Here is a 57,671-nt window from a genome sequence, read left to right as displayed (position 1 = left end):
GTTTTAGTGTTGATGACATCATTTCAAGTAAACTTGATTCCATTTCCGTTGCTAAATCGTATTCTGCATCACGGGTCATTTTCATGGAATAAGCATTTAAAGAATCATAATTAAAAAAGCCTTTAAATACTTCATCAAGGCAATAACGCAAAATATTATCCAACAAAATCATCGATTTCTTTTTACTACGGCCTTGATCTGTTGGCAAAATTACAAAACGAGGCACTTTATCTGAAGGAATTTCTAACAAGGCATAATTGATATTTTGACCTTGTACAATTTCGATAGCTAAATAAGTATAATCATCTTTAAGAAACTCAACTAAATTCGTTTCAGGATTAATTAAAATAGGAGTGATATGTTTTCTTAAATTTTGTCGGAAATATTGGCGTAACCAAATTTGTTGATTAGGCGATATTTGACGTTCGTTGATTAAAAATATTTGATTTCGAGCCATTTCAAGTAGCAGATCATTATATAAAGCATCAAATTCTTGATCGGCCTTAGCTACTTTTGATTGTATTTTTTTTATGAGATGGCGGGCATGGCTAGATCCAGAGCGTGAACCTCGTTCTTCGTTGATAAGAATACGGCGTTTTACATCGGCAAAACGCACTTTATAAAACTCATCAAGATTATTTGAATAGATCCCCAGAAACCTGACTCTTTCAATTAACGGGTTTCGTTTATCAGCCGCTTCTTGTAATACGCGTTCATTAAACGCTAACCAACTGATTTCTTTGTCAATATAGAGTCGTTCCTGGGACATCTGAACTCCAACACGGGTTAAAGTAAAATCATAATATCTGAATTTTATCAGACATGCTGCTTTATTGTCGCGCCTGGTTTAACGAAGCTTTCAGGCTTGGTTTCTTTTGCTTTTTGTTCAAAATAGGGGGCTTGGAATGTGCACATTCTAATCGCAGAGCGATAGGAACCATTGACAAAAAACTCATCTATTAAATCACCTTCTTTTTTAAAGCCAAGTTTTTCATAAATATGAATCGCTTTGGCATTCTCTTTATCAACGATTAAATAGAGTTTGTATAAATTAAGTACAGAAAAAGCATAATCCATTGCGAGTTTTGCTGCACGAGCGGCATAACCATGCCCTTGGTGTGCTGGTGCGATAATAATTTGGAATTCGGCACGACGATGGACATAATCAATTTCAACAAGCTCAACTAAACCGACTTTAGTGCCTTCGCTTTCAGCAATAAAGCGTCGTTCGCTTTGGTCATGAATATGTTTTCCGTAGAGATCGCAAAGCTCGATAAAAGCTTCGTAGGGTTCTTCAAACCAGTAGCGCATAACGCTAGCATTATTATCGAGTTGATGAACAAATGGGAGGTCTTCTCGTTCAAGAGGACGTAATTTTATAGGTGGAACTTTCTTACCACCGGACATAAGCACCTCGGTGAATGCATTAAATTAAACAAAAAAAGAGTGACATAAAAAAAGCCACGCGGGCTACAGTGTAGCACAAAGTGACTTTTTACCTTAAATGAAATAGTTAGTCTAAATTATCGAAAAGCGCGACACCATCTAGAAATGATTGATTATCAACCATTTTTAACCGTTCCTGAGCTAACCAACTAATTGCTAATGGATAGATTCGATACTCTTGAGTTTGTATTCTGGCTTGTAGTGATTGCTCAGTATCATCGGGTAATACAGGAATACGAGCTTGAATAATCATTGGGCCACCATCGAGTTCTTCAGTAACAAAGTGGACGGTAACACCATGAAATGAATCTTTATTTTCCAATACTTGCCGATGAGTATGCAATCCGGGGTATTTGGGAAGCAGTGAAGGATGAATATTTAATAAGCGCTGCTGATAATGAGTGACAAAAGCTGGCGATAAAATACGCATAAAACCAGCAAGTACCACAATATCAGGCTGATAAGCATCGATTTGTTCAATCAATGCTTCATCATAAGCGACTCTACCACCAAAGTTGGCTGGGTCGATAAAATGAGCAGGAATATTAGCAAGCTTTGCGCGTTCAAGCCCATAAGCCTCGGGTTTATTGCTAAATACTGCAACAATATTACCTGCTATTTTATTGCTTCTACAGGCGTCGATAATCGCCTGTAGATTGCTACCATTTCCTGAAATTAGAACAACAATATTTTTCATTCGCACGTTTCAGTTAATATTTTTTAACTAATAACAACTTGAGCTTCATTTGCCGCCTGAGGTGCAATTTCACCAATTAACCATGCTTTTTCACCACTTTCATTCAGTAGTGCGAGTGTTTTTTCAACATCAGTTTGGTTAATTGCGATTAGCATACCCACGCCACAGTTAAAGGTGCGATACATTTCATGTGTGCTAACTTGTCCTGCATTTTGCAGCCATTGGAAAACTATTGGCCATTCCCAGCTATTACTATTAATACGCGCTTGCGTGTTTTCAGGTAGAACGCGAGGAATATTTTCCCAGAATCCACCACCTGTAATATGAGCAACAGCATGAATATCAATATTTTCAATTAATGAAAGTAGTGATTTTACATAAATGCGAGTAGGGGCTAATAAGTGATCAGCCAGTGTTTTATCACCTAATGGGGTGTTTTCAGCGGATGTATTGCTGACTTCAAGAATTTTACGGACTAATGAATAACCATTAGAGTGTGGGCCGCTTGATGCTAGCGCAATTAATGCATCACCTGTTTTTACTTTGCTACCATCAATAATTTCTGATTTTTCAACAACACCGACACAAAACCCAGCAATATCATAGTCGTTGCCATGATACATGCCTGGCATTTCTGCTGTTTCACCACCAACAAGAGAACAGCCTGATAGTTTACAACCTTGTGCAATACCAGTAACAACTCGTGCTGCGGTATCGACATCGAGTTTTCCTGTGGCATAGTAGTCAAGGAAGAATAGGGGCTCTGCGCCTTGAACGATTAAATCATTGACACACATTGCGACGAGATCAATGCCGATATCATCGTGACGATTCAAGTCCATCGCAAGGCGAAGTTTAGTACCAACGCCATCAGTACCTGAGACTAAAATGGGTTCGCGGTATTTAGTTGGGATTGCACATAATGCGCCAAAACCACCTAACCCCCCCATAACTTCAGGACGGCGAGTCTCTTTTACTACATCTTTGATACGTTCGACTAAAGCGTTACCTGCATCAATATCGACACCGGCATCTTTATAGCTGAGAGAGGATTTGTTTGTCACTTCGGGCCCTCACGGCAAGTTGCGTTAAGATAAAATGTGTGCGGATGCTATTCTAACAGGCTAAGCAATCGTTTGCGAGGATCTTCTTTTTAGATCACAATTATTCATGTTGGTGCGGTTAAAAGCTGTGCGTTTGATCAATATCAATAGAAAAACGATGGATTGTTGACAAAAAAGCGGTATAATCTCGCGATTTTTTTGTCAGGCTGCGTCGTACATTAGGAGAAATTATGAAGATCGTTGAGGTAAAACACCCACTCATTCAACATAAATTGGGGCTGATGCGAGATCATGATATAAGCACTAAGCGCTTTCGTGAACTGGCTTCAGAAGTTTCCAGTCTACTGACGTATGAAGCTACCGCCGATTTAGAAACAGAAACAGTAACAATTGAAGGTTGGTGTGGCTCGGTAGAGATAGAACAGATTAAAGGAAAAAAAATCACAGTAGTTCCTATCCTCCGTGCAGGTATCGGGATGATGGATGGAGTATTAGAAAATATTCCTAGTGCCCGAATCAGTGTTGTTGGCGTTTACCGCGATGAAGAAACATTAAAACCCGTTCCTTACTTCCAAAAATTAGCATCCAATATTGAAGAGCGTATGGCTCTTGTTGTTGACCCAATGTTAGCAACAGGCGGCTCTATGATTGCCACAATTGATTTATTAAAAAATGCTGGCTGTACTTCAATCAAAGTATTAGTACTGGTTGCTGCTCCAGAAGGAATTAAAGCATTAGAAGAAGCACATCCAGATGTTGAATTATATACTGCATCGGTTGATAGCCATCTTAATGAGCACGGGTACATTGTCCCAGGTCTTGGTGATGCTGGTGATAAGATATTTGGTACGAAATAATAATTAAGCCGACTTTGATAGTCGGCTTTTTTTTGGACTACTTATCTTTAACTAAACGATATTCAAAAATCATTTCACAACATACTAAAGAGAGGTCGTAAGCATGACTCGTCGTGCAATCGGGGTAGAAGAGCGCCCACCATTATTACAAACGATTCCGTTGAGCTTCCAACATCTGTTTGCAATGTTTGGCGCTACCGTACTTGTGCCAATTTTATTTAAAGTAAATCCGGCAACAATACTATTATTTAACGGGATCGGAACCCTGCTTTATCTCTTTATCTGTAAAGGACGCATTCCTGCTTATTTAGGTTCAAGCTTTGCGTTTATTTCTCCAGTGCTTCTTTTATTACCTTTAGGTTATGAACTTGCACTTGGGGGATTTATTGTTTGTGGGGTGTTATTTTGTCTTGTTGCTGGAATTGTGAAAATAGCAGGGCGAGGATGGATTAATGTGATGTTTCCACCTGCGGCAATGGGCGCTATCGTTGCCGTTATTGGTTTGGAATTAGCAGGAACTGCAGCTGGAATGGCGGGTTTATTACCTAGCGCAGATAATCCTGTAGATAACACAACATTGCTTATTTCAATGGTTACTCTTGGCGTAACAATTTTAGGTTCTGTTATGTTCAGGGGATTCCTTGCAATTATTCCTATTCTTATCGGTGTATTAGCGGGTTATGCGCTCTCTTTCTTTATGGGAGTTGTTGATATTACACCAATTAAAGAAGCTAATTGGTTTGCATTACCTACTTTTTATTCACCTCGGTTTGAATGGAGTGCCATCTTTATTATTCTGCCAGCTGCATTAGTGGTTATTGCAGAACACGTTGGACACCTTGTTGTGACTGCAAATATTGTGCAACGCGATTTGATGAAAAATCCTGGTTTGCATCGTTCTATGTTTGCAAACGGTTTCTCTACCATTATTTCAGGTTTCTTTGGCTCTACACCTAACACCACTTATGGTGAAAATATTGGCGTCATGGCAATAACCAAAGTCTACAGTTCTTGGGTTATTGGCGGCGCTGCAATTTTAGCTATATTACTTTCTTGTATCGGTAAATTGGCAGCGGCAATAGCTGCGGTACCTGTACCTGTGATGGGCGGGGTTTCATTACTGCTTTATGGGGTTATTGGGGCATCAGGTATTCGCGTGTTATTAGATTCTAAGGTTGATTACAATAAGCCTCAAAATTTAATATTAACTGCAATTATTCTGATTGTTGGTGTGAGTGGTGCTTCAATTCAAATTGGTGCTGCTGAATTAAAAGGTATGGCGCTAGCAACAGTAGTTGGTATTGTGTTAAGTCTGGTCTTTAAGTTAGCCAGTATTCTTCGCCCAGAAACAGAATTGGTGGATAACACCCTTGAATCTGTTAATGAGCAATCAAATAAAAAGTAATTCTAAACTATACGCATAAATATATACATTGACGCGCTAAAGCAAAAATATCGAATTTAATTAAAAGGTGGCTAATCCCCACCTTTTTTATTGGTGAATTTTAATTTTGCTGGCTTAACTCGCTAAGATTTTTACTATAAATAGTGTTTAAAACTTAGAAAAGCGCTTATTTATCCATATTGATGTTTATTTAAATAAAATAAATGAGACAATGATAGCCAGTGCTGTATGAAATGTAGTTGTTACTTGCATTTTTTGTGGTGTGTCTTCAAATGATTAACAGTATTTAAAAGGTGCGAGTGTTATTTATGGAAGAGCTGGTTAAAATTTACGACTTCATTGTATCAAAGCAGATTTTCACTACACTATTTTTAGTTGTTGTGTTATTGACGGTGTGGTTTCTTGCCAAGATGATTTTTCGCAGAATAGTAAAACGCTTACTGTTTTTATTTACTGAATTATCTGATGAAGAGACTATTGGTGATATTGCGAAAAGGAGTGCATCAATTGTTGCTGTAACATTGGTTCTTTATATCAACCAGTTGTTACCTTCTTTTTCGCCAGAAATGAATATTATTTTTGAAACAGTATGTCGCGCCTTTATCATCATAAATACGGCTTCGCTACTCAATAACGCGCTTGATATTTTTAATCTGAGACACGCTAAAAAAACCTGGCATCGTAATAACTCAATTAAAGGTTATATAGAAATTGCCAAAATTATTGTTTGGCTCATCTCGTTTATTTTGATCCTTGCTTTATTTACTGAACAATCACCGCTTATTATTATCTCCAGTTTTGGTGCTATTGCTGCTGTTTTAATGTTTGTTTTTCAGCACACTCTAATGTCTTTTGTTGCTAATATTTTGATTTCTAATGGCAAAGTATTAAAACTTTATGATTGGATAGAACTACCAAGTAGTAATATTAGTGGTGAAGTAATAGATATCGCACTACACACTATTACTGTCCGCAATTGGGATAACACTATTTCACGTATTCCAACAAAAGATTTCTTAACAGAAAAATATACTAACTGGCAGCCTATGTTTTCTTCTGGTGGGCGTCGGATTAAACGTAGTTTTTATATTGATCAATCTTCTATTTCATTTGCAACAGAAGCGCTATTTAATGAATTAAAAGACACGCCAGCTTTACGTAAAAGCATTGAAGCCATGCTTGAAGAAAAAGAAGCAGATATTGAAAATATAAATGAATGGATGGTCAGCAAAGGTGTGACTAATCTGCAGTTATTTAGAAAATATATGCTCAATTGGATAAAGATGCGCGGTGATGTCCGGGCTGATATGTATTTAGTTATAAGAACAATGCCACCAACCCCAATGGGGCTTCCTGTAGAACTATACTGCTTTACTCGAGCAACAACATGGATTGAATATGAAGAGACGCAATCAGAAATTTTTGAGTATATTAATGCGTCAGCAAAATATTTTAAGCTCGACATTTATCAGCAGCCTTCGGGAAATGATTTAACTAAATTAAGATTTAAATAACTTAGCGGATAGTAACCGAATATTAAACAGTCTATTTATGGTTATTAAATAGACTAACTAATGGATTGTTACTGGGATTTTAAATAGCTTTCTGTGCTTTTTGAATATTGGTTCTGACCTAGAGAGAATTTGTGTTAGAATCACGACGTTTATTAAACTATTCAGGTGAGGTGCTTCTGAATACGCCGTCGCAGCTATCATTACCACTATCTCTGCCCGATGATGAGACATTCGATAGCTTCTATGCAGGGGAAAATGCGTCATTAGTCGCTGCAATACGAACCGCCATCCACCAATCTCATGGCAGTTATATCTATTTCTGGTCTCGTGATGGGGGCGGAAAGAGTCATCTATTACATGCCGCTTGTGCAGAACTTTCTGCCGCAGGCGATGCCGTTGGTTATGTGCCATTAGATAAACGTGCTTATTTTGTCCCCGATGTTCTTGAAGGTATGGAACATTTATCTCTTGTTTGCATTGATAATGTGCAATGTGTTGCAGGTGATGAAGAGTGGGAACTTGCGTTATTTAATCTTTATAACCGTGTATTAGAACTTGGTCGTACATGCTTATTAATTACGGGTGACAGACCTCCTCGCCAAATAGATTTGCAACTTCCTGATTTAGCATCACGCTTAGACTGGGGGCAAATCTACCGTTTACAGCCTTTAAGTGATGAAGAAAAAATTCAAGCTTTACAACTAAGAGCTAAACTACGCGGTTTTGAATTACCTGAAGATGTTGGTCGCTTTGTCTTGAAACGTCTTGATAGAAAAATGCGTACGCTTTTTGAAATGCTTGATGAGCTTGATCACGCCTCTATTGTTGCCCAAAGAAAACTAACAATTCCTTTTGTTAAAGATATTCTGAAGCTTTAGTGTTGTCCTTATTTTGCATTATTTAAGATGTGGTAAGCTATTTTGCTAGCCACTTTTTTGTTTTTTATTGCAAAAATTTATTTATATCATCCCTTCTAAAAACTAACACTCACACCCGTGTAACGAAGAATTAATAGGCATAAAAAAACCGCTTGTTTATAAACAAGCGGTAAGAGATTACTGAAATAATTTTATTTAATTAGTTTGCTTCTACTGCTGCTTTTGTTTTCTTCTGTGGGATCAGTAAGAAAATAAGGTATAGCACAGTAATTGCTACAGTATAACCAGTGAAGATCAGCCAGAACATTTTCCAATCAACAATGCTATCGGTAGTGTATAAATCGATAACCCAACCACTTAACATCGCACCTAAATAAGTACCAAAACCATTCACTAAAGTCATAAACATGCCTTGAGCGGTTGAACGATATTGCAGTGGGATCTCTTTTTCTAAGAATAATGAACCTGAGATATTGAAGAAGTCGAATGCACAGCCATATACAATCATGGATAGTAATAAAACGATTTGGCCTAACGATGTGTAATCACCATAAGCGAAGAAACCGAAACGTAAAATCCATGCAATCATACTAAATAGCACGATAGTTTCGATTCTTACACGTTTTAATAATAGTGGTAGGAATAAGATAAAGACGACTTCTGATATCTGTGAAATGGATAAGAACACAGAAGGATAACGTGCAAAGAATGAATCGTCGGCATTAGGTGCTTGTGCAATATCTTGCAGGAATGGCACACCAAAAGTATTTGTGATTTGTAGCACTGAGCCTAATAAGGTTGCAAAAAATAAGAAAACAACCACGTTTCTCTTTTTAAATACTTGCAAAATATTTGATAGACTAAATGCGGCAACTTCTTCTTTCGCTGCATTTTTATCAGCAGCTTTTGTTGCTGGTAGGAACATCGCAAATACAGCTAAAACAATTGATGCAATTGCAGCGACAAACAATTGGTGATAGCTATTTCCTAATCCTAAGAAACTAATCACCCACATTGCAGCAATAAAGCCGACAGTCCCGTAAACGCGTATTTTAGGGAAATAATTATTAGGTTCTAAATGTTTTTGTTCTAACAGCTCAAAGATAATACTGTTTGCCATAGAAATACTTGGCATAAAGAACAATAAATGTAGCAAGGTAGCAAAAAATAAGGTTGTGACGGTTGTCATTTGTGACATTAGCACAAGTGCTAATGCTGAGAAGATATGCAAAGTAATAAAAACAAGCTTACGGTTATTTATTTTATCTGCAATAAATCCCATAACGACTGGTGCAATAAGCGAAGCAAGCCCTAGTGCACTAAAAATAAGCCCAACATCGCTACCTTTAAAATGAAGTTCACCAAACAGATATGAGGCAAACGTAACAAGCCAAGAACCCCAAATAAAAAACTGGAGGAATGAGACAAGTTTTAGTCTGAGTACGATATTCATCTATTTTCCTATTAGCCTGACAATCATCTAACATTTTTATGATGATTATTTAGTTTTATTCGCCCATATGTTGGCTATATTTTTAACCGACCCTGTTTCTATCTATACTTTATTTTAAATAAATAATTTGCTATCAAACAAAAATAGATAACAAAAAGAAAAGATAGAAATGCTTAGGATTGGGTTCACATTGCTATGTTGTAATATTGTTATAAACTATAAAGCGGTTGTTAATTTCTTTCTTGGATGATAGTGAAAATAGATAAAGGCTAAAATTTGCTACTCATTATTTTTGCTATCATATTTTCTGATGCCAATAATATGTATGAATGCAATTATGTAAAGAGACTTGAGTCACAATACAAATGAAACGTTGCATAAATTTTTTCTTATAGGCGCGATGCTATACGCAGTAATGTGATCAAGATAGCTGTTTTGCTATCTGCTTATAAACAAGTCATAAAAAAAATGAAAGTGAGATGAAATTTTTTGAAAGGAAAAGATTTATAAACTTATTTCTATTAAGGATATTAAAAAGATGAGACTAATTACACTAGTTACATTTAATTAACATGTGGTGATTAAATTAGCGATTATGTAATAAGAAAAAAATTATCGGATATTTATAGATATGAGTGTGAATAGACAAAAAGCCCCTTTTTTTACTGAAAAAAGTAGAGGCTTTTTTAGATTAATTAAAGAAATAACGCTTTCACTTGCTCGGGAGGGCGACCTAAACGTGCATTATCACCAACAACCACAATAGGACGTTCAATTAATTTAGGGTTGTCATGCATTGCTTGAATAAGTACATCTTGTGAAGATTCATCTGCCAATTTTAGCGTTTTATAAATTTCTTCTTTTGTGCGCATCAATGCTCTTGCATCATTAAAACCTAATGCCTTAAGCAGGTTTTTGATCTCTTTTACTGACGGTGTGTTATCTAAATAATGAATCACTTCAGGTGTTATTTGCATTTCTTCTAATAAATGTAAGGTTTCACGGCTTTTTGAACAGCGTGGATTATGATAAATCGTCACTTTCTTGGTCATGTTTTCCCTTATTTAAACTGACTATCTCTTTGCTGAATTTTACGTAATTGATCTATACGAGCATCAAAACGAGCTTGATCGTTACTGCCTAATTTTACCTGACGGCTAGCATCGCCAAGGTAACGAATGGCCGTTTCAAAATCGCCTCTAAGCGCTAAATCTTCTGCATAAGCGGCTAATTCATGAGCTCTATCACCTTGTTTTGCTGCATTTTCGGCGGTTAATTGCCAGCCAATAGGATCATCAGGGTTATCAAAGGTATAACGATAAAGTAGTTTGTTGGCTTCATTATATTGCTTGTTATGCATATAGGCATTGGCCAAGTTAGCAATAATAACTTTATTTGTTGGGGTTCGTTTTAAGGCATTTTGTAACCGTGCAACAGCATTGCTAGCAAGGTTTTGCTCTAAATCAATATCTGTGATGGCATCAATAAGCCAGATATTATTTGGATCTTTTTCTAACATTGGTGTGAGTATTTTTCTCGCATCATCAAATTTACGGTCACGAGAATAAATCAACACTTGTGCATAATTAGCCGCTGATTTTTCTAATTCAGTACCATTGTTAAACTGATCAAGTGCTGTTTGTAAGGCATTATCTGATGCGGGCGCATTATTAAGCATGGCTAATACGCGCATTTTGGCAAACAGAAAATCGGCCGATTGTGGCAATTGACGTTGTTTATATTGTGATGCACGGCTACGCGCATCAGATAAACGACTATCTGGTAAGGGGTGCGTCAGCAGCATTTCTGGTGGTTTAGAGCTATATCTTACTTGATCCGCCAAAATTTGCATAAAATCGGGCATTCCTTGTGGGTCAAACCCGGCACGATAAAGAGTTTGTATACCAATGCGGTCAGCTTCTTGTTCGTTCATTTGTGTAAACGTAATCATATTTTGCTGAATACCCGCCATACTCCCAGTAAAAGTAGCAAGTCCTGCGTTAGGGTTTGCCATAAAAATGAGAATAGAACCTAAAACACCAGCGAGAGCCAAAGGGGTGGTTTTTGATTGATCTTCGAGCATTCGTGCTAGATGGCGCTGTGTAACATGAGTGATTTCATGTGCCATAACAGAAGCCAGTTCGCTTTCATTTTGGCTATAGCGAAAAAGTGCGGAGTGCAGCACGATATTGCCACCAAAATAGGCAAAGGCATTTATATTTTGGTTGTTAACTAAATAAAAATGAAAAGGCGTTTTCACTGAGCTTGCATTTGAAACAAGTTTTTGCCCTAGATTATTGATGTAATTAGAAAGTAGGGGATCAAAAACTAATGGTGCACTATTCCTCAGTTGACGAGTATAGTAATCACCCATAGCGATTTCTTGATTGATACTTAGGGTTGAACCCGCCGTCGTTCCCATATCAGGTAATGAATCTTCTATATCAATCGCAGCGTGAGCAGGCACCACTGATGTTGATAGCAAAGCAGAAACAAGAAGCGCGACCAATGGTTTTTTAAGTCTGAGTTTCATACAACAGCATCCTGATGGCTATCTTAACTAAAAATTAATAATTAATGATGTATCATAGCAAAACCTAACGTAAAATCTGTCAAAAGTTCATTGCTATTGTAAACCAAAACACATAGATATATTTTACTTGTTATTATAAAGGACCTCGATTTTCATGCTGGACTTGCTTGTTCAATGGTATAAACGCCGCTTTGCTGATCCTCAGGTTATTGCCTTAGTGTTCATCTTAATTGCCGGCTTTTCAATTATCTACTTTTTCAGTGGCATACTTGCGCCATTATTAGTGGCGATTGTGCTTGCTTACTTATTAGAGTGGCCAACACATTTGCTTGAAAAATTAGGTTGTGCCCGGGTATGGGCGGTATCAATCATTCTGACACTATTTATTGGTGTTAGTGCCATTGTCATTTTGATTTTAGCGCCAACCGTTTGGCAACAAGGCATGACTCTCATTTCTGATTTACCTAATATGATAAATCGATTTAATGATTTTGCTCGTGAATTGCCTGATCGTTTTCCTGCGCTAGTTGATGCAGGCATTGTGGATATGATGGCTGAAAATTTACGTAGCAAACTGTCTACTGTGGCAGAATCGGTGCTAAAAGTTTCTCTCGCTTCATTGATTGGTATTATTACACTTTCTATTTATCTTATCCTTGTACCGTTAATGACTTTCTTTTTATTAAAAGATAAACAGCAGATGCTAAATGCAGTGCGTCGTGTTTTACCTAAAAATAGAATATTAGCAGCACAAGTATGGATAGAGGTGAATCAGCAAATTACCAATTATATTCGAGGTAAAGTAACAGAAATGGTGATCGTGGGAATATTCACCTATTTTGTCTTCGCTTTTTTCGATTTACGCTATTCTGTTTTACTGGCCGTGTTGGTAGGTGTGTCAGTGCTGGTTCCTTATGTTGGTGCGGTATTAGCGACTATTCCCGTGATTGTGATTGCGCTTTCTCAATGGGGATTAGGTTCTGATTTTTGGGCTCTATTTATTGCTTATTTAGTTGTCCAAGGATTAGACAGTAACTTGTTGGTGCCTATTTTGTTTTCTGAAGCGGTTAATATGCATCCTTTAGTCATTATTTTATCCGTTATTATTTTTGGTGGGATGTGGGGGTTCTGGGGGGTCTTTTTTGCCATCCCATTAGCAACATTAATTAAAGCAGTACTTCATGCCTTACCAGATGAAATTGCGAATGATCAACCAGATAGAAAGAAAATATAATTCAGTTGATAAGATAGTTTTAAATAAAACGAAAAACAGACAGTGAAAACTGTCTGTTTGTTTTTAAAAACAGAGCATACAAATTATGGATGTTGTGCCAGATACTCAAGCACAATTTGGTGGTGATTGCTGGTTTTAAAGTTATCGAAAACATGTTCAACAACACCATTTTTATCAATGAGAAATGAAGTACGATGAATGCCATCGTAAGTTTTCCCCATAAATTGTTTTTCACCCCAAATTCCAAACTTTTCTGCAACTTTATGATTTTCATCTGAAAGCAAAGTGAAGTTTAACATCTCTTTTTCTGCAAAACGTGAAAGCTTTTCCGATTTGTCAGTGCTAATACCTAGTACTTCGACTTTGGCTTTTTTTAGTGCATCCATCTCATCGCGCAATCCACAGGCTTGAGTAGTACAACCTGGTGTCATTGCTTTTGGATAGAAATAAACGAGCACACGTTGGCCAGCGAAATCAGACAGATTAATGATCTCTCCATCTTGATCGGGCAGACTGAATTGAGGTGCCTTCTCACCGGCTTTTAATGGGTTCATTAGGTCATTCTCCATTTTTACTGTTTCATCATCAGACTATTTACAATACTTATTGTGCCTTGAGCATGAAGTTCTGTACATAATTGATTGAACTTCTCATGAATAACAAGACCATTATCATCTAACGGATTATGTGCCGTTATTTGTATTTCTAAGCGAGCAGGGGTTCCATCATCAGAAGGATGTGTTTTAGAAATTAACTCCGCAAGATTAAAGTTATGTTGACTAAACAAATTAGTAAATCGTTCTACAATACCGGGTGCATCTTCAATATCGACTTTTGCCGCAATAGTTGAAGGATAAACTATTGGAGAGGCATTAGTTGTTCTCTTCATTACAGTCAGTAAATCCAGTTCCGCACTTTTGATGGGAAGTAACGCTTCTAACTGAGCGATAGCATTCCAACCACCAGAAAGGAGCATGATAAACGTAAATTCTTGACCGAACATAGCAAGTCGGCTGTCCTCGATATTACATCCACATTGGCTAACTAATTGAGTAATAGTATCAACGATACCAGGACGATCAGAACCTAATGCTGTAAGCACGAGAAAATGTTTATCAGGTATGGGCAAAATGAGGTTCCTTTTGACTTTCAGTTTATTCTTAACAGGTAACCACAAATTTTGATTTCTGCCAAGATCAGACGTTCACTATATTGAATTATTATCTCTCTTTAATTCATATCAAAGAATATTAGCAAATTTCATTAGAAACCTAGAGTTAAGTAGTTTTCAATAGAGGGATGAATGAGTACCATTGTGTATAAGTCTATCTCGGAGCAATAAATTATGGTGAGTAACAAATTTAATTTTACAGGCAGTATGGTGGCGCTAGTCACTCCTATGGATGCACAAGGCAATGTTGACCGGGTTAGCTTACGTAAATTGGTCGATTACCATGTTAAAGCCAATAGTGCTGCTATCGTTTCTGTTGGTACAACGGGTGAATCGGCAACACTCAGTCATGAAGAGCATGTTGATGTTGTTTTAATGACGTTAGATATGGCTGATGGCCGCATTCCTGTTATTGCCGGAACAGGGGCAAATGCAACATCAGAAGCCGTTTGGTTTACTCAGCAATTTGAAAATAAAGGTATTGCGGGTTGTTTGAGTGTGACACCTTATTATAATAAGCCATCACAAGAAGGACTTTATCAGCATTTTAAAGCGATTTCTGAAAGCACCGATTTACCACAGATATTGTATAATGTGCCGGGTCGTACTGGATGCGATTTATTGCCAGTAACAGTTGCACGTTTAGCTGAGTTGGATAATATTGTGGCAATTAAAGAAGCGACAGGGAACTTAAGTCGTGTTAGTCAAATCCAAGAGTTGGTAAATGATGATAGTTTTATTCTACTTAGTGGAGATGATGCATCATCATTAGACTTTATGCAGCTGGGTGGCCATGGCGTTATTTCGGTTACTGCTAACGTTGCTGCTGTAGAGATGGTAGAATTATGTCGATTGGCAAAAGTTGGAGAGTTTGCAAAAGCACGCGAACTTAACCGACGCCTGATGGACTTACATCATCAGTTATTTGTTGAACCTAATCCAATCCCAGCTAAGTGGGCGTGTCAACGTATTGGATTGATTGAAGACGCCACATTGCGCTTACCTATGACACCGTTGACATCATCAGGTCAGCAAATTGTTGAGAAAGCGCTGGTAACAGCGGGAATACTGTAAAACTTAGGGAATTTTAATGGCAACACTATTGCATAAATCAAAGATTATGAAAGTCGCGGGTCTGTCGCTGGTGGTTTTACTGGCAGCCTGTTCAAGCGATCAGCGCTATAAACGTCAGGTCAGTGGTGACGAGTCTTATTTAGAGACTACTGGACTAAAAAATTTAGCACTTCCTGCGGGTATGGTGTTGCCTTTGCAAAATGGGGAATATGACATTCCCGTTTCTAAAAAAAGTGAGCCTATTGGTTTAGCGCTTGATATTCGTCCGCCAACACAAGCGCTCAATTTGTTGAGTGGTTCTCGCAGTGAAAATAACGCCACAAACAGCAAGTTATTATTATCTAATGCGCCAGAAAATAGCACGCTTTATGAGCAAGTAACCGCGGTATTAAAAGATAAAGGTGTGGTCGTTACTAAAGGTGATGCAGTACAAAAAGAGATAATGACAGATTGGATTGTTTGGACACGGGCTGATGAAAACGTACCTTACCAAACACGCCAGCGTTTAGCCATTACTCAGCAAGGTAATGTTATCGTATTAACTATTACTAATGAAGGTTTACGCCAAGGCGAAAGTGACGTAACCGATGCTACTGAAGTAAAACGCTATAACACACTACTGCTTAATGAAATTGTTGATGGTTTAAACCGTATGCGTAACTTAAGTGAAAATACGGCAACTAGCAATTTGCAAGGTATTATCGATGTACAAAGCGGTAGCGATAACGTAGGTTTACCTGTAATTATTGTACGCGCACCATTTGATGTGGTTTGGGATAGACTGCCTATCGCATTAGAAAGTGTTGGTATGAAGATGGGTGACCGCACACGATCTAAAGGCTCAATTGAAGTGACTTATAAAGGTTTAAGTAGTGCAAGTTGGAGCTCTTTAGGTGTTGATAAACCTTCTGTTGAAGAAGGGGATTATAAACTACAAGTCGGCGATTTAAATAACCGTAGTAGTTTGCAATTTATCAGTGATAATGGAAAACCTTTGACTCAATCACAAAATGATCAAATGGTTGCCGCAATGAAAGCTGCGTTCAGTAAACCAGTGAAATAAAATTATTTCTTAAAGATGATAAGATAAGCCGCACAGTACTAATTGTGCGGCTTTTTATTTTTCTTAACTTATTATTTTATCAAAATAATTTAATAAGCAAGAAGGTTTTTCCTAATATAAATATATCAATAGCTATTTATTCATATTTATCAAAAAAGTCATTTTCTTTAAATGAAAAATTAATATTACAGAATTAATAATATTAATCTTAATGCAATACGGAAAAAACTGTGCAATATTACTGCGCTATTTACTTTAATAAGAATAACAAAGCATTCTCAAATCATTTAAAGGAGTATTTATGAGTGCGGGTGATATGATTATTCACTTAATATTAAGTGGGATACTTATTGTTGGTGTTTATCAGTTTTATTTTTTTACTCAACGATATACATTAAGAGAAGTGAAAGTAATTAATTCACCAATTGATGAAAAGATCCCCTTCTGGCCTTGGTGGTCATGGATCTATAGTTTTTTATATTATCCTGCAATTCTCTATCTCAACTGGATCATTCAAGACTCAAGACAATTTATCATGATTGTATTTAGTTATATTGTTTTGTTAGTTATGCAAATGTTTTTCTTTATTGTTTTTCCTGTCGCGACACCGCCACATTGGCGTACAATCAATCCAGGTAAAAAGGCATCAGAAAAATTTCTTAAGTTTGTCCAGCACTTTGATGATACTTCTAACTGTTTCCCAAGTATGCATGTTTCAGTTGCGACATTAACTGCATGTTTGGCATATGCAACATTAGGGCCATTAGTTTTTCTTTTCCCATTATTGATTGCATTATCATGTATGTTTACTAAACAACATTATTTAATTGATTTACCAGCCGGTGCATTATTAGGTTGGTTCGCCTATGAAGTATATTGTTTTATTATTTAATAAATATTAAGAATAACTTTAGGTTAGAATAATTAATTAATGATACATCAAGGATGATGTTTAGAAACTAAAGTAAATCATCACACTTATATTTCATTATATCCAGACAAATTACTTAATTTATGAGTAATGTGTCTGGATGTTTTTATTGGTATATAGGAAGGGAATAAAAATAAAATAATAAAAAAATTGATAAATTAATGTAAATGCGATGAAATAGAGTTAGTGATAAATATAAAATAACGTTTTTTTTCTTTTTTAGAGTAATTAAACTATTAATATGCTGTCTCTATTTGGCTTATGATTAATGATAAATAGAACATTTTGCTGTTAGTCGTGTTTACCAATAATAAACATCCCTTTTTTCATTAGAAAATGTATTAAGATCCTCTTTTTAACTTCCCATCTCTTACTTTCTACCATATTGCTTATGCTTTGATTTCCCTTTAGCAATGAGTCTCAATGACAGCTTAAATGAATGAGTTTTTTAGTTATCTATCCCACGTTTTAAAAGCTTTTTTGTATAATCTAGAGTAGAGTATAGGCGGTTATTTCTTGTTAAACCTATCACATCTTTGGAGTGTGTCAGATGCAAAAAAAAGCTGAGTTGTATCGTGGGAAAGCCAAAACAGTCTATACCACCGAATCTTCTGATTTCCTGATTTTAGAATTTAGAAACGATACATCAGCGTTAGATGGCCAACGTATTGAACAGTTTGATCGTAAAGGTATGGTGAATAATAAATTTAACCATTTCATTATGAACAAATTGGAAGAAGCGGGTATCCCAACGCAGATGGAACGTTTGCTTTCTGATAATGAAGTGCTGGTGAAAAAACTGGATATGGTTCCAGTTGAATGCGTTATTCGTAACCGTGCAGCCGGTTCATTAGTAAAACGTTTAGGTATTGAAGAAGGTATTGTTTTAAACCCACCTATTTTTGATCTCTTCCTGAAAGATGATGCCCGTCATGATCCGATGGTGAATGAATCTTATTGTGAAACTTTTGGTTGGGTATCTAAAGAACACCTCGCAGAAATGAAACGTCTGAGTTATAAAGCAAACGATGTCCTTAGCGAATTGTTTGATAAAGCAGGACTTATTCTTGTGGACTTCAAACTTGAGTTTGGTTTATTTAACGGAAAAGTCGTACTCGGTGATGAGTTCTCTCCTGATGGCAGTCGTTTATGGGACAAAAACACCTTAGATAAAATGGATAAAGACCGTTTCCGCCAAAGCTTAGGTGGATTAATTGAAGCATACGAAGAAGTTGCACGCCGTATTGGTGTTTCTTTAGACTAAAAACGCAATCGATTACGTCACGAAAAAAAACAATAATAAAAAAGGTCAGCTTAAAAACTGACCTTTTATTGTATGAAAAATGAAAGATTAATGCATGTTTGTGCTTGAAATATTTATTTTAAATCAAAACCTTCAAGTAATTGCTTAATTTCTTTGTTAAGAGCAAGGCTATCAAGATATTGGTTAATTAATGGTGTAGGCTGGATCAGTGCATATTTACATAGGAATATGAGAAAATAGCCAACATAAACATCAACAGCCGTTAAATTTTTGCCACAAATATAAGGTGTTGCATTTGCTAAACCTGTTTCTAAACCGTGAAATGCACGTTCAAAAGAGCCAAAACCAGATGATTTTTGTTGTTCTTCATTAAGTTCAACACCTAGTTCTTTTACAGTAAAAGCGGCTTCAATAGGACCCGCAGTAAAAAAGAACCAGCGGTAATATGCTGCGCGTTCAGGTGAGCCAAACGCAGGTACAAAACCTTTTTCAATAAACTTATCTGCTAAGTACATACAAATTGCAGCTGTCTCAGTGACGATATTATCCCCATCCACTAATGCAGGAACTTTTGCCATCGGATTAATAGCAAGATATTCTGCGCTATTCATCTGTTCACCATAAGATAATTCCACGCGTTTAAATGGAACCGCAAGCATGTTTAAAAAGAGTTCTACAGTATTACCGCGCGATATTGTATTGGTATAAAGAGTGAGTTCGCTCATGATGTTTCCTTACTATTTGTGTATTTATTAATTAGCGCTAGGTGAGATGAAATAGTAAGGCCATTGGGTGTCAATTCTTGTCAGTAGTGTTACAAAAAGTCTCTTTTTTCCATCTATCGAGCAAATAGCTTTTTGGATAAGGCAAGTTATCCGTTAATACACGGTAAGAGGCAATTCTATCTAAGCGAAAGTGGCGATAACTTTGGCGTAATTCACACCAAGCCGCTAATATTTGCGAATCTTTGAAATAACCAACAGCAATAGGCCATATTGTTCTGCTGCTCAATTGTTTGTTTACATCCTGATAATCTATATTAGCTTTTTTTTCTTCTCTTAAACTAAGGCGTAAATCTTTAGCGATCTCGTCATTAACCGTAATAAATTGGTTGGTTGGAGCAAATAACGTATTTTGATCCAGAATAACGCGATGTTGTGTAGTCACAACGGTATTAATTTTATTTACTGCTCGTATTGCCGATTCTTTGAGCTCTTGATCTGTATTGCTTTGCACCCAACGCAAACCTAATATCAGTGCTTCAAGTTCATTCACATCAAACATTAAAGGGGGGAGTAGTAAGCCTGTTTTTAATTGATAACCTAAGCCGGCTTCTCCTATTATATCGGCACCTTGATCGCGTAATGATTCAATATCGCGATAGATAGATCGTACGCTAATTTGTAATTTTGTTGCTAAAGCCTGAGCTGTAACGGGATAGCGATTTTCTTTTAAAATCTGTAATAACGTGAGTAAACGTTGAGTTCGAGTCATTAAATTTTCTACTTATTAGTAATAGTGTAGGTAACATGAGAATTCTATTCTGGTTCTTAATAAAAAAAACAGCGTGCTTGCCAACACTTATGGTGTGTTTTTTTATCGTTGTGGCTATTTTCTGATCTTCACTATTATTCTGCTCTTAAAAAATAGGAAATAGAAATAGTAAGATTTTTGTTATTATCTAAAATAGAGGCATCAATTTACACTAGCATATTTAACTAATGTATTTAATTAATGGGGAATGATTATGCGTTGGAATGATCGCCGTAGAAGCAATAATGTTGAAGATAGACGAGGGCAATCTTCTTCAGCATCAGGTGGTGGTAATCTCCCTTTGGGATTAATTACACTTTTATTGCGTACTAAATATGGTTTTGTTGTGATTATTATTTTAGTTATCGCAAGCTTTATGGGGTTTGATTTTAATTCATTAACCGGTGAAACAACTCAGCCAGCACAAGTCAATGAACAGCAAAGTGCACTTTATAATGAAGCAGCCGATTTTAGTAGTGTGGTGTTAGCGAGTACAGAAGATTTTTGGCAAGAATTATTTGCTCAAGCAGGCAAACAATATAGTGATCCTAAATTAGTGCTTTATAGTGGTAGTACAACAACACAGTGTGGAACAGGCACCAAAATTATGGGGCCATTTTATTGTCCTGCAGATAGAAAAATTTATCTTGACCTCTCCTTTTATAATGAAATGAAGAATAGTTTAGGGGGGGGTGGTGAATTTGCTCAAGGTTATGTGATTTCTCATGAGGTTGGGCATCATGTTCAGCATTTATTAGGTATCACCACACAAATGCGTGAAAAACAGCAAATGGCACGCTCAAAGGCAGAGGCTAATCGATTATCAGTGAAATTAGAGCTTCAAGCCGATTGCTTTGCTGGAATGTGGGGGCGTTTTATGGCTGGTGAAGGACGCATTGATGAAGCTGATTTATTAACGGCTATTAAAACTACTCAAGCGATAGGTGATGATAAACTACAGCAACAACAGCAAGGTTATGTGGTGCCAGATAGCTTTACTCATGGTAGTGCTGAGCAGCGTAAGGCCTGGTTTATGAAAGGATATAACAGTGGCAACATTAAATCTTGTGATACATTTGCTTCTGCTTCTTTGAACTAATAACATTCCGTTATAAATAAGAAAATGATTATTCCCATTATTAGAATAGGTTAGGAACACAAATGAGCAATGTTGATCCCTCATTATTAATTTTGTTAGTGCTTGCAGGTCTTGGCATTATTAGCCATAACATGACAGTGACATTAGCAATGATTTTTTTGTTAGTCGTTAAAATCACACCATTAAATCAATATTTTCCTATTGTTGAAAAATACGGTATGACAATAGGTATTTTAATCCTAACCATTGGTGTAATGACACCCATTGCTACTGGCCGTATTTCGGCACAAGAGGTGTTAAATTCATTTTTAAATTGGAAATCTTTATTAGCTATTGCCATAGGTATCGCGGTTTCTTGGTTGGGAGCAAGAGGGGTTTCTTTAATGAATAATCAACCGTCTACTGTCGCAGGTTTATTAGTGGGGACTGTCATTGGTGTGGCATTATTTAGAGGTGTACCTGTCGGACCATTAATTGCCGCAGGTATTCTTTCATTATTAATTGGTAAATCATAACTGTGCCATTATTAGAGTTACAACGTTACCAAGCGAATTTTGCACAAAAAGGTCAGCGGCGATTGTTGCTATTAGCCGGAGATAAGACATGGCAATTAGCACAAATCCAGCAATTACGACAAGTATGTCTTGGTGATTGGTTAATGATATCGCAAAATTATATTGATGCAATTATTCCTAACCAGGCAATTAATCTATTAGGTAACGAATATTTACATGGCATTTTTGATGCCAATGAAGAATTTAATGCCGATGCACTCGCAATGTTAACCGGGACATTAAAAGCAGGTAGCTGGTTAGTTTTATGTCTACCTAGTTTAAATTATTGGGAGCGATATATAGATGGTGATAGCCGGCGTTGGAATGACATGCAAACCGTCTTGCCAACCCCAAATTTTATGGCATGGCTAAAAGACATTACTTTAAATGATCCACAAACTATTATTTGGCAGCAATCCCAACCGTTGCAATTACCTGAACTAAATCAAAATCTACCACTTTGGACATTACCGCAAGGCCAGCCTACCAAAGAACAACAAGTCATTTTAGAAAAATTGCTAATGACGCAAAAAGGGGTATGGAGCGTAATAGCGCCAAGAGGCCGAGGCAAATCTGCACTTGCGGGAATGTTTATTGAACAATGGCAAGGTTCCGTAATTGTATGTGCACCAGCTAAAAATAGTACTAATGTATTATCTTCACACACAAATAAACCTATCTTATTTTACTCACCAGATAATCTATTAGCTTTATGTTCAAAAAATCAATGTGATAAAAGTGATTGGTTAATTATTGATGAAGCTGCGGCATTACCGATAGCGCAATTGGTTGCACTTTGCAGTTATTTTCCTCGTGTATTAATGACAACTACTGTTCAAGGGTATGAAGGAACAGGTCGAGGTTTTATGCTTAAGTTAGGTGATAGTCTACCTTTATTACAAACTCTTCAATTAGAAACACCAATTCGTTGGGCTAAGCATGACCCACTAGAACATTGGCTTAACCAGTTATTATTACTTGACGAGCCTAATTATTACCTTGATAAACAACAAGGTGAAGTCACAATTGTTCAGCAAAAAGATAACTGGAACCAAGATGTTAAGGATCTGCAAAATTTTTATCGATTACTCACTAGCGCACATTATCGTACAACTCCATTAGATTTTCGCCGATTATTAGATGGGCAAAAACAAAGCTATTGGTCGGCTTCCGTTAATCAAACTATGATTGGTGCAGTTTGGTGTATTGATGAAGGCGAATTACCCGAAACCTTGGCGCAAGAGGTATGGTTAGGGATACGTCGGCCTAGAGGCAATTTAGTTGCACAATCATTGGTGACTTATGGTTTAACCATTGAGGCTATGTGTTTAAAATCATTGCGTATTAGTCGGATTGCTGTTTTACCACCCTATCGACGTCAAAAAGTTGCAGTAAATCTTATTAAACATATCGTTAAAGATGCACAAGCAAAACATATTGATTATTTGAGCGTTAGTTTTGGTTATACAGATGCATTAGCTAAATTTTGGACACAATGTGGTTTTAATATTGTTCGTTTAGGAGTACATAAAGAGGCAAGTAGTGGTTGTTATACTGCAATGGCGATTTATCCTTTAAACAAAAAAGGTGAGCAACAACAGCAAATTGCATTGATATCATTGGCATTGCAATACCAATACATAAAAAAACAGACAGGAATAGATTTATCTATTAGCCAATGTTTTGATAATAATCTTATTCAACAAGGGCGATGGTTATTTATGGCTGGATTTGCATTTGCTTATCGCTCAGCTTTAACAGTATATGACAGCATGGCTGATTTTCTGATTGGTTATGAATTAGATTATCCACTATTAGCTGCTTATTTTATTGATAAAAAGTCGGATAAAGAGTGTGTTAAGCAATTTTTATTATCAGGTAAAAAAGCACTTATGACAGCACTACGTCAGCAGTGTGCACAGTTAATGAGTGAATATGATGTTCAATTGACTCAAGATTACCAACAATGGTTAGCTACTTATCCCCATTTTTCTTGGGCCAATCGTCCTCATCATCCCATTTATCATTGAAATCACGATGTGGTGGTAATTTTCGTTTATTTTTAAGAAATTGTTTTGGATCTATTTTATTCATATCTTTAATGGCATTAATAATAATACCTACTAAAAGGATGAGAATTACCCACCAATAGTCAGCAAACCAGTTCATATATTAGCCTTATTTTTTAGGATCTTTACTTAGAAAATATTTCTGTTTTGTTTATTATATACAACCAAAAGAGATTAATCGGAAAAATATAACGTGAAACGGATACTCTTAATTATAGCGGGTTGGTTATGTGTTGGTTTAGCAACTCTTGGTGTTATTTTGCCTGTACTTCCCACAACCCCATTTTTATTATTAGCCGCTTGGTGTTTTTCGCGTTCATCACAGCGTTTTCATTACTGGTTACTTTATCGTTCTTGGTTTGGTCCTTACTTACGTTATTGGCAAACTTATAAAGCAATGCCTAAAGGGGCTAAACCAAAAGCGATAATGATTATTTTACTTACTTTTTCACTCTCATTATGGCTAGTTTCTATGCTATGGGTAAGAGTATTATTGCTGATTATCTTAGTGTGTTTACTTATTTTTATGTGGAGGCTCCCTGTAAATGATCAACAGGAAGTCCCTTGTGATAAATAGTGTTATTCAGGCAACACAATGTAGTGCTGAAATATTTCGTCGAGGTTTGCTAATAACCACTGCTTACCACGGATATCTTCTTCTAGTAATACAGACTTTAAAATATCGGGAGTGTAAGCTAAAGATGCTTCATGAGATAATGGCCAATAACTAATATGCCAAGGCTCATAAGCGATATAGCTTTCTTTATGGATAAATGGGCGATAAAAATCATAGCTCGACATATTTTCTGTTAACCATTCACTTAATTGAGCAAAATAGCCTCCAGCTTCATATTCCCAAGGCTCTAATTGTAAAGATTGTCCCGCAGGTAGACGAAAAGGATCGTAAATATCGATTTCTGTTCCCCAGTGGTGGCGACTTGCACCGGGCAATGCAGACCATTTTAAAATAGCCTGACAACGCTTATCCTCTGATAATTGATGAATGTCTATGGGCTGACTTTGGGCATTTAACACAGGGCGAGAGCCTTCAAATTTACCGTTCCATATCGCTAATTGACGATTGAAATCACGAAATGAGCTTGCTGCCTCTAATTTAAAACCCGCTTTCGCTGCTTGCTGCTGTAACGCTAAAAAAGCTTTTGTGGCGTTAAATTGTAAGCGATGTTGGCCTGATAACGACACCAAATGATCAGTGGATCGTCCAGTTAACATTAATGGGGTTATCATAAAACGAGTTGCTCCATAATTCTCTGATAAATTCGGCTAAGTTGTTGTAAATCAGCGGCATTAACACATTCATTTACTTTGTGAATTGTCGCATTGATAGGCCCTAGCTCAACAACTTGAGCACCCATTTGTGCAATGAATCGACCATCGGAAGTGCCACCGCTGGTGGATAATTCTGGATCTAAATTTGTGTAATGCTTGACAGAATAACGAACCGCATCAAGTAGTTTACCTTTACCTGTAATAAATGGTTGACCCGATAAAGACCATTCTAAACTATAACGAAGTTGGTGTTTTTGTAATAAAGTTTCGGTACGTTGGCGTATCTCTTCATCGGTGATTGCGGTACTAAAACGGAAGTTAAATTGAATAAATAATTCACCAGGGATTACATTGTTGCTGCCAGTGCCTGCATGAATATTGGCAATTTGCATGGTGGTTGCAGGAAAAAATTTATTACCCTCATCCCAAACAGTATTTACTAATTCTTGTATAAATGGCGATGCACAATGAATGGGGTTTTCTGCGAGATGAGGGTATGCCACATGACCTTGTACACCGTGAATAATCAGATTTGCTGTTATTGAACCTCTACGGCCATTTTTTACCATATCACCTAATTGATGTTGGCTTGAAGGTTCACCAATAAGACAATAATCTAGGCGTTCACCGCGAGACATTAAAGATTGTACAACTTTCACTGTGCCATCTGCGGCTTTCGCTTCTTCATCTGATGTAATAAGAAAAGCTAAACGGCCACGATGTTCAGGATATGAACGGACAAAACGTTCAGCAGCAACAATCATTGCAGCTAGTGAACCTTTCATATCCGCGGCTCCTCGACCATAAAGCATTCCATCACGAATAGAAGGTTCAAATGGTGGATTATCCCACAAAGCAGGATCACCAGTAGGAACCACATCAGTGTGACCCGCAAATGCGAGGGTTTCACCTTCACCACCGCGACATGCCCATAAGTTTTCAGTATCACCAAAGGGCATTTTTTCAATAGTAAAGCCCAAGGGGCTAAGTCTATCGATAATTAGCTGCTGACAGCCTTGATCATCAGGGCTGATAGAAGGGCGAGCAATCAGTTGTTGTGCAAGCTCAATAACAGGACAGGACATAAAAATTAGGCTCCTGTAAAAGTGGTGTAGTCATTGGTATTAAAACCAACAAGAAAACGGTTATCAGAGGCAACAAGGATAGGGCGTTTTATCACCGCGGGTTTATCTAACATCAAAGCAATAGCCGATGTTGTGTCAGTGATTGCATTTTTTTCATCATCAGATAATTGGCGCCAAGTTGTTCCTCTTTTATTAACAAGTGTCTGCCAATCTATATTTTCTGTAAAGCTGCGTAATAATGCTTCCGTCAAACCGTCTTTGCGGTAATCATGAAAAACGTAAGGAATATGATTTTCGTCCAGCCATTTGATTGCTTTTTTGATGGTATCGCAATTTTTTATGCCGTACATAGTATATGTCAGGTTTGTAGTGGACATGAAATTTTCCTTATATGACAATGCGTAATATCGGTAATAAATAGAATGAGTGTTATACAATTCCAAAATAACAGGTTTTGCTGTAGTGAAAAATCCTATTTACATTATAAAATATATCGGATATTAACCTGTCATAGTAGTGTAGCGAATTGTGTAACGTAGAGTAATAGAAATAAAGATTTCCGTTGGTAAAAGAAAATATGAAAAGCATTTCACTGAGTCTTATATTGCTTTTACTTTCAACTTGTAGCTGGGCAAATGAAGACGAAGACAGCAAAAAAGTTGATGAGTATAAAATAGCCCTACAGGCATTTTTCAACAGTGATTATTTATTGTGTTTAGGTGAAGGAAAATGGCCCGTTTACAGCAATGAAGATGATGCCCCTTGGGTATTAGAAAGAATGCATGCATTGATGGAAGCCGGTTTAATAGAACAAACATCTAATGGTGAAGAATGGGTATTTAACCTAAGTGAAAAAGGGCGTAAAGCTTGGCAGCCTTACCAAGATTTTTGCTATGGGCACCTTTTTATTAGTCAAATTAAAGAAATAGAGCCAATAGATTCAGGGAAAAGTACAATTTATTTTTATTATGGAGTGAAGGGTATACCATCTTGGGCAAATAATTCAGAAATCCAATCCGCATTTAGTGAGCTGGACATTGTGATCAATGGTATTAACCGAGAGCTTTATCAATTAAAAATTGAAAAGCTACCTGATGAGCACTTTAAAGTAATAAGTTATCCCGTTCCAATTGAATAGGTAGTGAGTTGGTGTTTAATTTATACATCACTATTACAAATCTACCCCGGTTTTAAGCCGGGGTAGATTTATTAATGTTGATGCTTAATTAAAATAAGGCTTGCAGCTAAACGTGATGTTACCTGTAGCTTCTTTAATATATTGCGAATATGCACTTTGACAGTTTCTTCAGAAATAAATAAATTTTCAGCAATTTGTTTATTTTTCATACCACCAGAAACTTCATGAAGTACATCTAATTCTCTTTTTGTTAATGCTGATAGTGGGTCAGAATAGTTTTGTCGTAATTGAATATATTGCCAAACACGTTCACTATAAACGGGATGCCCAACCACCGCCTTACGTAAACTTAATAGCAGCATATCAATTTCACACTCTTTTAAAAGATAACCGTTTGCGCCAGCATCCAAAGCAGCATAAACATCACTGCGAGCATCTGAAACAGATAAAACCAAAACATATGATGTTAAACCTGCTCGGCGTAAAGTTCGGATAATATCAATACCAGAACGACCCTGAAGATTTAAGTCCATCATAATAAGGTCTGGATTTAACTGTTGCGCGGTAGTTATTGCTTCTTTTGCGTTGCCACTTTCGCTTACTACAACAAATTCCTTGTCTTTTTCTAACAATAGCCGTAATCCATATCTCATGACAGGGTGATCATCCACTATCATAATTGAGTAGCTAGGCATAACCCCTCTCCCTAAAAAAATAAAAATGTGCGTAATCTTTCCAAAAGTAGAAAATAAATAAAACAAATTCCAAATGAGGAATAAAAAATAGAATCAGACATCTTATTAAAACAATAAGAAAATAAAATTGACGGTTGGCAATATTACACCAATTATTGTTACGGGTAAAAAAGAAAATAACCAAAACGACTAACAAAAGTCCTAATGCTATGAATCTGAAGTAAATACAATGAGTTAAGATAATGTTTTTCTATTTTAAAATTAATAAACAAGTGAAAATAGTTATTGGTTTATAAAACAATATAAAAAAAATAATTATTTGAATTGTTAATTTAGTAACTGATAAATAATAAACAAACATTGTCTTTTTTCTGTTCGAGTTTATTACAGAGATGAAATTAAACTGAGTTAATAATATACCTATAACGAGGTATTAGATATTTATAATAAATCTTGTCTACTAATTTGAAAAAAGTGTCGATTTCGTCATGATTTAACGCATTATTACCATTATACTAACGAAGCCCTTACTCTGTTGATACAAAAGGATATGAAAATGGAAGACACATTAAAACAAAGCGCATTAGATTTTCATGAATTTCCAACTCCCGGTAAAATTACTGTTACTCCCACAAAACCACTGATAACACAACGTGATTTAGCATTAGCTTATTCGCCTGGTGTAGCAGCACCTTGTTTGGAAATTGCCGCAGATCCTTTAGCCGCTTATCGTTATACCGCTAAGGGGAATCTTGTCGGTGTTATCTCAAATGGTACTGCGGTACTTGGTTTAGGTAACATCGGTGCATTAGCCGGTAAACCCGTAATGGAAGGTAAGGGTGTTTTATTTAAGAAATTTTCTGGCGTTGATGTTTTTGATATTGAAGTCAATGAAACAGATCCTGATAAATTAATTGATATTGTTGCATCATTAGAACCAACGTTTGGTGGTATCAACTTAGAAGATATTAAAGCGCCAGAATGTTTCTATATTGAACAAAAACTGCGCGAAAGAATGAAGATCCCAGTCTTTCATGATGACCAACATGGTACCGCAATTATCTCTACTGCTGCGATCCTCAATGGGTTACGTATTGTTCGTAAAGAAATTGATAAAGTTAGGCTGGTTGTTTCAGGTGCGGGTGCGGCTTCTATTGCATGTATGAACTTATTAGTTGCCTTAGGATTAAAGCGCGAAAATATCGTAGTTTGTGACTCTAAAGGGGTTATTTACCGCGGTCGCGAAGTAAATATGGCAGAAACTAAAGCGGCTTACGCAATAGAAGATAATGGCAGCCGTACATTGGATGATGTTATCAACAACGCAGATATCTTCTTGGGTTGTTCAGGGCCTGGTGTCTTGACACAAGAAATGGTTAAGAAAATGGCACGCGACCCTCTTATTCTCGCGCTGGCAAACCCCGAACCTGAGATACTGCCACCATTAGCAAAAGCAGTTCGTTCTGACGCTATTATTTGTACAGGACGTTCTGATTATCCAAATCAGGTTAATAACGTACTTTGTTTCCCATTTATTTTCCGAGGTGCATTAGATGTAGGGGCAACGGCAATTAATGAAGAAATGAAGCTGGCTTGTGTGCATGCAATAGCTGAATTGGCACTAGCTGAGCAAAATGAAGAAGTGGCCTCTGCTTATGGTGATCAAGAGCTATCATTTGGTCCTGAATATATAATTCCAAAACCATTTGATCCTCGCTTAATCGTAAAAATAGCACCCGCTGTGGCAAAAGCAGCAATGGACTCAGGTGTTGCAACACGACCAATTAAAGATTTTGCAGCTTATATTGAACATCTCAACGAGTTTGTTTATAAAACCAACTTATTTATGAAGCCAATTTTTTCTCAAGCCAAAAAAGAGAAAAAACGCATTGTTCTTGCAGAAGGTGAAGAAAATCGCGTATTACATGCTACACAAGAGTTAGTGACATTAGGGTTAGCAACGCCAATTTTGATTGGTCGCCCTAGTGTGATTGAAATGCGGATCCAAAAATTAGGATTACACATTCAAGCAGGCAAAGACTTTGAAGTAGTGAATAACGAAAACGATCCACGTTTTAAAGAATACTGGCAAGAATATCATCAAATAATGAAGCGTCGTGGTGTTTCACAAGAACAAGCTCGTCGCGCAATGATTGGTAATCCAACGCTTATCGGTGCCATTATGGTGCGCAGAGGTGAAGCTGATGGTCTTATTTGCGGTACGGTTGGTAGTTATGCGGAACACTTTGAAGTATATAAAAATGTGTTTGGTTTACGCGAAGGAATGGAAACAGCAGGGGCAATGAATGCACTGTTATTACCAAGCGGAAACACCTTTATTACTGACACATACGTGAATGAAGATCCGACAGCAGAGCAATTAGCCGATATTACTATTATGGCAGCGGATACCATTCGTCGTTTTGGTATTGAACCAAAAGCTGCGTTAGTTTCGCGTTCAAGTTTTGGTTCTTTTGATAGCCCATCATCGATAAAACTAAGAAAAGCATTAGAAATAATTAAGCAACGTGCACCTGAATTAGAGATTGATGGTGAAATGCATGCAGATGCGGCACTCGTTGAATCTATTCGCCGCGATATTATGCCAGACAGCACATTAAAAGGTTCTGCTAATTTATTGGTGATGCCAACAATGGAAGCAGCACGTATTAGTTATAACTTATTACGTGTAACTAGTTCTAATGGCGTAACAGTCGGTCCTGTCTTGATGGGAGTGGCAAAACCTGCACATATTCTTACGCCAATAGCATCAGTTCGCCGTATCGTTAATATGGTTGCATTAGCCGTGGTTGAAGCTCAAGCGCAATCTCAGGCCTAAGGTTAATGATAAATTAATCAAACTAATTTAATTAAAGTTAGAAAAGCGCCTTGATCTTAGGCGCTTTATTTTTACACATAAAAAAATACTAAATACAAATTAATATGAGAATGATATTGATAATCATTAGTAATGATATTACCCTATTTGCTTTCTTTAATAAGTAAATATAACTAGCAAGGGTTATCATGCTTTTCTCAATAGCTAAAAAAATTCTACCATTAGTGGTGCTAATTGCTTTGCCTGCTTGTAGTTCACTAGAGAAACAAGCTAAACCAATTGTAAATACTGAAATTATTCATTCAGCTCAAATCATTAATACGCATAATGGAAAATCGATTACGGCAGAAGAGTTATTGATTGAATTAGCAAATCAATCACGCGTTATTATTGGGGAAAAGCACGATAATATTTATCATCACGATATTGAGTATTGGTTAATGACACAATTAACGCAAATACGCCCACAAGGTGCGGTATTGCTAGAAATGTTAACACCAAATCAACAATATTTAGTCGATAACGTCAAAAAGCGTTATTCAGGTTCTGAATATTTACGTGATGAACGTTTAATGGCTGCATTGAAATGGAATACAGGTTGGCCTTGGAAATGGTATGGAAATATTGTTAAGGAAGGACTAAGTGCCAACTATCCACTACTTGCCGCGAATATTGATCGAGAAGATATATCTAAAGCTTATAAAAATCCGCCTGTAATTGATGGAGTGTATTCAACAGCCCCACAAGTTCGCCAGTTAATTCAAGAAACTATTCAAACTTCACACGGCAATACGCTTGATAAAATAAACTATGAAAAAATGATGCTTATCCAACAGCTGCGAGACCGCACAATGGCTGAGCGTTTATTAGCCGCACCAACGCCGGCGCTATTAATAGCAGGATCTTTTCATGCAACAAAAGTGATGGGTGTGCCTTTACATATTGCTGATTTAGCACCGGATGAAAAAATCACAGTTGTAATAATGGCTGAAGAAGGTAGCGATATTACCTCAGTACATGCTGATTATCTTTGGATAACACCTGTCGCTTTACCTTAATTTTCTCGATATCGCCATTATGATTATATCTTCTTACGTAGACCAAATGCCAAGATTGAAGCCCTTTAACTATAAAGCGTTGGTTCTGGCCATTAGTGTTCATGCGGTTTTAGTTATTGCTTGTTTTCACTTCTATCAAGATAAAACAACGATAATACAAGAACCTGAATTAGCTGTTATGATGACACTTAGTGAAAATATTCAAGCACTTAGTGAAGAAAAACAAGTAATTGGTATTGATCAACAATTGGCTGTTGCTAGTCAAAAGAAAGTTGAGCAAGAGATGGCTGAGAAACAACCCGATATCGTAATTAATGAGAATGCCGATATTGTTATTGAAAAACCTAAAAAAATAATGCGTGTTGAACAAACGGCTACAGTAAAAACAACAACTTCCCCCACTAAGCCTTCACCAATAATTAGTGAGAATGTTTCTAGCCAATCAGCGCCTTCAAGTAGTCGTTCTGTTGCTAAACAGCAATCTGATACTGTTTCTGCAAACTATGATAGCGATTCAGATAAAAAAGCAGATGCACTAGCGCTATGGCAAGCTAAAACTAAAGGGCACTTAAACCGTTATAAAGCTTATCCTGAAGAGGCGAAAAGCAAAGGACGGATGGGAATACCGAAAGTGCGATTTGTCGTAGATCAGCAAGGATATGTGATATCAAGTGAACTTATTAATAGCAGTGGTGTTCGTTCTTTAGACAGAGAAGCGCAAAGAGTACTCAAACGGGCTCAGCCCCTTCCTATTCCCCCTGAAGAGTTATTGTTTAAGGGAGAAATTACAGTTGAAATGTCGATTGAGTTTTCTACATTGGCGCTATAACCAAGGATTGAAAAGGAAATAAGAATGTTATCAGTGACAAGAAAAACGGTGACGATGAGATTAACAGGTGCCATGATGGCGCTGTTAATAACAGCAACACCTGCAATGGCTCAAACTCAGAAGGACGCTATAACGATGCCACCAAAAGCAAATAAAATACCTCATGTTATGACTGAACATGGGGATACGCGTACAGATAATTATTATTGGTTAAGAGATGATGCACGCAAAGATCCACAAGTTTTGGATTATTTAAACGCGGAAAATGCCTATACCGAATCAGTAATGAAAGAGGGGAAAGCCCTTGAAGAAACACTTTTTACTGAAATGGTAAGTCGCATGGCTCAAAACGATGAATCTGTACCATATGATTATAATGGGTATACATATCGTACTATTTATCAAGAAGGAAAAGACTTTCCGATTTATCAACGCAAACCTATTGGTGACAAAGATAATTGGGAAGTACTAATTGATGGGAATGAGCGTGCTAAAGGCCATGAGTTTTACCAGCTTGGTGATTTAACTATTAGCCCAGATAACAAGCGCATTGCTATAGCTGAAGATAAAGAAGGTCGAAGAAATTATACCGTTGCTTATAAAAATGTTGCTGATAAAGAATGGAAAGAGAATGTATTAACTGATATCTCAGCAAACCTAGTATGGGCAAATGATAGCAATACTCTATTTTATGTTGACAAAGATCCTCAGACATTATTGCCATATCAAATCTATCGCCATCAATATGGCTCAGAGCGTGAAAAAGATGTAAAAATCTTTGAAGAGAATGATGATCGCTTTTATACATGGATGGGCAAAAGTAAGTCAAAAGATTATATCTTAGTTTCTATCGAAAGCTCTACCACATCTGAATATCGTTTAATCGATGCTAATTCACCAGAAAAACCGATGGTGATATTTTCCGTGCGTCAAGAAGGGCGTGAATACGATATTGATCACTTTAAAGGCGAATTCTATATTCGCTCAAATCATGAAAGTGAATTATTTGGTTTATATAAAACAGCAGCAATTGATAAACCTTGGCAAACCGTAATTGCACCTCAAAAAGATGTTGATCTGGAAGGTTTTGACTTATTTAACCGCTGGCTAGTGCTTGAAGAACGTCAACAAGGCTTAGTATCGTTGCGTCAAATAGATTGGCAAACGGGTGAATCAACAAAAGTAACCTTTGATGACCCGGTTTATATGGCATGGTTAGGCTTTAATCCACAAGCAGATAGTGAAGAATTGCGCTTTGGATACACATCAATGACAACACCCACTTCCACTTATCAATGGAATATGCAAACGCATCAAAAACAGTTACTCAAACAGCAAGAAGTCAAAGGTTTTGAACGTGATTTATATGAAAGCCAGCGTATTTGGGTAAAAGCGCATGATGGTGTAGAAGTACCAATTTCATTGGTTTATCGGAAAGATCTCTTTATCAATGCTAAAAATCCTATCTTAATTTATGGTTATGGTTCTTATGGTAGCAGTATTGATCCTTCATTTAGTTCACCACGCTTAAGCTTATTAGACAGAGGCTTTGTATATGCGATAGTACACGTACGCGGAGGTGGAGAATTAGGTAAACGCTGGTATAACCAAGGTAAAATGGAGCATAAAGTTAATAGCTTTACTGACTTTATTGATGCAACTAAATACTTAGTTCAAAAAGGCTATGGTGCTTCTAATCATGTTTATGCTATGGGTGGAAGTGCAGGGGGGTTATTAATGGGCGCTGTTGTTAATATGGCGCCAGAATTATACCGTGGTGTTGTTGCCCAGGTGCCTTTTGTTGATGTCGTGACGACTATGCTTGATGCTTCTATTCCACTAACAACGGGTGAATATGAAGAATGGGGTAATCCAGCAGATAAAGATGTTTATTTCCGCTTAAAATCCTACAGCCCATACGATAATGTTGTGGCTCAAGATTACCCTCATTTATTAGTAACGACAGGATTACATGATTCACAAGTTCAATATTTCGAGCCTGCTAAATGGGTTGCTAAATTACGTGAATTAAAAACAGATAATAATTTATTATTGCTGGACACAGATATGCGTGCAGGTCATGGTGGTAAGTCAGGTCGATTTAATCGCTTACGTGATACAGCCAAAGAATATGCATTTATTCTGATGCTTGAGAAACCCGAAGTATATTTTAAAGCGCAAAATATAAACTAATTGATTAAATAATTACATTATAAACTGTCTCTCATTTTAAGAGAGACAGTTTTTTGTCGATTTTTTAGAATAATAATAACTATAGATATAATAACAATAATACTATTAATAAATAATACCTTATAAAAAAGGTTATTCTAATATTATATTAAAGCAGCGTGAGCCTATTATTTAAATAAAATAAAGAATGGGTTCGTTATGAGATCTACAAGGAAAATAATTAGTACATTTATTCTATTTTCAGGTATTAATGGCATCGTTATTGCCGCTGAAGAAAATAAACCAGTTCAATTTGGTAGCTTAAAAGTTTCATCTGCACAACAAAAAGAGACCCCTGAACAGAAAGCACTAGCCAAACCAGGGGCTTATAGCGCTATTGGTGAAATTAATAATTTGCAATCAGTAGAACAGGCTCTGCGTTCAACGCCCGGAACTTACACTCAAATGGATGTAAGCCAGCCTGGGGTCAGTGTGAATATTCGTGGTCTTAGTGGTTTTGGTCGAGTTAATATGATGGTTGATGGTGTTACTCAAACATTATATAGCACTTCCCCAAGTCAATATTCTCATGGTGGGCAACCTTATAACCAGTTTAATAGTATGGTTGATCCTAACTTTATTGTTCAAATTGATATTTCTCGCGGACAGCAAGATGGTGAAAATAGTATTAATGCATTAGCGGGTAGCGCTAATTTTAAAACTATTGGAATAGAAGATATTTTATTTACAAATCATTTATGGGGAGTAAGAAGTAAAGTGGCTGGTGGTAGTAATGGGTTGGGATATAACGGCATGGTTGCGGTAGCGGGCAGACAATCCCTATTTAATGATGATGGTAGTATTGGCGCAATGTTAGCATTAAGTGGGCATAAAATTGAATCTTCTTATAAGAATGGTGCTGGATTTAATAGTGAAGAGTTTGCAACAAATAAAAATTTCAATCAAAGACCTCATTCAGAATTAACTAAAATTAATATAAAACCCAATGATTCTCATGAACTAGAGCTAAGCGGTCGTTTTTACCGTAATAAATTTAACCGTCGAGATATCGACAGTAAAGATTATTATGCAAAATATCGTTATACACCATTAAATGATTTATTTGATAGTGAGATTCTATTAAGCCGTAGCAATGCATCACAAAAGTTTGAAGGTGACTCTTTGATGAGTTTACGTAATGCTAATGCTGAAAATATCTCTAATTCACTGGTTGCGAAAAACACTAGTCGTTTTAATTATGGTGAATTAGATATGGCATTAACATTAGGTTCTAAATTAATGTCAACAGAATATAAGCGCTCTGTTATTGCACCTTCTACTGATCCTTGGCAAGCCAATAATATGGTGGAAAGTAACCCATTTGCTCCTCAAGGTAAAAATAATTTAACGAGTTTCTTTTCTCAAATGAAATTTGAGTATGATATTTATACTCTCGATCTTAATTTAAATTATGTTGATTACAATATAAAAGGACATAAACCGGCTTGTGCGGCACGTGATGCTTGTTTTCCTGAAGGCGCTATGGATTTAAATCGTCATGACAGAAATTGGGATCCGGGTGTATTAATCGCAGCACAAGTTATCCCTGAATTTCAGCCATTTGTTAGTTATGCGCATAGTATGAGGGCACCTAATCCACAAGAAATCTTTTTTGCTAATGAAGGTGGTGCTTCAATGAATCCATTTTTAAAAAGTGAAAAGGCAGATACATTTCAAATAGGTTTTAATAGCTATCGTCCTAATTTATTCATTGAAGGTGATAGTTTTTATTTAAAAGCACTTTGGTATCACACAAAAGTTAAAAATTATATTTCTAGTGATTCCTATTTAGTGTGTAAAGGAGGACGACGTTGTAAAGATGACGGTAGTTTAACAATTGAAGATTTTAATAATATAGAAAATGACGGCAATATTAATTTATATACTAATAGTATCGATCCTGTTGCTATGAGGGGTTATGAATTACAGCTTAATTATGATGCTGGTGTAGTTTATTCCACAATTTCCTATAGCAATGAACGTACAGCGCAACCAACCTCTCTTGCATCTGCATCTTTTGGTCAATCGCCAGCTTCTGAATTACCTAAATATTATGCCACTGTTGATGCGGGTGTCCGATTATTTGACGACCGATCACTAGAATTAGGAACAATAATTCAATTGACGGGTAAAACACGTAAAGCTTCACCAAATGGTGTAGATTATGATACGGGTAAAATTCCAATGGAAGAACAAGAAAATATACCAACAGTCATTGATCTATATGGTAATTATCGCGTAAATAAAAATATTTCATTGAAATTTTCAGTACAAAATGTAATGAATAAAAACTATTCTAATCCATTAGATAGAAGTAATTCAGCGCCAGATATGAGTGAACAAGGAAGTGAAAAACAAACAGCGAGAGGCAGAAGTTATCTCTTTGGTGGGGAAATTCGTTTTTAATATTTCACCATCATATTCTTAATAACAAGTTACTAAAAAACGGCATCATTAAGGTGCCGTTTTTTTATTCTAGATATTTATGTGTCATTCATCTGTTTTGCTAATTGTTTTCCGTTTTGCTCTGATTTTTTGTGTTTTTACTACTTCACTCGTTATCCAGCCATCCTCAACACGGGTTTTTAGCGCATCACCCGCTTTAACTTGCTTGGTGTTTTTCAGCACTTCTCCAGACTCTGTTTCACTAATACTGTAACCACGAGAAAGTGTTGCGAGAGGACTCACACTTTCTAAACGAGAACAACTGATTGCAAACTGTTCTCGTTGACGCGATAACTGTTGTGAAATACTTTCTCGCATACGGTAAATCAACTGTTGTTGCTGACGGAGTAATGCTTGAATTTGAGGTCTAGGCTCTTGGTAATTAAGTTGTTTTTGTAATTGAATTTGTTGATGTTGTTTGGATTGTAAAATTCGCTGAAAACTATTTACTAAACGCTGTTGTGTTGATGCCAGCAAGTTTTGCTGACGAGCAAGACGTAAATGTGGATGTTGCTGTTGTAAACGATGATGTATTTGCGTCATTGTGCGCAATTTTTTCGCTAAATAATAATCCATTGCCATTTCGAGGCGCTGTTGCTGAGATTGCAATTGACGTAATAACTCAAGTTTATTACGACTAATTAATTCAGCGGCAGCAGAGGGCGTTGGTGCTCTTAAATCAGCAACAAAATCAGCAATAGTGACATCAGTTTCATGACCGACAGCACTTACGATAGGAATTTTACTGGCAAAAATAGCACGAGCAACACGTTCATCATTAAAAGCCCAAAGATCTTCTAATGAGCCACCACCACGACCAACAATGAGTACATCACACTCTTTGCGACGATTGGCTAATTCGATAGCATGAACTATCTGCATTGGCGCTTCGGCACCTTGCACGGCTGTTGGATAAATAAGTACAGGCAGAGAAGGATCGCGACGACGAAGAATATGCAAAATATCGTGCAATGCAGCACCTGTTGATGAAGTAATAACACCAATCTGTTTTGCTGGTGTTGGGAGTGGTTTTTTATGCAGAGCATCAAATAAACCTTCAGCGCTAAGTTTTTGTTTTAATAACTCAAATTGCTGTTGCAATAAGCCATCGCCAGCGGGTTGCATACTTTCTACAATAAGTTGGTAATCGCCTCTAGGCTCATACAAGGTAATTGTGGCCCGAACTAAAACCTGTTGACCATGCTGAGGCCGAAACGTCACTTTGCTATTTTGCCCACGAAACATCGCTGCTCTAATTTGAGCTTGGTTATCTTTTAACGTGAAGTACCAATGCCCTGAAGCAGGTTGAGTAAAATTGGAAATCTCCGCACTTATCCAAATGCGTCCCATTTCCATTTCTAAAAGCTGACGAACGGTCTTATTTAGACGGCTGACAGTAAAAATATTGTTATTTACAGGTAGTGTCATGTGAGCCAGATCAAATTTTAAAACAATGACTTAATTAATCGATACTACCGAAGTTAGCAATAGGATCAATATAAATTTTGAAAAAAAGCTAGAAGCAACCGATTTCGGTGTGTATAATGCCGCGGCAATATTTTCTATTTCCTAAATGCCGCCTGGTGAGATATTGCTATGTTACGAATTAAAAAAGAAGCACTTACATTTGATGATGTTTTGTTAGTTCCTGCACACTCAACTGTCCTTCCTAATACTGCCGATTTGTCTACTCAACTGACAGAAACTATCCGCTTAAATGTGCCTATGCTCTCCGCTGCAATGGATACTGTTACTGAAGCATCTTTAGCGATAGCTTTAGCACAAGAGGGGGGTATCGGATTTATCCACAAAAATATGTCTATCGAGCGTCAAGCTGAAGAAGTGCGTCGTGTGAAAAAACATGAAAGTGGTGTTGTTACCGATCCTATCACTGTAACACCTGAAACTTCATTACGTGAAGTATATGAGATGACACAACGTAATGGCTTTGCAGGTTATCCAGTTGTAACTGAACAAAATGAGCTTGTCGGTATTATTACTGGCCGTGATGTTCGCTTTGTTACTGATTTAGATCAGCCTGTGACCGCAGTCATGACGCCAAAAGAGCGCTTAGTCACAGTAAAAGAAGGTGAAGCACGCGATGTTGTTATGCAAAAGATGCATGAGAAACGTGTTGAGAAAGCGTTAGTTGTCGATGACAGCTTCCATCTTCGTGGCATGATCACGGCTAAAGATTTCAAAAAAGCAGAACGTAAACCTAACGCTTGTAAAGATGAGCACGGACGTTTGCGTGTGGGTGCAGCCGTTGGTGCTGGTGCTGGTAATGAAGAGCGTGTTGCTGCGTTAGTCGCAGCTGGTGTTGATGTATTACTTATCGACTCATCTCATGGTCATTCAGAGGGTGTATTGCAACGTATTCGTGATACACGCGCCTTATATCCTAATTTACCTATTATTGGCGGTAACGTTGCAACTGCGCAAGGGGCTTTAGCATTAGCAGACGCTGGCGTGAGCGCAGTGAAAGTAGGTATTGGCCCAGGTTCAATTTGTACTACACGTATAGTAACTGGTGTGGGTGTACCACAAATTACGGCTATCGCAGATGCGGTTGAAGCATTGAAAGATCGTAATATTCCCGTTATTGCCGACGGCGGCATTCGCTTCTCTGGTGACATCGCTAAAGCATTAGCAGCAGGTGCCGCTTGTGTTATGGTGGGGTCAATGTTTGCTGGTACAGAAGAATCTCCGGGTGAAATTGAGCTATTCCAAGGCCGTTCATACAAATCTTATCGTGGTATGGGGTCTTTAGGCGCAATGTCGAAAGGTTCATCAGACCGTTATTTCCAAACCGATAATGCAGCAGATAAACTGGTTCCTGAAGGTATTGAAGGCCGAGTTGCTTATAAAGGGTTGGTAAAAAATATTGTTCACCAGCAAATGGGTGGCTTACGTTCATGCATGGGTTTAACTGGTTGTGCAACAATTAAAGAGCTGAATACTAAAGCTGAATTTGTTCGCATCAGTGGTGCGGGCATTCAGGAAAGCCATGTTCACGATGTAACTATCACAAAAGAATCACCTAATTATCGCTTAGGTATGTAATTTATTTCGAGAAAGGTTTGTATTATTGCAGCTAAAATATAGCATGCATAGTTACAAACCTTTCAACTTAATGACTTTATCTGTTTTGGAATTCACCACAAATGACAGCAAATATCCATAATCATCGCATTCTTATCCTTGATTTCGGTTCACAATATACACAGCTTATTGCTCGTCGTATTCGTGAAATCGGCGTTTATTGTGAACTCTGGGCATGGGATGTTACAGAAGAACAAATTCGTGAATTTAATCCTAATGGTATTATTCTGTCTGGTGGCCCTGAAAGTACTACAGAAGATAACAGCCCCCGTGCGCCAGAATATGTATTTAATGCAGGTATTCCTGTATTAGGTATTTGTTATGGTATGCAAACCATGTCTATGCAGTTAGGTGGTGCCGTTGAAGTTTCTGGTGAGCGTGAATTTGGTTATTCACAAGTTGAAATCCGTGAAACTTGCGAATTATTCCGTGGTATTCAAGATTCTGTTAATGAAAATGGCACACCACTGTTAGACGTATGGATGAGCCATGGTGATAAAGTTACCGCTATTCCATCAGATTTCGTTACAGTGGCAAGTACTGAAACTTGTCCATTTGCGATTATGGCAAATGAAGAAAAACGTTTTTATGGTGTTCAGTTCCACCCTGAAGTGACACACACACATCAAGGTTTAGAAATTTTAAAACGTTTTGTATTAGATATTTGTGGTTGTGATGCACTGTGGACATCGGCTGCGATTATCGAAGATACAGTGGCTCGTTTAAAAGAACAGATTGGCGACGATCACGTTATTTTAGCGCTTTCTGGTGGGGTGGATTCATCTGTTACTGCGCTGTTGTTAAATCGTGCAATTGGTAAGCGTTTAACTTGCGTATTTGTTGATAATGGCTTGTTGCGTTTAAATGAAGCAGAGCAAGTAATGGCAATGTTTAAAGGTAAATTTGACCTTAACATTATCCATGTTGAAGCTGAAAATCGTTTCTTAACTGCGCTGAAAGGCGAAAATGATCCAGAGAAAAAGCGTAAGATTATCGGTCATTCATTTATTGAAATTTTCGATGAAGAAGCGGTTAAGTTGCCACAAGTTAAATGGTTAGCACAAGGCACCATTTACCCAGATGTGATTGAATCAGCTGCATCAGCAACAGGCAAGGCTCATGTGATTAAATCACACCACAATGTGGGCGGCTTACCTGATGATATGAAATTGGGATTAGTTGAGCCATTAAAAGAGCTCTTTAAAGATGAAGTGCGTAAAATTGGTTTAGAGTTAGGCCTACCATACGATATGCTCTATCGTCATCCATTCCCAGGCCCTGGTTTAGGCGTGCGTGTATTGGGTGAAGTGAAGAAAGAGTATTGCGATTTATTGCGCCGTGCTGATGCTATTTTTATCGAAGAGCTACATAAAGCTGATTTGTATAATAAAGTTAGCCAAGCATTCACTGTATTCTTACCAGTACGTTCAGTGGGTGTAATGGGTGATGGTCGTAAATATGACTGGGTTGTTTCATTGCGCGCAGTCGAAACCGTAGATTTTATGACTGCACATTGGGCACACTTACCATACGATTTCCTTGGTAGAGTATCTAACCGCATAATTAATGAAGTGAGTGGTATTTCAAGAGTCGTTTATGATATCAGCGGAAAACCACCTGCAACGATAGAGTGGGAATAAAATACCGTTTATCAGCAATAGTTGATAAAGGTTAAAAAAACAAGAGCCATCAGTATGTTACTGGTGGCTTTTTTGTTTTCTATGGTTGGTAATGGTTGACAAGAACCGAAAAAAATGACGGTATAGGAGACGGTATCAAAATATAAATTATAAAATTAAGACACTGATACCGTCATAAATTTGCTGTCATTTGACGGTATCAGCATTGAGGTTATAGCATGCTGACCGATACAAAACTAAGAAGTTTAAAGCCACAAGACAAGCTTTATAAAGTGTCTGACAGAGATGGTTTATACGTTGCAGTGACAAAAAGTGGTGTTATTTCATTTAGATATGATTATCGTTTTAATGGAAGGAGAGAAACGGTTACTTTTGGTCGATACAGTGCTGACGGTATCACGCTTGCAGAAGCAAGAGCTGAATTAATTGAAGCAAAAAGGCTGCTAAACGCAGGCATATCGCCAGCTTCAAAGAAGCGTGACGGTATTGAGAGTAAAAAAATAGGGACGGTATTCAAAGACTATACCGTCAATTTCCTTAATGATGCTCAATATGCTGACTCTACAAGGGCCATGAAAGAAGCAATTATTGAAAAAGAAATCTATCCTGTATTCGGCAAACTTCAACTTGAAGAGATCACCACACCAAGGCTTAGAGCATTGTGTGAAAAGATAAAAGATAGGGGAGCAAAAGCGACCGCATTACAAGTGCGTGAGATTGTTGGCTCTGTTTTTACTTATGCCATAGATAGAGGTTATGAAATTACTAACCCAGCAGATGCAATAAAGGCTTCTTCCATAGGGACTTTTCAAGCGCGCGAAAGGGCAATGTCGCCGAAAGAAATCGGTATCTTATTTCGTGAACTAGAAAACTATAGTTGTTATCCAACCTTAAAATTGGCCGTTAAATTTGTCTTGCTGACATTAGTCAGAAAGTCTGAGTTTATTCACGCTACATGGGATGAAATAGACTTTAAAAATAGACAATGGGTGATCCCTAAAGGGCGAATGAAGGGGAGAAAAGAGCATGTTATTTATCTCTCTGACCAAGCAATGGATATCCTAACTGGTATGAAAGTTTGTGCGATGGGAAGCGATTACTTAATGCCTGGTCGATATGATATTAAAAAGCCACTTTCTAACGCTGCATTGAATAACGTGATTGATGGAACCGTAAAACGTATCAATGAAAAAGGTATTGAGTTCGAACCGGTTACTGTTCACGATTTACGACGCACTGCAAGCACGCTATTGCACGAAGCAGGTTATAACTCAGATTGGATAGAGAAATGTTTAGCACACGTTCAAAATGGCGTTAGAGCCGTTTACAACAAAGCTGAATATTCTGAACAGCGTAGGAAGATGTTACAAGAGTGGGCTGATATGGTGGATGAATGGATAAAAGAGAAAGATTAACGCTCGGTCATTCTTCGCCAAGTGTTTTATAAGCAAGTAGTGACGATAGGTAAAGCACACCAACAACAGGCCAGATTGTAGAGTAAAACAGTCTGGCCACAATATTTTTTATATTGTCGCTTTCGTGCTTAGACTCTGAAAACAGATACCCAGCAAGCCATAAGTACACGGCTAATAATGTGAGTAAAATAATCATTAGCCGTTTTTCCTTTTGTACTGAGCATGATCATCACCACACTCCTTGGAGCAGTAAGCGCTGTTCTCTGTTACAGGCTCTTCACGACACCAGATACAAAACCCTGTTAAGCTTTTTGCTGGTGGCTCTCTGTTTGCTAATGCGGTGTTGATTTGTAGAGCCGTTAAGTCATTAGCATCATCTGCGATATCAGGCATATTTATTCCTTACAAATAAAATGAGATTTGATAAGTTCGATACTGTTGTTAGGACATTGATTGCCCCATGCATCCCAACCTTGTGACATGTCACGAGCGAATAGCTCAATGCGACTTACATCACCGTACAACTGTTCAAGACGGTTTTTTACTTCCCACGGCTTTTCGCTATGCTCACCTAAACAACTAAATACGATTTGCTTAACGCTAGCACTAATGCGCTGTAATCCATTGCCTCGAGTAGCGATTAAAACATCTTCACTATTGGCTCTGGTGTAGTTACCTCCATTCATTTTTGTTTCAGCATCTAATAGTTCAAACAGGTCGTGATAATCAAATAACTCACTGTTTTGAATCGACTTATCAATTCGTTGCCATGCTAAAGGGTTAAACTTAACCCATGTAAAAGCTTTCATTGTGCGGACTTTAAAACCCCAAGCTTCGGCTAATTTAATAGCCTCGAGTACAAAATTACCGGTATACCACATGGCAAGAACTGCGTTATCAGATGCAATAGAATGAATAGGGATATGGGTTAAATTGAAGAGGGAAGTTGTTGGATAATGATTTTTAGCAGCACCGTTTGAGACTTTATTTTTGTAATCCCAAGGAGGATCACAATAGATAAGGTCGTATTTTTTCATTCGTTCCCTTTATAAAATGCTATCCAGTGTGTTTTATCGTTTTTCCCTACACGCTGTACTGCTGTTGGTTTTTGGTCTGTTAGTACTAAAATTTGTTTAACGGGTATTTGGGTTTCATTCCATTTGAACAGCAATGTTCCTCCAGGCCTAAGCACTCTAAATGCTTCACTAAACCCTTTACTTAAATCTTCTCTCCATGAGTCTTTATTTAATGCGCCGTATTTTTTAAACATCCAGCTATTTTTGCCAACTCTAATTAAATGAGGAGGATCAAATAGCACCTGATAAAATGAATTATCTTGGAAAGGAAGATTTTTAAAATCAGAAATAACATCAGGTGTTATATTTAAAATTCTTCCGTCACATAAAATATGTTCTTCTACTCTAATATCATTAAATAAAACACGGTCATCTTGTTTATCAAAATAAAACATACGAGAGCCACAACACATATCAAGTATCGGTTTCACTCTTAACCTCAAATTTAATATTTGAATCTTTATTTATCGATAATCTTAAACACGTCTTATCATGATAATAAGATAATAGATCCTCTTCTTTTTGTAGATCTATTGATGCTTCATTTCCCCAATATCTTAAATACCTAATTCGATACCAGCTATTACCAATTTTAATAACATCATTGGGATTTAATTGGTTTATTGATTTATCCATTATTAAATCCTTCTAAACTCAATAACCCACACCCACGGATTAGACGACCAACTTCCATCTCCATATATTTCCTCCCATAAAGTAGGGAATTGATCACTAGGGGTAAGAGCCTTATCGGGAGTTCCACCTCCACGCCCATACCAACAGCCTTCAGATTTTGCATCATCGTTACTGATATCATTCAATCGTTCAACACGAACATCAGTAATTTCTAATGTAATGCGTGAAGCCCAGCGAGGCATGTGAATAGATGGAGTCCAGCCAACCAATTCATCACTATCCCAAGATGCGCGATGAATACAATATTCTGACTTACGGAAACGTTCAGGTATCATGCTTAATTGCGAGTCTTTACATCCGTAAAACTCAACATCATCCCAAGTTCCATCGCGAGGAGCATCAGGCATCCATGTTTCACGAACCCAAAGGTGATCACCAGCTTTACCAAGGGGACATAAATTATATTTTGGAGCATCCAATACATGCGTAGTTGTGCCACTTCTTGTTTTGGTCGGTTTTTTTAGCCACATTCCATTATCTGGCATTACATTTTTAACGATGCGACGAGTTTGAGTTTTACGCCCATCTAAAATGGCACGCACCATTTCAGCATTAAAAATAATTCCGCGCTCTTTCATATTCATTCCACCTTATTAGCTGAAAATACTGGGTCAAACTCACGCTCAACTTCAAACGTGCCAAGATATTGGTCGTCAATCCATAACATGAATAACAACGGCCATTTATCTTCCCATCCGTCACAATCAGCGTGATAATATTCTGCACATGCTTCAATACATGAATCTAGGTCATCATCAGCACTGAAGTTATGATCATCTGGTAATTCATAGAGGTTTTCTTCACTAATTCCTGATGGGTCTTCGCCTTTACCGCCTGCTATATAAAACTGAACTATTGCCATTATTCATTCCTCTTCATTGCATCCCTGCGAGTTACACTTAATCACCATCTCCGCATCTTCAATGGTGTCGAATAGGCCAGCCTCATATCCACAATTAAGACATTGAATTATGAAACCATATGTATTTGATGGCTGATCATGAGATTGGATTATTTTTATTTCATCCCCGCAGTCGTGGCATTGATACTGTTTTCCTTTCATATCTATCTCCTGTTTGCATCCTTGCACTGAGTTCTAATTCCAATTAGAGATTTCTTCTTCGATTAAGTCGTCTATTTCGTCATTAGTGGCTTCTTCGTTGAGAAATAAACGTGCTTCGGTAATGTATTTCTCTCGGTTCTTGTCAAAGAACTCTGAAAATTCAGGCGACCATCCTTGCCAGCCCCCATTGAAGTCAACAATTGCATTATTCTCTGCCATATTTTGGATCATCATGTCAGCAGTAATCACGCCAGATTCACGACAAAATCCCTTTAAGTCGCGTTTTCTGTAATAAGGTGAAACCTTAGAATCACAAACACTCTTGAATCGTTGCTTCCATCTCTGAATGCAACGGCCGTGTAAACTTTTCATGGTTATATCCTTTGGTTAAACTGGTAGGGTGGTTAGGCGTTACTCACAAACTGACCTGCTTCATTGCGCTTACGTTCGGTGTAACACTTAGGTGTTTCTCTTGATTGAGAACGTTTTTTCAACCACTCATCAACTTCTTCCGCTTCCCAAGCCACACAGCGCACAGATAAGTACATACGCTTTGGAAAATCGCCTTTCTTCTCTAAGGTGCGAATAGTTGAGCGAGAAAGCCCTGTTTTTTTTAAAACATCAGGCATACGAATAGGGTTGATAGGTAATTTAATATTCATATTTAAACTCCTGTGGAGCGATACAGCCCCGCATTAAATAGGATTACTGGTATTCAGGGCGCATATCATCAAGGGTGATAGAGAAAGACTCGTATAACTCATCACCGAGTTTTCTTTTGCTTGATTTTAGTAGCTTGTCTACTTTTTCAAATGCTTCTGTGGCTTCAGGTGAGCCAGATTCAGGAAGTGAGTTGATAGAAGCTTCTAAGGCATTACGTGCATCAATGCGGTGGTATGCCTGTACTGCTTTGTTTTTTAATTCAGTAAACAGATTGATCCCCATTTCATTTTTTAAGTTCTCAATTTCTGCACGAATATTTTTAGCTTCTTCGACAGTTTGAGCATCATCGATAGCTAATCTAAAGCCTTGCGCATCGAACTTAGGTATAAACTCGCCTTGAGTCTCTTTTACCGGTTCAGCATTGATTGGCTGTTGCTGAGTGGTGATTTCATTAATGCTTACACGTTCTTTCGGTGGGGTGATGTCTTTAATCGGGCGATCTTCAAGTTCTTCTGGTGTATACACACCAAGAATAACTTCAGGGCAATAAAGGCGTGCCCAATATTTAACAGCGAGATAAGCTAACTGCTGTTTTGGGTTTGTTGACCAGAGAGGGGAATTGCGAGTAACAACACTAGATAGGTAAATTTTCTCTCCCCACGTAATTTCACTTTCACCGCGAAGAATTGCTCCAACACGTATCCATAAACCATGCTCATCTGCATCAGTCCAATCACGAACACGAAATGAATACTCTTTACCGTTTCGTTGTTTTGTAAGCTCTTTGCTTTTGGTTAGTTTTTCCCAACCAGTTTCACTATATTCATAATGAAAGCGACCTTGAATAGCCGTTGAGCTTGATACTAAGGCGTTTACTAATTGTGCCTCATACCCAAGAACACCATTAACGGTATAGGTTTTCTGAGCTACAACAAACGGGTTCATATCCCATTGCATCGCTTGCATAGCAATCGCTAAACAGTCTGAATCATTACCGCGCAAATGTTCGGGTACCGTAATTTTCCCTTTAGCCATTATTTTTGAAAACTCAATTAGGCTACTTAACTTATCTGGGTTGAATACTGCTAAGTTGTTACTCTGATCAATAGTGGCTACTTCTGACATAATATTTACTCCAAGCGTGCGCCTGATTGTTCAAGCGCAGTTTTATTAAGCGACTTCGTTTTGCAGTTCTTCTAATTTTCTCTGCTCAAAGTCAGTGATACCGATAGTGAGAGTAGTGGTGATAGGCGCTGGCCAATATCCTGTATCCATAGCTTCACGGATATCACGCAGTGTCTTTTTGTACTCAGCGCGACCCAGTTCAAGTAATTCAGGAGAGGCTTCAACGATAGCAACCCAGTGGTAATGCTCGTCTTTGTTAACGAATATCCAGAAGAACTGATCCAGCATTGCCACATCACAATACATAGCTGCACTGATGTGATAATCGCGATTAATGATTTCTCTGCGGATCATGGCTTCAATGGCATCTTGTTTAAATCGACCAAGTGCTACAGATTTGAGGTCAAAACCTAATCGGTTATTTTCTGTTTGAATTTCGATATCAGGACGAACACGAATTTCAAGACCAGTATCTTCATCAATGCCGTAGTAGCTCACTTCTGATACGCGGTTAGGGTGGTTTAATAAACTAGATGCTTCTTTGTGGTTCATAACAGCGTTACGCATGTTATTTGCCATTTCATAGTCAACGGTTTGAACATGAATTTTTGAATCATCACTAAGCCATTGGCTAATGATTTCATCTTCAAATACAGCATCAGGGTTCACTTCTTTAATAACCTGCATGAGGTCATCTTTTTTGACGGGTTTTCTAAGTGGCTCAGGTTTATTTGTTTCTGCCAAATATAATTCAGGATTGATGTGGTGGTATATCTGCTCAAGTAATGCATCTGTATTACCTGAGGTTTTCAATGGTGTTGGCAAAGTATCGTTATAGGCTTTGATACAGGCTTTCATTGCTGCACCTGTGAATTTTCCATCTTCAGGGATGGTTTTAAATTCATCGGGCAACTGCATGTATATCTGACCTAGCTCTTCGGCTTTTCCGCTGGTGGAAAGTTGCGGTGTCAGAGTGGCATTATGTTCTTCAATAATTGCTTTTAACTCATCTTGTGAGAGCTTCTTAGGCAACTTATTGTTGTATTCGTCAATCCATGACTTCATTGTTTCCGTTGTTGTAAAGGCACCTTCTGGAATAATTGGCTTAACACTGAATTCAGCATCAAACTTTTCAGGTTCCATTGTTAACGTGTGGAATGCGCTACCTAAGTCGAAACAACGCTTATTTTCACGCTCAATAACTTTTGTTACATGGCGTAACTCGTAATACATCAAACTAATACGGGCATCTTTTAGCATCGAACTACTGATACCGTTTGAACTGTGATACACCTCGTTAGGAATATCGGGATAACGACCAGGTTCAAAATAAGCAGGCTGGTCATTTTCTTCCTTTGGAATATCTTCTGTTTCCTTTGGTTGACCGTTTTGGTTATCATTGCTGGCATGAAAAATCACCTCTTCCTGAGGTACTTCCTTTTTTTCTACCTCAATTGAGGCGGTTTTTGGATTTATTAATGAGTTAAAGTGATTAACTCTATGACGAACGCTACGCATATCAGGGTTATCAATAAATGACATAATAGCGTTAACGATTTGTTCTTCACTGAGTTCACTACTGATATTAGGAACCAATGAAAGTGCAAGTAACGTGATATTAATAAAGTGGTCATATTGCTTAAACTCTTCTTTTTCAATATCACCGTTGATATGAGCTGTTAGCGCATCTACTTGTTCGCTATCAGTAATATCTTGGTTAAGTAAAAGAGCTTTTGCAATCAACACATTTAAGTGTTTAGTGTCTGACATTTTGTTTACCTACTAATTGTTCTGTTTGTAATGCGAGCTTTCTTACATAAGCCCACTCAATACCGGCTTTAAAATTGTCAAATGACTGTGACTCATTTTAGCCAGATAAGGTAAATACATGCTTACCGTCTTTGATATAAAAGATCATGACTAATCACCAAATTGGTTATGTCTGAGCGCATTAAAAAATCAGTCTCTTTTATCCATATTGTTAAAGAGCAAATTAACCGTATTGGTTAACTTATGTTTTTAATCATAACCATAAATTAACCATTGTCAACCATGAAAAATAAATAAATCACCAATGTGGTTATGTTTGTTTTTATCACTATGAAATTTAATGATTTATTAAGAGTAAAAAGAAGCCAAGATATGACTTCTTTTTAATGGAGAGGGTTAGTCGTGGGAGATAGGCTGGTTTTTATTAATGATAAATTCAATGAAGTTTTCAATAGCAGCTTGTTCGCTGGCGGGAAGTTTTGAATAGGCTCTTCTATCATAGTTAATAGTGCCTTTATCATTTTTAGGGATCAGTAATTCATAGGCTTGGCGACCCATTGCTTTTGCAATGGCATCAATGCTTTCAGCAGTGGCGCTGGCTTCACAATTAATAATGCGGTTAACCGTTGATTGTGCAAGCCCTGAATCGACAGAAAGCTTAACTCTTGATTTTATTCCATCGTTTAACATAAATGTTGTGATGTTATCTGAGAGTATCTTGCCAATTTCAGTCGGAATATATTCATCTTTTTCTGACTCTGCATGACCTTCTTTTAAATGGTCTACATCCATCCAATATTTACTAATTCTAGTCACATATTCAATTTTACGTGACATTGGATCGGTCAGTTCACGATGACTTTTTAAATCTTTTGGTGATAGGTAACGAGAGATCATACTTGGTGCTACACCTAACGCATCAGCCAGTAATTTTTGTTTGCCGTTATAGTAGCGTTCAATAATATAAATCAGGTTATCTTTTCTAATTTCAGCAATGCTTTTCATTTCTCCAAGTCCTTTGGTGTCTATTCTTTATACAAATTTGATTAAGTTATGGTGTATTAAACAAACAAATAACCCTTTTGGTAAAGTACCTAAACGGTTACTATTATTTATTGGTTAATCAAATTGGTGAAATTATGGAAGTTTTCGACTTTAAAAAATTTTGGAATAGCTTAACGATTAAGCAAAGAGAAGCATTTTCTCAAAGAACGGGGTATAGCCAATTGTATCTATCACATCAGCTACGCTATGCAAAACGTAAGCCTTCACTAAGTAAACTCAATAAGTTATATGATATTTGTATTGAATTCGGTGCAGATACAACCAGAGAGCAATTAATCAATTTCTTTATTCGATAACAATTCAAAGGCTGTTTATAGATAAGGATCACTTCGGTGGTCCTTAATTTTTATTGATAACCAATAAGTCTTTTTAGGTTGATCTATTTTAAAATAATGGATAATCTTATTGCTAACTAATCATAGAAAAAGAGGTGATGATGAAAATTGTGACTAGAAAGCAAGCCATTGAAAATGGTCTAAGTCGTTTCTATACGGGAAAATTATGTAGACATGGTCATGATTCTGAGCGTTTTACCAGTAATGGTGTTTGTGTTGAATGTTCCGCAATTAATTCATCCAACTACAGAAAAGAAGTCAGCCGATTATTAAAGATGGCTCGTAATAAAAATATTGCTTATGAAGACAATATCAGGGGGTGATATGGCCCGTATCAGGACTATTAAGCCAACATTTTGGACTGATGAGGATATGGCTGAAATATCTGAGTCAGCGTGTTTATTGGCGATAGGGCTATTAAATTACGCTGACGATGAAGGCTATTTCAATGCTAATCCGAAGCTAATAAAAGCGGCTGTTTTTCCAATACGTGAAACCTCCCGTAGTATTCCGGTACTACTACAGGAGCTTTCCAACTGTGGCTATATCAGCTTATTTTCTGCTCAAAATGGGAAGCACTTTGGATTAATAAATAACTTCACAAAACATCAAGTCGTAAACAAGAAAACGCCAAGTAAAATCAAAGAGATGAACCTACTACCGTATGACTACGGTAGTGATACGGTAGGACTACCTTTAGGAAAGGAAGGGAAAGGAAGTATTAAAACAACTCTCTGTAACGCGCGCGAAGGAAATTTGCCTGATGTGGATAATGCCATTTTAAATGACAGAGTTCCTGCTGGTGGTTTTAGCGTTGACGGTAAATTTGTGATGTTTGATGAATGGGAACCTGATAGCGATTTTTTACGTAAATCTGCTTTTTGGGGACATGCACTAACAGAGCCAGTTAAACCAACTGAACTTGCCGAATTTATTACGTACTGGAAAGCCGAGGGGAAAGCTAAACATCACGAACAGTGGGAAATGGCATTGGCAAAAAGTATTAAATTTCAACGCTCAAAAAATAACGAGGTGAGAAATGGGTCAAGTCAGAGCAATAAAACCAGTAACCAATTCGCTGGAAAATCAAAACCAATGCAAGAATTCTTACAGCACGTCAACGATAAATACGGACCCGATGCTGTTACCGCTTTGGTGGAAAATGATCGAGCTGTATGGGGACAAGTGGAGCAAGAAGAACGGGACGGAACCATCATTGATGTGGAAACGAGCACTGAGCGGATTGAATAGCGATCAATTTGATTTGATATTTAAATTCTGCATTGAGCGTTGTAGCAATGGTAATCCGTGGCCACCAGAGTTATCTGATGTTATTTCAATGCTTTCTGACAAGTTGGTAGACGCTAATGCTTTTGGAATTCCATTTGATGAAATGCTTAGAGATTTCAATAAATACCTATCCAGACGGTGTAATTATCATAGTGCTGAGATGTACCCATTTAGACATCCGGTACAGTATTGGATCTTCACTGACCTTAGGCAAAAGGTATACGACCTTAGGTTGACAGAAGCGGAGGTTGAGAAGCGATTAAATAAAATGATCCGTATGTGGTCTGAGCGAGTACAACGAGGAGAGGTAATACCTAAACCCACGTTAAGACTTGAAGATAAAACCAGACCGAGACCTGCATGGATGGATTTATTAGAAAATGCTGAAAAACGTAAACATAAATCGGCATGAGGTTTATTGGATATCAAAATTCTTAGCGTAATAAACACTGGTGAGTTTTATTTGTTGTAGGTATACGATTGGGTGTCTGAGTAGTGAAAGCAGCGTATAGACGATTTGAGAGCGTTTTAAGTAGGTATGAGTTTAATTAAAAACTCTGTTTTTTTATACTTGAAAACATAACCAAATTGGATGCATTAACCATAATGATTAATCTCTTAAGGGTTATCGTATATGAAATTTATGCAGGATTTAGTTGTTGAAATATTACATGACAAGAAAAAACCGTTATCAGTTAACGAAATAACCGAGATTGCCTCAGAGCTGGATGGTAAGAAAAATCGCTCAACGACCAATTATGCGTTGATCAAGTTGATTGAATGCGCCGTTGTTGAGCGCAGAGCGGTAGTCGGCATTGGTTATTTATACACTCTAGCGCCTGATTACATGGAGCGTCTACGTGATTTAGATATCAAAAAAGAAGCCTCTTTAATGACCAAGAAGCCAGTAAAACCTACGGATAAGCATGTTATCTGTCAGAAAGGCTCACTAACTTACGTCAGAAAGAGCATACCGCCATTACAGCATGGAAAGATTGCTGATATTCATAACCGTATGAACGCAATGCTGGTGGCGGTACGTGCATGAAACAGCAAATTTATTATATCAACCCTGTACCAAAACCACGTATGACACAGCGTGACGCATGGAAGAAAAGGCCCGTTGTCGTTAAGTACCACGCTTTTTGTGACGAGATGAGAGCTAACCGTTTTACGTTACCGGAAAGCGGTGCTCACCTAACGTTTGTTATTCCTATGCCTAAATCATGGAGCAAGAAGAAACGCATTGAGATGAATGGTAAACCTCACCAGCAACGTCCTGATGTCGATAATCTGATTAAAGCCGTTATGGACGCCATCTTTGATGAAGATTGCAGGGTGTGGAATATCAGCGCGTCAAAGCTTTGGGGTGAGCAGGGAAAGATAGGGGTAACGTTACCTGAAAATACAGAAAATCATGAACTTATTACCATTCGTTAAGTTCGTGACTGAGTTAATTAATCGTTGAATGAGTTTGGGAAGAAATTATGAGTCAAGATATTGATGCTATTAGGCTTATTCAACATATCAAACAATCGTGACATGTCACGCAAAGGCAAATGATGAAAATTAAAACCTCAAAACTAAAAGGATTAGCGCTTGATTGGGCGGTAGGTAAAGCCGTTGGCGTTGATGTTCGTATTTATAAAGAGTTTATTGTTGATGCTAATAACTGCGTATATAGCCCATCTAGCGACTGGTTAAAGTGTGGTGAGTTTATTGAGACTTACGCTATCGAACTTATCAATGAGATGTTGAGTAACGATTTCGGACATTATCAAATTGCATGGTCTGCTATCTGTAATTACTTACAAGATGATTATTACGATGGTGATATACCTCAAGAGGCAATTTGTCGTGCTACTGTCGCTGTGGTGTTAGGTGGTGAAGTCGATGTGGTGTTAGGTGGTGAAGTCGATGTGCCAAAGGAGTTAGTAAATGGCTAAATCACCTGCTGAACGTAAGGCACTACAACGTAAGCGCCAAAAGGAGCTTGGCGTAACAAAGATTGAATTGCTGGTGGATAATCAAGAGCTGGAGATGTTACAGCGTAATTGTGTTCTGCGTAGGCCTGGTCGTGAGCCGTATGATGTTATTGAATACTTGCAGATGCTTATTCGTAAAGATGATGCAGAGTATAAGCGACAAGCTGAGGAGCTATCTAAGCGTAAATGTGAGTGCTGTGGTGAACAGTTACCCGTTCAGCAATGTTGTTTATCTGGTGATGCTAAATGCTGGGTAACAAATGGCTGGCGTGAAATGATGTTGAGGGTAGAATGATAAAATGTTAATTAATTAGGATGGATTTAAGGAATGGAATTTTTAAATACAGTTGGAGATATTATTTCTTCATTTTTTAAAAATTTACCTCAGTACGCCGCATTGATTACTGCAAGTGTGGCAATACTGTTATTTATAAGTAAAGAACTTATTGAAAAATGTAGAAAAATAAAAGTTAATGAGAAAGAGAAAATAGCACTAAAGAAAATATTATCTACATACAATTATAGAAATAAAGTCATAATAAATCACATAATCGAATATATTGATTCATTAATTAACGGTGACGATTGCATTTGTAAATTCATAAATGACAATGAATATTACTTAAGTCGTATTGTTATCGATGGAAATGGAAAAAAGATAAGAAAAACGCAATTAGTTTTAAATATACAAAATGAGCAATATGAAAAGAGACTGTTTGATTGTATAAGAATTGATGATGAATTATTCGAATATTTATCTGATGTGTATACGAGAACTAGTCTGGATATCATTAACATCCCTCATCATATGAAGTTGCTAGGAATAGATGGTGATATATCTGATAGCGATAAGTCTTTAATTACCAATGAAAGATTACTTATTCTAAAGGGCCTGTTAACAAAAACATTAGCTGCAATAGCAACCTTAGACAAAGAGTGTAAAAAATAATCATGGTTTGATGTTTATCTTTTTGATAGCCATAATAACCAAAGAGGTGATGATTATGACTATCAAAAGACCAAGAAAGAAACCTGCACGACAGCCAACGCCTATCAACGACAAGATGGAACGTTTCTGTCAGGAATATATCAAATCCCCCGATAATCAAACTGATGCTGCAATCTCTGCTGGATATGCTTCTGGCAGTGCTTGCAAGCGCGCATCACAGCTAATGGCTGATCCCCGTATTCAAGAGCGTATCGCACAACTTATGCAACAGCGCAATAAGCGTACCAAGATGAGTGCTGACAATGTACTCAAACGCTTGGTAGATATGCTTGATGCAGATATTGCCGATATTCTCAATGAGAAAGGCGATATTAAACCAATATCAGAATGGTCTCCTATTTGGCGAAAAAGTGTTGCTGCATTCGATATCATTGATATTGACGGTGATACACGCATTAAAAAAGTGAAGTTACTGGATAAAATTAAGGTGCTTGAACTGATTGGTAAGCACGTTGATATCAATGCCTTTAGAGACAGAGTACAGGTCGATGTAAACGTATCATTGGCTGATAAGTTGGCATCTGCTCGTAAACGTGCTCAGCAAGGGGGCGTTGAGTAATGTCAGAAGCTTTACAGAAATCACCAGAAGAACAACTCATTGAAGATATCGCATCATTTACGCATGATCCATTAGGTTATGCGTATTACGCATTTCCGTGGGGTGAAGCTGGCGGAGAGCTTGAAGAATACAATGGCCCTCGTCAGTGGCAAGCCGAAGCATTAAATGAAATCGGTGAACATCTACGCAATCCAAAGACACGCCACCAGCCATTGTTACTTGCTCGTGCTTCTGGGCATGGTATCGGTAAATCGGCATTTATCTCTATGCTTATAAAATGGGGTATGGATACCTGCGAAGACTGCAAAGTTTTAGTTACTGCCAATACTGAGAAACAATTATTAACCAAAACATGGCCTGAAATTGCTAAGTGGCAACGTCTATCTCTTACCAAAGATTGGTTTACTTGCACTAAAACAGCTATCTATGCCAATGACCCTAGCCATGCCCATGCATGGCGCGCTGATGCGTCACCATGGTCAGAGAACAACACGGAGGCATTCGCAGGGCTTCACAACAAAGGCAAGCGTATTATCTTGGTGTTTGATGAAGCATCTAACATTGCGGATCTGGTATGGGAAGTTGCCGAAGGGGCGTTAACGGATGAAGGCACCGAAATCATTTGGATTGCATTCGGTAACCCAACTCGTAACACAGGGCGCTTTCGTGAGTGCTTTCGTAAGTTTAAACATCGTTGGAACACCAAGCAGATTGATAGCCGTACCGTTGAAGGTAGCAACAAAGAGCAGATTAAAAACTGGGAAGAGGACTACGGCGAAGATAGCGACTTCTTTAAAGTCCGTGTTCGTGGTGTGTTCCCGTCAGCATCAGAACTGCAATTTATTCCAACAGGCCTAACGGATGAAGCCATGAAGCGCATTGTCACACAGGCAGAAGTTGCTCATGCGCCTGTAATCATTGGTGTCGACCCCGCCTATTCTGGTATTGATGATGCGGTGATTTATCTGCGCCAAGGTTTATTTAGCAAGTGCTTGTGGGTGGGCTTTAAAACAACTGACGATGTTGTTATGGCAAAGCGTATTGCTGACTTTGAAGATCAATACAAGGCTGACGCTGTGCATATCGATTTTGGTTACGGTACCGGTATTCACTCTATTGGAACAAGTTGGGGACGCGTGTGGCGTTTAGTCAAGTTTGGTGGTGCATCAACAGATCCACAAATGCTGAACAAACGCGGTGAAATGTATAACAGCGTTAAGACATGGCTAAAAATTGGTGGGGCTATTGACGATCAAGAAACCGCAGATGATTTGTCATGTGGTGAATACAAAGTTCGTGTTATCGATAGCAAGATTGTACTAGAAGATAAAACAGAAATTAAAAAGCGTCTTGGTCGTTCACCGGGTAAAGGTGATGCGCTCGCACTGACGTTCGCCTATCCAGTCACCAAAATAGATAGAAATTACT

General features: G+C 37.5%; 61 protein-coding genes (2 of these 61 running past the window's edge). 33 read left to right on the top strand and 28 right to left on the bottom strand.

Annotated elements, in window-relative coordinates; all coding sequences use genetic code 11:
- The 4 genes from ppk1 to purM all read right to left on the bottom strand — a co-directional run.
- On the bottom strand, window positions 1-769 hold the beginning of the coding sequence (gene ppk1 / locus PH4a_RS17520) for a polyphosphate kinase 1 (RefSeq protein ID WP_129041605.1). Its footprint begins 1,313 nt before the window's first position; only the first 769 of its 2,082 coding nucleotides appear in the window; the start codon lies at window positions 767-769; its stop codon lies beyond the left edge, outside the window.
- Window positions 770-816: 47 nt separating this feature from the next.
- Entirely contained in the window at window positions 817-1,407 is a 591-nt protein-coding gene (gene speG, locus PH4a_RS17515) for a spermidine N1-acetyltransferase (RefSeq protein WP_064720246.1), read from the bottom strand.
- Window positions 1,408-1,513: 106 nt separating this feature from the next.
- Complete coding sequence (gene purN, locus PH4a_RS17510) at window positions 1,514-2,143, bottom strand: phosphoribosylglycinamide formyltransferase (RefSeq protein ID WP_129041603.1); 630 nt, start codon at window positions 2,141-2,143, stop codon at window positions 1,514-1,516.
- A gap of 23 nt (window positions 2,144-2,166) precedes the next feature.
- Window positions 2,167-3,207 (bottom strand): phosphoribosylformylglycinamidine cyclo-ligase, encoded by a 1,041-nt coding sequence (gene purM, locus PH4a_RS17505; RefSeq protein ID WP_129041602.1) that lies wholly within the window; start codon window positions 3,205-3,207, stop codon window positions 2,167-2,169.
- A 230-nt stretch (window positions 3,208-3,437) separates the two neighbouring features.
- Here purM and upp point away from each other — a divergent pair, with 230 nt between their 5' ends.
- From upp to hda, 4 genes are all read left to right on the top strand, one after another.
- Window positions 3,438-4,064, top strand: a complete 627-nt coding sequence (gene upp / locus PH4a_RS17500; protein ID WP_064720243.1) for a uracil phosphoribosyltransferase — start codon at window positions 3,438-3,440, stop codon at window positions 4,062-4,064.
- Window positions 4,065-4,167: 103 nt separating this feature from the next.
- Window positions 4,168-5,469, top strand: a complete 1,302-nt coding sequence (gene uraA, locus PH4a_RS17495; RefSeq protein ID WP_064720242.1) for a uracil permease — start codon at window positions 4,168-4,170, stop codon at window positions 5,467-5,469.
- 308 nt (window positions 5,470-5,777) lie between these two features.
- Window positions 5,778-6,983: a mechanosensitive ion channel family protein gene (locus PH4a_RS17490; protein ID WP_129041600.1), complete on the top strand. Its 1,206-nt coding sequence runs from the start codon at window positions 5,778-5,780 to the stop codon at window positions 6,981-6,983.
- Window positions 6,984-7,153: 170 nt separating this feature from the next.
- On the top strand, window positions 7,154-7,861 hold the full coding sequence (gene hda, locus PH4a_RS17485) for a DnaA inactivator Hda (protein ID WP_129041969.1): 708 nt from the start codon (window positions 7,154-7,156) through the stop codon (window positions 7,859-7,861).
- A 199-nt stretch (window positions 7,862-8,060) separates the two neighbouring features.
- On the opposite strand, the gene PH4a_RS17480 is transcribed toward hda, so the two are convergent.
- The 3 genes from PH4a_RS17480 to bepA all read right to left on the bottom strand — a co-directional run bounded on the left by PH4a_RS17480 (window position 8,061) and on the right by bepA (window position 11,847).
- On the bottom strand, window positions 8,061-9,314 hold the full coding sequence (locus PH4a_RS17480) for an MFS transporter (protein WP_064720240.1): 1,254 nt from the start codon (window positions 9,312-9,314) through the stop codon (window positions 8,061-8,063).
- A gap of 695 nt (window positions 9,315-10,009) precedes the next feature.
- Window positions 10,010-10,366: an arsenate reductase (glutaredoxin) gene (arsC, locus tag PH4a_RS17475; RefSeq protein ID WP_129041598.1), complete on the bottom strand. Its 357-nt coding sequence runs from the start codon at window positions 10,364-10,366 to the stop codon at window positions 10,010-10,012.
- Window positions 10,367-10,374: 8 nt separating this feature from the next.
- The gene (gene bepA / locus PH4a_RS17470) at window positions 10,375-11,847 is read right to left on the bottom strand and encodes a beta-barrel assembly-enhancing protease (RefSeq protein ID WP_064720238.1); all 1,473 of its coding nucleotides are present in this window, start codon (window positions 11,845-11,847) and stop codon (window positions 10,375-10,377) included.
- Window positions 11,848-12,001: 154 nt separating this feature from the next.
- On the opposite strand from bepA, the gene PH4a_RS17465 reads away from it, so the two are divergent.
- The gene (locus PH4a_RS17465; RefSeq protein ID WP_064720237.1) at window positions 12,002-13,081 is read left to right on the top strand and encodes an AI-2E family transporter; all 1,080 of its coding nucleotides are present in this window, start codon (window positions 12,002-12,004) and stop codon (window positions 13,079-13,081) included.
- A gap of 83 nt (window positions 13,082-13,164) precedes the next feature.
- On the opposite strand, the gene bcp is transcribed toward PH4a_RS17465, so the two are convergent.
- Complete coding sequence (gene bcp / locus PH4a_RS17460; RefSeq protein ID WP_129041595.1) at window positions 13,165-13,635, bottom strand: thioredoxin-dependent thiol peroxidase; 471 nt, start codon at window positions 13,633-13,635, stop codon at window positions 13,165-13,167.
- A gap of 17 nt (window positions 13,636-13,652) precedes the next feature.
- On the bottom strand, window positions 13,653-14,210 hold the full coding sequence (locus tag PH4a_RS17455; protein WP_064720235.1) for a glycine cleavage system transcriptional repressor: 558 nt from the start codon (window positions 14,208-14,210) through the stop codon (window positions 13,653-13,655).
- Between the two features lie 216 nt (window positions 14,211-14,426).
- Between PH4a_RS17455 and dapA the strand changes: the two genes are divergently transcribed.
- The 4 genes from dapA (at window position 14,427) to purC (ending at window position 18,584) form a co-directional block, all read left to right on the top strand.
- Entirely contained in the window at window positions 14,427-15,326 is a 900-nt protein-coding gene (gene dapA, locus PH4a_RS17450; protein WP_129041593.1) for a 4-hydroxy-tetrahydrodipicolinate synthase, read from the top strand.
- Between the two features lie 16 nt (window positions 15,327-15,342).
- Complete coding sequence (bamC, locus tag PH4a_RS17445) at window positions 15,343-16,389, top strand: outer membrane protein assembly factor BamC (RefSeq protein ID WP_129041591.1); 1,047 nt, start codon at window positions 15,343-15,345, stop codon at window positions 16,387-16,389.
- Window positions 16,390-16,690: 301 nt separating this feature from the next.
- Window positions 16,691-17,281, top strand: a complete 591-nt coding sequence (locus tag PH4a_RS17440) for a phosphatase PAP2 family protein (RefSeq protein ID WP_064720232.1) — start codon at window positions 16,691-16,693, stop codon at window positions 17,279-17,281.
- A 589-nt stretch (window positions 17,282-17,870) separates the two neighbouring features.
- Window positions 17,871-18,584 (top strand): phosphoribosylaminoimidazolesuccinocarboxamide synthase, encoded by a 714-nt coding sequence (gene purC / locus PH4a_RS17435; RefSeq protein ID WP_129041589.1) that lies wholly within the window; start codon window positions 17,871-17,873, stop codon window positions 18,582-18,584.
- A 113-nt stretch (window positions 18,585-18,697) separates the two neighbouring features.
- Here the strand turns inward: purC and PH4a_RS17430 are convergent, their stop codons facing one another.
- Both PH4a_RS17430 and PH4a_RS17425 read right to left on the bottom strand, forming a co-directional pair.
- Window positions 18,698-19,309 (bottom strand): glutathione S-transferase family protein, encoded by a 612-nt coding sequence (locus tag PH4a_RS17430; protein WP_129041587.1) that lies wholly within the window; start codon window positions 19,307-19,309, stop codon window positions 18,698-18,700.
- Window positions 19,310-19,379: 70 nt separating this feature from the next.
- Window positions 19,380-20,078, bottom strand: coding sequence for a helix-turn-helix transcriptional regulator (locus PH4a_RS17425; protein WP_129041585.1), 699 nt, complete (start codon window positions 20,076-20,078; stop codon window positions 19,380-19,382).
- 253 nt (window positions 20,079-20,331) lie between these two features.
- Between PH4a_RS17425 and ypfJ the strand changes: the two genes are divergently transcribed.
- From ypfJ to PH4a_RS17410, 3 genes are all read left to right on the top strand, one after another.
- Window positions 20,332-21,216: a KPN_02809 family neutral zinc metallopeptidase gene (gene ypfJ, locus PH4a_RS17420; protein ID WP_129041583.1), complete on the top strand. Its 885-nt coding sequence runs from the start codon at window positions 20,332-20,334 to the stop codon at window positions 21,214-21,216.
- A gap of 62 nt (window positions 21,217-21,278) precedes the next feature.
- The gene (locus PH4a_RS17415; protein ID WP_129041581.1) at window positions 21,279-21,731 is read left to right on the top strand and encodes a DUF441 domain-containing protein; all 453 of its coding nucleotides are present in this window, start codon (window positions 21,279-21,281) and stop codon (window positions 21,729-21,731) included.
- 2 nt (window positions 21,732-21,733) lie between these two features.
- Complete coding sequence (locus tag PH4a_RS17410) at window positions 21,734-23,800, top strand: tRNA(Met) cytidine acetyltransferase TmcA (RefSeq protein WP_129041579.1); 2,067 nt, start codon at window positions 21,734-21,736, stop codon at window positions 23,798-23,800.
- Here PH4a_RS17410 and PH4a_RS17405 read toward each other — a convergent pair.
- Window positions 23,745-23,939: a YpfN family protein gene (locus PH4a_RS17405; protein ID WP_064720225.1), complete on the bottom strand. Its 195-nt coding sequence runs from the start codon at window positions 23,937-23,939 to the stop codon at window positions 23,745-23,747. The genes PH4a_RS17410 and PH4a_RS17405 overlap by 56 nt on opposite strands.
- Before the next feature lie 93 nt (window positions 23,940-24,032).
- On the opposite strand from PH4a_RS17405, the gene PH4a_RS17400 reads away from it, so the two are divergent.
- Window positions 24,033-24,416, top strand: a complete 384-nt coding sequence (locus PH4a_RS17400) for a DUF454 family protein (RefSeq protein WP_129041577.1) — start codon at window positions 24,033-24,035, stop codon at window positions 24,414-24,416.
- A gap of 2 nt (window positions 24,417-24,418) precedes the next feature.
- Here the strand turns inward: PH4a_RS17400 and PH4a_RS17395 are convergent, their stop codons facing one another.
- From PH4a_RS17395 to PH4a_RS17385, 3 genes are read right to left on the bottom strand one after another with little or no spacing between them, the layout of a single operon-like run.
- Window positions 24,419-25,087, bottom strand: coding sequence for a M15 family metallopeptidase (locus PH4a_RS17395; protein WP_129041575.1), 669 nt, complete (start codon window positions 25,085-25,087; stop codon window positions 24,419-24,421).
- Window positions 25,084-26,214 (bottom strand): succinyl-diaminopimelate desuccinylase, encoded by a 1,131-nt coding sequence (gene dapE / locus PH4a_RS17390; protein WP_129041573.1) that lies wholly within the window; start codon window positions 26,212-26,214, stop codon window positions 25,084-25,086. Before dapE ends, PH4a_RS17395 begins: the two co-directional genes overlap by 4 nt.
- A 5-nt stretch (window positions 26,215-26,219) precedes the next feature.
- Window positions 26,220-26,591 carry an ArsC family reductase gene (locus PH4a_RS17385; RefSeq protein WP_064720221.1) on the bottom strand — a complete coding sequence of 124 codons (372 nt, stop codon included), beginning with the start codon at window positions 26,589-26,591 and terminating at the stop codon, window positions 26,220-26,222.
- Window positions 26,592-26,791: 200 nt separating this feature from the next.
- Here PH4a_RS17385 and PH4a_RS17380 point away from each other — a divergent pair, with 200 nt between their 5' ends.
- Entirely contained in the window at window positions 26,792-27,352 is a 561-nt protein-coding gene (locus PH4a_RS17380) for a hypothetical protein (protein ID WP_064720220.1), read from the top strand.
- 71 nt (window positions 27,353-27,423) lie between these two features.
- Here PH4a_RS17380 and PH4a_RS17375 read toward each other — a convergent pair whose 3' ends face one another.
- Window positions 27,424-28,047 carry a response regulator gene (locus PH4a_RS17375; protein ID WP_129041571.1) on the bottom strand — a complete coding sequence of 208 codons (624 nt, stop codon included), beginning with the start codon at window positions 28,045-28,047 and terminating at the stop codon, window positions 27,424-27,426.
- 556 nt (window positions 28,048-28,603) lie between these two features.
- Between PH4a_RS17375 and maeB the strand changes: the two genes are divergently transcribed.
- The 5 genes from maeB (at window position 28,604) to PH4a_RS17350 (ending at window position 37,411) form a co-directional block, all read left to right on the top strand.
- The gene (gene maeB / locus PH4a_RS17370) at window positions 28,604-30,886 is read left to right on the top strand and encodes an NADP-dependent oxaloacetate-decarboxylating malate dehydrogenase (protein WP_129041569.1); all 2,283 of its coding nucleotides are present in this window, start codon (window positions 28,604-28,606) and stop codon (window positions 30,884-30,886) included.
- Window positions 30,887-31,074: 188 nt separating this feature from the next.
- Window positions 31,075-31,944: a ChaN family lipoprotein gene (locus PH4a_RS17365; RefSeq protein WP_129041567.1), complete on the top strand. Its 870-nt coding sequence runs from the start codon at window positions 31,075-31,077 to the stop codon at window positions 31,942-31,944.
- A gap of 46 nt (window positions 31,945-31,990) precedes the next feature.
- On the top strand, window positions 31,991-32,773 hold the full coding sequence (locus PH4a_RS17360; protein ID WP_244212913.1) for an energy transducer TonB family protein: 783 nt from the start codon (window positions 31,991-31,993) through the stop codon (window positions 32,771-32,773).
- 24 nt (window positions 32,774-32,797) lie between these two features.
- Window positions 32,798-34,966, top strand: a complete 2,169-nt coding sequence (locus PH4a_RS17355) for a S9 family peptidase (protein ID WP_129041563.1) — start codon at window positions 32,798-32,800, stop codon at window positions 34,964-34,966.
- A 198-nt stretch (window positions 34,967-35,164) separates the two neighbouring features.
- Window positions 35,165-37,411, top strand: a complete 2,247-nt coding sequence (locus PH4a_RS17350) for a TonB-dependent receptor domain-containing protein (RefSeq protein WP_129041560.1) — start codon at window positions 35,165-35,167, stop codon at window positions 37,409-37,411.
- An 84-nt stretch (window positions 37,412-37,495) separates the two neighbouring features.
- Here PH4a_RS17350 and xseA read toward each other — a convergent pair whose 3' ends face one another.
- Window positions 37,496-38,878 carry an exodeoxyribonuclease VII large subunit gene (xseA, locus tag PH4a_RS17345; RefSeq protein ID WP_129041558.1) on the bottom strand — a complete coding sequence of 461 codons (1,383 nt, stop codon included), beginning with the start codon at window positions 38,876-38,878 and terminating at the stop codon, window positions 37,496-37,498.
- A gap of 168 nt (window positions 38,879-39,046) precedes the next feature.
- On the opposite strand from xseA, the gene guaB reads away from it, so the two are divergent.
- From guaB to PH4a_RS17325, 3 genes are all read left to right on the top strand, one after another.
- Window positions 39,047-40,513, top strand: a complete 1,467-nt coding sequence (guaB, locus tag PH4a_RS17335; RefSeq protein WP_129041556.1) for an IMP dehydrogenase — start codon at window positions 39,047-39,049, stop codon at window positions 40,511-40,513.
- Window positions 40,514-40,614: 101 nt separating this feature from the next.
- Window positions 40,615-42,192, top strand: a complete 1,578-nt coding sequence (guaA, locus tag PH4a_RS17330) for a glutamine-hydrolyzing GMP synthase (RefSeq protein WP_129041554.1) — start codon at window positions 40,615-40,617, stop codon at window positions 42,190-42,192.
- Between the two features lie 218 nt (window positions 42,193-42,410).
- Entirely contained in the window at window positions 42,411-43,607 is a 1,197-nt protein-coding gene (locus tag PH4a_RS17325) for a tyrosine-type recombinase/integrase (RefSeq protein ID WP_072064175.1), read from the top strand.
- A gap of 195 nt (window positions 43,608-43,802) precedes the next feature.
- On the opposite strand, the gene PH4a_RS17315 is transcribed toward PH4a_RS17325, so the two are convergent.
- The 11 genes from PH4a_RS17315 to PH4a_RS17265 all read right to left on the bottom strand — a co-directional run bounded on the left by PH4a_RS17315 (window position 43,803) and on the right by PH4a_RS17265 (window position 51,005).
- Window positions 43,803-44,000 carry a hypothetical protein gene (locus PH4a_RS17315; protein ID WP_036936127.1) on the bottom strand — a complete coding sequence of 66 codons (198 nt, stop codon included), beginning with the start codon at window positions 43,998-44,000 and terminating at the stop codon, window positions 43,803-43,805.
- A 2-nt stretch (window positions 44,001-44,002) separates the two neighbouring features.
- On the bottom strand, window positions 44,003-44,644 hold the full coding sequence (locus PH4a_RS17310; protein WP_129041551.1) for an MT-A70 family methyltransferase: 642 nt from the start codon (window positions 44,642-44,644) through the stop codon (window positions 44,003-44,005).
- Window positions 44,641-45,078, bottom strand: a complete 438-nt coding sequence (locus tag PH4a_RS17305) for a class I SAM-dependent methyltransferase (RefSeq protein WP_082147372.1) — start codon at window positions 45,076-45,078, stop codon at window positions 44,641-44,643. The genes PH4a_RS17310 and PH4a_RS17305 overlap by 4 nt, the downstream gene beginning before the upstream one ends.
- 19 nt (window positions 45,079-45,097) lie before the next feature.
- Complete coding sequence (locus tag PH4a_RS17300) at window positions 45,098-45,319, bottom strand: hypothetical protein (protein WP_072064171.1); 222 nt, start codon at window positions 45,317-45,319, stop codon at window positions 45,098-45,100.
- A 2-nt stretch (window positions 45,320-45,321) separates the two neighbouring features.
- Window positions 45,322-45,957, bottom strand: a complete 636-nt coding sequence (locus PH4a_RS17295; protein WP_072064170.1) for an ASCH domain-containing protein — start codon at window positions 45,955-45,957, stop codon at window positions 45,322-45,324.
- Between the two features lie 2 nt (window positions 45,958-45,959).
- Window positions 45,960-46,241, bottom strand: a complete 282-nt coding sequence (locus PH4a_RS17290) for a hypothetical protein (RefSeq protein ID WP_072064169.1) — start codon at window positions 46,239-46,241, stop codon at window positions 45,960-45,962.
- Window positions 46,242-46,475: 234 nt separating this feature from the next.
- Window positions 46,476-46,814 carry a hypothetical protein gene (locus PH4a_RS17285; protein WP_072064167.1) on the bottom strand — a complete coding sequence of 113 codons (339 nt, stop codon included), beginning with the start codon at window positions 46,812-46,814 and terminating at the stop codon, window positions 46,476-46,478.
- Between the two features lie 32 nt (window positions 46,815-46,846).
- The gene (locus tag PH4a_RS17280) at window positions 46,847-47,104 is read right to left on the bottom strand and encodes a helix-turn-helix transcriptional regulator (RefSeq protein ID WP_072064166.1); all 258 of its coding nucleotides are present in this window, start codon (window positions 47,102-47,104) and stop codon (window positions 46,847-46,849) included.
- Window positions 47,105-47,147: 43 nt separating this feature from the next.
- Window positions 47,148-48,230 (bottom strand): RecT family recombinase, encoded by a 1,083-nt coding sequence (locus tag PH4a_RS17275; protein WP_129041549.1) that lies wholly within the window; start codon window positions 48,228-48,230, stop codon window positions 47,148-47,150.
- 45 nt (window positions 48,231-48,275) lie between these two features.
- Window positions 48,276-50,000: a PD-(D/E)XK nuclease-like domain-containing protein gene (locus PH4a_RS17270; RefSeq protein ID WP_129041547.1), complete on the bottom strand. Its 1,725-nt coding sequence runs from the start codon at window positions 49,998-50,000 to the stop codon at window positions 48,276-48,278.
- A gap of 396 nt (window positions 50,001-50,396) precedes the next feature.
- Window positions 50,397-51,005 carry an XRE family transcriptional regulator gene (locus tag PH4a_RS17265; protein WP_129041545.1) on the bottom strand — a complete coding sequence of 203 codons (609 nt, stop codon included), beginning with the start codon at window positions 51,003-51,005 and terminating at the stop codon, window positions 50,397-50,399.
- A gap of 134 nt (window positions 51,006-51,139) precedes the next feature.
- Between PH4a_RS17265 and PH4a_RS17260 the strand changes: the two genes are divergently transcribed.
- From PH4a_RS17260 to PH4a_RS17210, 11 genes are all read left to right on the top strand, one after another.
- Complete coding sequence (locus tag PH4a_RS17260) at window positions 51,140-51,361, top strand: hypothetical protein (RefSeq protein WP_223231915.1); 222 nt, start codon at window positions 51,140-51,142, stop codon at window positions 51,359-51,361.
- A 140-nt stretch (window positions 51,362-51,501) separates the two neighbouring features.
- The gene (locus PH4a_RS17255; RefSeq protein ID WP_129041967.1) at window positions 51,502-51,723 is read left to right on the top strand and encodes a hypothetical protein; all 222 of its coding nucleotides are present in this window, start codon (window positions 51,502-51,504) and stop codon (window positions 51,721-51,723) included.
- A gap of 1 nt (window position 51,724) precedes the next feature.
- Window positions 51,725-52,651 (top strand): DnaT-like ssDNA-binding domain-containing protein, encoded by a 927-nt coding sequence (locus PH4a_RS17250; protein WP_129041543.1) that lies wholly within the window; start codon window positions 51,725-51,727, stop codon window positions 52,649-52,651.
- Window positions 52,620-53,102 carry a replication protein P gene (locus PH4a_RS17245; RefSeq protein WP_129041541.1) on the top strand — a complete coding sequence of 161 codons (483 nt, stop codon included), beginning with the start codon at window positions 52,620-52,622 and terminating at the stop codon, window positions 53,100-53,102. Before PH4a_RS17250 ends, PH4a_RS17245 begins: the two co-directional genes overlap by 32 nt.
- A gap of 222 nt (window positions 53,103-53,324) precedes the next feature.
- Window positions 53,325-53,738, top strand: coding sequence for a hypothetical protein (locus PH4a_RS17240; RefSeq protein ID WP_129041539.1), 414 nt, complete (start codon window positions 53,325-53,327; stop codon window positions 53,736-53,738).
- Window positions 53,735-54,130, top strand: a complete 396-nt coding sequence (locus tag PH4a_RS17235) for a RusA family crossover junction endodeoxyribonuclease (protein ID WP_049203709.1) — start codon at window positions 53,735-53,737, stop codon at window positions 54,128-54,130. Before PH4a_RS17240 ends, PH4a_RS17235 begins: the two co-directional genes overlap by 4 nt.
- A gap of 119 nt (window positions 54,131-54,249) precedes the next feature.
- Window positions 54,250-54,636, top strand: coding sequence for a phage protein NinX family protein (locus tag PH4a_RS17230; protein WP_129041537.1), 387 nt, complete (start codon window positions 54,250-54,252; stop codon window positions 54,634-54,636).
- Entirely contained in the window at window positions 54,629-54,970 is a 342-nt protein-coding gene (locus PH4a_RS17225) for a hypothetical protein (protein ID WP_129041535.1), read from the top strand. Before PH4a_RS17230 ends, PH4a_RS17225 begins: the two co-directional genes overlap by 8 nt.
- A gap of 33 nt (window positions 54,971-55,003) precedes the next feature.
- Window positions 55,004-55,624 (top strand): hypothetical protein, encoded by a 621-nt coding sequence (locus tag PH4a_RS17220; RefSeq protein ID WP_129041533.1) that lies wholly within the window; start codon window positions 55,004-55,006, stop codon window positions 55,622-55,624.
- 55 nt (window positions 55,625-55,679) lie between these two features.
- The gene (locus PH4a_RS17215; RefSeq protein ID WP_341868137.1) at window positions 55,680-56,243 is read left to right on the top strand and encodes a terminase small subunit; all 564 of its coding nucleotides are present in this window, start codon (window positions 55,680-55,682) and stop codon (window positions 56,241-56,243) included.
- Window positions 56,243-57,671, top strand: the 5' portion of a protein-coding gene (locus tag PH4a_RS17210) for a terminase (RefSeq protein WP_129041529.1). Its footprint extends 56 nt past the window's final position; only the first 1,429 of its 1,485 coding nucleotides appear in the window; it begins with the start codon at window positions 56,243-56,245; its stop codon lies off the right edge, out of view. The genes PH4a_RS17215 and PH4a_RS17210 overlap by 1 nt, the downstream gene beginning before the upstream one ends.

The sequence above is a fragment of the Proteus hauseri genome (assembly GCF_004116975.1).
GTDB lineage: Bacteria > Pseudomonadota > Gammaproteobacteria > Enterobacterales > Enterobacteriaceae > Proteus > Proteus hauseri.
Note: the sequence above shows the minus strand (reverse complement) of the source record. Positions and strands in the feature narration are given on the sequence as shown.

Bases quoted from the DNA above. Each gene is read 5' to 3' on its own strand.
- PH4a_RS17260 (WP_223231915.1), top strand. From the start codon at position 51,140: ATGGAAGTTTTCGACTTTAAAAAATTTTGGAATAGCTTAACGATTAAG.
- upp (WP_064720243.1), top strand. From the start codon at position 3,438: ATGAAGATCGTTGAGGTAAAACACCCACTCATTCAACATAAATTGGGG.
- PH4a_RS17240 (WP_129041539.1), top strand. From the start codon at position 53,325: ATGAAATTTATGCAGGATTTAGTTGTTGAAATATTACATGACAAGAAA.
- PH4a_RS17365 (WP_129041567.1), top strand. From the start codon at position 31,075: ATGCTTTTCTCAATAGCTAAAAAAATTCTACCATTAGTGGTGCTAATT.
- guaB (WP_129041556.1), top strand. From the start codon at position 39,047: ATGTTACGAATTAAAAAAGAAGCACTTACATTTGATGATGTTTTGTTA.
- PH4a_RS17395 (WP_129041575.1), bottom strand. From the start codon at position 25,087: ATGATAACCCCATTAATGTTAACTGGACGATCCACTGATCATTTGGTG.
- PH4a_RS17480 (WP_064720240.1), bottom strand. From the start codon at position 9,314: ATGAATATCGTACTCAGACTAAAACTTGTCTCATTCCTCCAGTTTTTT.
- PH4a_RS17375 (WP_129041571.1), bottom strand. From the start codon at position 28,047: ATGCCTAGCTACTCAATTATGATAGTGGATGATCACCCTGTCATGAGA.
- PH4a_RS17355 (WP_129041563.1), top strand. From the start codon at position 32,798: ATGTTATCAGTGACAAGAAAAACGGTGACGATGAGATTAACAGGTGCC.
- xseA (WP_129041558.1), bottom strand. From the start codon at position 38,878: ATGACACTACCTGTAAATAACAATATTTTTACTGTCAGCCGTCTAAAT.
- PH4a_RS17295 (WP_072064170.1), bottom strand. From the start codon at position 45,957: ATGAAAGAGCGCGGAATTATTTTTAATGCTGAAATGGTGCGTGCCATT.
- purN (WP_129041603.1), bottom strand. From the start codon at position 2,143: ATGAAAAATATTGTTGTTCTAATTTCAGGAAATGGTAGCAATCTACAG.
- PH4a_RS17285 (WP_072064167.1), bottom strand. From the start codon at position 46,814: ATGAAAAGTTTACACGGCCGTTGCATTCAGAGATGGAAGCAACGATTC.
- PH4a_RS17430 (WP_129041587.1), bottom strand. From the start codon at position 19,309: ATGAGCGAACTCACTCTTTATACCAATACAATATCGCGCGGTAATACT.
- PH4a_RS17280 (WP_072064166.1), bottom strand. From the start codon at position 47,104: ATGAATATTAAATTACCTATCAACCCTATTCGTATGCCTGATGTTTTA.
- maeB (WP_129041569.1), top strand. From the start codon at position 28,604: ATGGAAGACACATTAAAACAAAGCGCATTAGATTTTCATGAATTTCCA.
- PH4a_RS17255 (WP_129041967.1), top strand. From the start codon at position 51,502: ATGAAAATTGTGACTAGAAAGCAAGCCATTGAAAATGGTCTAAGTCGT.
- PH4a_RS17270 (WP_129041547.1), bottom strand. From the start codon at position 50,000: ATGTCAGACACTAAACACTTAAATGTGTTGATTGCAAAAGCTCTTTTA.
- PH4a_RS17225 (WP_129041535.1), top strand. From the start codon at position 54,629: ATGGCTAAATCACCTGCTGAACGTAAGGCACTACAACGTAAGCGCCAA.
- PH4a_RS17215 (WP_341868137.1), top strand. From the start codon at position 55,680: ATGACTATCAAAAGACCAAGAAAGAAACCTGCACGACAGCCAACGCCT.
- PH4a_RS17300 (WP_072064171.1), bottom strand. From the start codon at position 45,319: ATGGATAAATCAATAAACCAATTAAATCCCAATGATGTTATTAAAATT.
- PH4a_RS17305 (WP_082147372.1), bottom strand. From the start codon at position 45,078: ATGTTTTATTTTGATAAACAAGATGACCGTGTTTTATTTAATGATATT.
- PH4a_RS17325 (WP_072064175.1), top strand. From the start codon at position 42,411: ATGCTGACCGATACAAAACTAAGAAGTTTAAAGCCACAAGACAAGCTT.
- guaA (WP_129041554.1), top strand. From the start codon at position 40,615: ATGACAGCAAATATCCATAATCATCGCATTCTTATCCTTGATTTCGGT.
- PH4a_RS17265 (WP_129041545.1), bottom strand. From the start codon at position 51,005: ATGAAAAGCATTGCTGAAATTAGAAAAGATAACCTGATTTATATTATT.
- bcp (WP_129041595.1), bottom strand. From the start codon at position 13,635: ATGAACCCATTAAAAGCCGGTGAGAAGGCACCTCAATTCAGTCTGCCC.
- PH4a_RS17230 (WP_129041537.1), top strand. From the start codon at position 54,250: ATGATGAAAATTAAAACCTCAAAACTAAAAGGATTAGCGCTTGATTGG.
- PH4a_RS17405 (WP_064720225.1), bottom strand. From the start codon at position 23,939: ATGAACTGGTTTGCTGACTATTGGTGGGTAATTCTCATCCTTTTAGTA.
- PH4a_RS17290 (WP_072064169.1), bottom strand. From the start codon at position 46,241: ATGGCAATAGTTCAGTTTTATATAGCAGGCGGTAAAGGCGAAGACCCA.
- purC (WP_129041589.1), top strand. From the start codon at position 17,871: ATGCAAAAAAAAGCTGAGTTGTATCGTGGGAAAGCCAAAACAGTCTAT.
- dapA (WP_129041593.1), top strand. From the start codon at position 14,427: ATGGTGAGTAACAAATTTAATTTTACAGGCAGTATGGTGGCGCTAGTC.
- PH4a_RS17220 (WP_129041533.1), top strand. From the start codon at position 55,004: ATGGAATTTTTAAATACAGTTGGAGATATTATTTCTTCATTTTTTAAA.
- PH4a_RS17235 (WP_049203709.1), top strand. From the start codon at position 53,735: ATGAAACAGCAAATTTATTATATCAACCCTGTACCAAAACCACGTATG.
- PH4a_RS17250 (WP_129041543.1), top strand. From the start codon at position 51,725: ATGGCCCGTATCAGGACTATTAAGCCAACATTTTGGACTGATGAGGAT.
- bamC (WP_129041591.1), top strand. From the start codon at position 15,343: ATGGCAACACTATTGCATAAATCAAAGATTATGAAAGTCGCGGGTCTG.
- PH4a_RS17350 (WP_129041560.1), top strand. From the start codon at position 35,165: ATGAGATCTACAAGGAAAATAATTAGTACATTTATTCTATTTTCAGGT.
- PH4a_RS17465 (WP_064720237.1), top strand. From the start codon at position 12,002: ATGCTGGACTTGCTTGTTCAATGGTATAAACGCCGCTTTGCTGATCCT.
- PH4a_RS17440 (WP_064720232.1), top strand. From the start codon at position 16,691: ATGAGTGCGGGTGATATGATTATTCACTTAATATTAAGTGGGATACTT.
- PH4a_RS17380 (WP_064720220.1), top strand. From the start codon at position 26,792: ATGAAAAGCATTTCACTGAGTCTTATATTGCTTTTACTTTCAACTTGT.
- dapE (WP_129041573.1), bottom strand. From the start codon at position 26,214: ATGTCCTGTCCTGTTATTGAGCTTGCACAACAACTGATTGCTCGCCCT.
- arsC (WP_129041598.1), bottom strand. From the start codon at position 10,366: ATGACCAAGAAAGTGACGATTTATCATAATCCACGCTGTTCAAAAAGC.
- PH4a_RS17275 (WP_129041549.1), bottom strand. From the start codon at position 48,230: ATGTCAGAAGTAGCCACTATTGATCAGAGTAACAACTTAGCAGTATTC.
- ypfJ (WP_129041583.1), top strand. From the start codon at position 20,332: ATGCGTTGGAATGATCGCCGTAGAAGCAATAATGTTGAAGATAGACGA.
- uraA (WP_064720242.1), top strand. From the start codon at position 4,168: ATGACTCGTCGTGCAATCGGGGTAGAAGAGCGCCCACCATTATTACAA.
- PH4a_RS17310 (WP_129041551.1), bottom strand. From the start codon at position 44,644: ATGAAAAAATACGACCTTATCTATTGTGATCCTCCTTGGGATTACAAA.
- PH4a_RS17315 (WP_036936127.1), bottom strand. From the start codon at position 44,000: ATGCCTGATATCGCAGATGATGCTAATGACTTAACGGCTCTACAAATC.
- PH4a_RS17490 (WP_129041600.1), top strand. From the start codon at position 5,778: ATGGAAGAGCTGGTTAAAATTTACGACTTCATTGTATCAAAGCAGATT.
- PH4a_RS17360 (WP_244212913.1), top strand. From the start codon at position 31,991: ATGCCAAGATTGAAGCCCTTTAACTATAAAGCGTTGGTTCTGGCCATT.
- PH4a_RS17415 (WP_129041581.1), top strand. From the start codon at position 21,279: ATGAGCAATGTTGATCCCTCATTATTAATTTTGTTAGTGCTTGCAGGT.
- PH4a_RS17425 (WP_129041585.1), bottom strand. From the start codon at position 20,078: ATGACTCGAACTCAACGTTTACTCACGTTATTACAGATTTTAAAAGAA.
- PH4a_RS17245 (WP_129041541.1), top strand. From the start codon at position 52,620: ATGTGGAAACGAGCACTGAGCGGATTGAATAGCGATCAATTTGATTTG.
- bepA (WP_064720238.1), bottom strand. From the start codon at position 11,847: ATGAAACTCAGACTTAAAAAACCATTGGTCGCGCTTCTTGTTTCTGCT.
- speG (WP_064720246.1), bottom strand. From the start codon at position 1,407: ATGTCCGGTGGTAAGAAAGTTCCACCTATAAAATTACGTCCTCTTGAA.
- PH4a_RS17385 (WP_064720221.1), bottom strand. From the start codon at position 26,591: ATGTCCACTACAAACCTGACATATACTATGTACGGCATAAAAAATTGC.